This window comes from Alteromonas sp. 5NW40-0090, from assembly GCF_057552975.1.
The window spans coordinates 115,344-173,014 of sequence record NZ_BAAJLT010000014.1 but is presented as its reverse complement, the minus strand read 5'-3'; the positions used below and the strand labels follow the sequence as shown (position 1 = coordinate 173,014).

The following is a 57,671-nucleotide window of genomic DNA, read 5'->3' as shown; positions in this document are numbered from 1 at the left end:
AATAATGCGGGACGCTCATGAAGTGCGGTAGCAACGGCTCGCGCCGTGCCAATCATGGTCTGTTCTTGACCGTTTCGCAGATATTGCTCAAGCTCCCACACATAGTTATAACCTAAGTAGGGAATGGTGAATAGGAACAACGACAGCACCATAAGCTGCAGACGGATAGAAAAGCGAAATCCCATGAGTGTAGTCGGTTGCCTCTATTTTTTTTGGTGATACACAGCTTTAAACGCAAGTACTTTACAGCTGCCAGCGATACCCCATGCCGTACACGGTGTCGATATGGTCGAAGTTTGAGTCAAGCTGTACAAACTTCTTGCGCATACGTTTGATATGAGAAGTAATAGTGGTGTCATCTACCACCATTCTGGACTCATCCATTAGCTGTTGGCGGCTTTTCACATGGCCAGGGCGCTTAATGAGCGCATGCAGCATCCAAAACTCTGTCACCGTCAACAAAACGGGCTGGTTTTGCCAGCTTACCGTCATTCTCGAAACGTCTACTTTTAAGTCGCCCACTTTTAGTTCGTCTTTTTGCTCTGAGGGGGCAGCAAGTAAATCCGTACGCCTGAACAAGGCTGCAATGCGCGCAAGCAAGTGGGCCATGCTGATATCTTTAGTCAGGTAGTCGTCGGCGCCCATCCTAAGGCCGCTGATAGTATCTACGTCGTTATCTCGTGCAGTAAAAAAGATAATAGGAAGGGTTTGGGATAGGCCTCGCAGTTGCTGGCACAGCATAAAGCCACCTTCTATTTCGTCTTTCAAACCAATATCGATAATGGCTAAGTCAGGTAGGGTGTGGTTAAACGCTTCAGCAGCTGACGGTCTGTCCTCATAGGCATTCACGCTATAGCCCTGCGCTTTGAGCGCCACAATGTAATTTTCGCGAATGGCCGCGTCATCTTCCACTAATGCAATTGTCTTTGGCATACATTAACCCGCAAATATAATTCTGATAGAGCGCACACTATACCTATGAATGACAGCTGTTGCCTAAGTTCGGCATAAAATCCTCAAGCCTGCCTCATTTACGCCATATTTGAGAGTGGGCATCGTGAAATTTCAGCTGGTAGAGCATTGAGAAACGCGACTTTGAATAGGGCTCTGCGCACTGCTCTACATGCTGATTGTACAGGCATTTTAAATCACCACCACATTTCCACAATTACGCGCTTTTTTTGCCATGAATAACGGGTTTAATAGTATTTGTCCGTCGAGTTTAGCGCACTGCTTTTTTTTAAGTGCTAAGTAAGCGAGGCGGATTGCACTGTAGATGCCTCTTCAGAGACTAGGAGAGGGAAAACAGTGCCGTGGAAGCGGTAAGGCTGAGCTTCTACGTAAAAGTCTCTATTGGTCTATGCGGACTGGTATTAAACTACCCTTTGCGCTGCGTGCTACCCCAACGGTACGCGGCGCTTTTTTATTGCGGTTGAAAAAAGGCGTTTTCGCTCTCATTTATCACGTAAAGGTTACTCTTTGATATACAGTAAAGAGCACTTGGTCTTAGCGTAGTTATGGTTAAACTTTTTAAAGTAACCACTAAACGCGAGTGTATTCATTTAATAGCATGAACTAGGTTACACTTCGTTGGTTGTACGTTGTTAGCGACAGATAACTGCATCTCACTAAAGTTAATTAGGGCGTACTGACCTTTGGTTTGCATCAAAGGTCAATACGTCTTGGTGATCACACTCTCACTATGGGCAAATCATGAAAGCGTTGGACATTAAAGGGTTAACCAAAACCTACAAAGGTGGCGTACAGGCATTAAAAGGCGTCGACCTCACAGTACAAGAAGGAGACTTCTTTGCATTACTTGGCCCAAATGGGGCGGGTAAATCTACCACTATTGGTATTATCAGCTCACTCGTCAACCAAACCAACGGCAGCGTTTCAGTGTTTGGTTACGACCTTACAACGCAAAAAGAGCAAGCAAAAGCCTGCATTGGTCTGGTGCCACAAGAGTTCAATTTCAACCAGTTTGAAACCGTACTGCAAATTGTATTGAATCAGGCGGGTTACTACGGTGTGCCGCGCAGTATTGCAAAAGAGCGCGCTAAAAAATACCTTGCCCAATTAGACCTGTGGGAAAAACGGGATGCCCGCGCGCGTGAGCTATCTGGTGGTATGAAGCGAAGACTGATGATTGCTCGAGCACTTATGCATGAGCCGAAGTTGCTTATTTTAGATGAGCCAACCGCGGGCGTAGATATTGAAATTCGCCGCTCTATGTGGGGTTTCTTAGAAGAGATTAACCGTCAAGGGATCACGATTATACTCACTACCCACTATCTTGAAGAGGCAGAAATGCTGTGTCGCAATATCGCCATTATTAACAAGGGCACCATTGTCGAGAACACCAGCATGAAAGCTTTATTGTCTAAATTAAGCCTAGAAACCTTTGTATTGGATATCAAAATTCCAGATGGTGTGTCGAATACGGATAACCTGCTAACGGGCTTTGAGCACCGTTTGATTGACAATCACACGCTTGAAGTTGATGTTGAGAAAACGGAAGGGTTGAACCCGGTTTTCACACAGCTAAGTGAAAAGGGTATTCAAGTAATGAGCATGCGCAATAAATCGAATCGCCTTGAAGAGCTATTTGTGCGTTTAGTTGAATCAGCGAAGCAAGCTGGCTAAACCCATAGCAGGTAAAGGTGAAGAACATGAAAACTGAAAGTACACAAATGAACACAGAAGAAAACGTGGGTTGGTTTAAGCAAAACTATGTGGCGCTAACCACTATTTGGATAAAAGAATGTACGCGCTTTTTGCGCATATGGGTACAAACCCTTGTGCCGCCAGCTATTACAATGAGTTTGTACTTCGTTATATTCGGTAGCCTCATCGGCAACCGTATTGGCGAAATGGGCGGTTTTACTTACATGGAGTTTATTGTGCCTGGCCTTATTATGATGTCGGTGATCACAAACTCCTACGCAAACGTGTCGTCTTCATTTTTTAGTGCTAAATTTCAGCGCAATATTGAAGAGCTGTTGGTGTCACCAGTACCCACCTCGGTCATCATTCTTGGGTATGTTGGCGGCGGCGTAGCCCGGGCTATTCTTATAGGTATTATCGTTACCTTGGTGTCACTGTTTTTCGTTGATGTGCAAATACATAACTTGGGTATTATTGCGCTCACTTTGCTGCTTACCTCTACCTTGTTCGCAACGGCAGGCTTAATTAATGCAGTGTTTGCGAAAACCTTTGATGATATCAGCGTAGTGCCCACGTTTGTACTAACGCCTTTAACCTACTTGGGTGGCGTTTTTTATTCCCTATCGCTACTGCCTGAATTTTGGCAATGGGTAAGTAAAGCAAACCCTGTTGTGTATATGGTTAACGGGTTTCGTTATGGTTTCTTGGGAGTCTCTGACGTAAATGTAACCTTATCGCTGACATTATTAGTAGGCTTTAACGCGCTGTTATTCAGTGTTGCGTACTATTTGCTTAAAACCGGTAAAGGTATTCGTAGCTAATGGCCAGCGGTAATTCTAGAGAAATCACAACATCACAGGTAGGAATTCACGATAAGTTAGACGACTTAGTGAAAAAGTACCAAGCGAGTGAAAATAAGCGGCCGATTAGCGACCATACACAAGCCGCTTTTGACGATGTCAGCGCGTGGCTTGATGGCTTTAGCGGCGAGATCATTTTAGATTCATGCTGTGGCGTTGGCGAAAGTACGGCGAATATTGCAAGAGCAAACCCTAATGCGCGCGTTATCGGCATTGATAAGTCGGCGCTGCGGGTGGATAAACATGAATATTACAGTGCACAGCAAGATAACTATCGGGTTATTCGTGCCGATGTGAACGACTTTTGGCGCTTAGTAAAGCAGTCTAATTGGAACGTGACTCAGCACTTTTTGCTGTATCCCAATCCGTACCCCAAAAAGACCCAAGTTCAAAAGCGCTGGCATGGTAGTGCAGCGATGGTAGACCTGATGGCGATCACCCCAAATATTGAAGTGCGTAGCAACTGGCTTATTTATCTAATGGAATTTGCGCAAGCGGCTAAACATTACGGCATGGTATCAGATTTGTCTGAAGTCACTGGCGATGATCACATGACGCCGTTTGAGCGAAAGTACCGAGGGAGCGGTCAATCGTGCTGGCAGCTTAACTGCCGTAGCGAGGAAGGCTGAGTCTGCTATAGCAGCAAGAAATATTGAAAGCCGATAAAAGCGGGGTGAGATGAAAATCTCGCCCCTTTTGTTATTCAAATTTGTATAATTCGCCTATTAATGGCGCGCAGTGGTACGACGTACGTTTGCCATAGGCGGGCTGAACACATAACCCTGAGCATAACGTATAGGCAGTCGCTTCACTCTTTCTAAATGCGCCTCATCTTCAACGTGCTCGGCAATAGTGCTAACGCCATGTCTTTCACATAGCGACAGAAGATAGTCTACATATTCCTTCACTGCCTCTTGCTCGTCGTAGTGTTTAATTAGCCCGCCTGCAAGCTTAATCCCTCGAACCGGCAAGTTCATTAGCGCACGTATATTGCCCGGACACGATCCAACGTTGTCGATGAAAACGCCCAGTCCCACATGCATACTTTTTTCGATAAACGCAGTGAGGCTTTTCGGATTGGATAGGGCAGTAGAAGCGCTCACTTCAATGCTTACACGCTCCGGCGTGGGATAGCTAGCTAAGTGGGTGATAAGGGTATTGGTAAGCTCAACATTGTGTAGGTCATTGGCAGTTATATTGATGTTCCAAGGAATATTGACGTCGTGAAAATAGCTAGCACATTGCACAAACATACTCGCCGCAAGCGTGTTTACATGCTGCTCTCGCTCAATAAGATAAAGAAACTCGCTGGGAAGAAACGTTTTATCCCCTCGAGTAATAAGACGCGCCAAGCACTCGTACCGCCATACACCGTGGCTGTTTAAATCTACAATGGGTTGAAAGTAAGGAACAATATCTTCTATGGAGAAATCCTCGGATATTTCGCGTATGGGCATAAACCGACCTCCTTGCAATTGTGTATCTAATAGTGACCGAAACGCTTTCTGCACCTACACTTGATAGGTATAGAAGGGGACACATCGACACTATTCATAAATTAAATATAGTTGAGAGTGCAAAGTTTTGCGGTACTAATTCAAAAGAAGTATGGTTTGGTGTTAATGCTTGTGACACAGAGTAAATAGGCTTTTTGCATAACCCCATAATTCTTAAAAATTGACTAACTAGTCTGAATGTTTTGCACAAGTCACTGAATTGGCTGTTTCTACCTCTTGGCGAGCATTACAATCTGATGTAAAGTGCGACACCCTGAAAGTATTGTGATAAGTTTTCAGGTTTGGCAACGAATGGACCGCGTCAACGCGCAATAGCCCTGCCGATATATCGTTAACTAGTATTAGGTATATCGGTCAAACAGCCCCACTCAATATCGTAAGATAGATGTGTTGCATGCTAATTGGCTAAAAGGAAAAGTAAGTGTCAGGCCGGTGTCCTACTAAACCGCCTGTTGATTTCGCCCAATAAACGTAAGCGAAATGTGTGATTGTTTTAAGTATGAGGTGTGTTGAGTGGGTGAAGCGCAAGTTAGTTTAGAGCACCTGTTTAGGGTCTTTACCAAACCTGAACACAAAGACTCAAAGCTGGCTCAAATAGAGCAGCATTTATCTGACAATATCTTAGATTTTTTGTCGCAGCATGTCGTGACAAAGAAGACGTCGTTAGAAGAAATTGAAAAAGACTTTTCAGACTCCAAAGTGCCTGAGTCACCTGAGTTTGTGTCTACTCATGCTGAGAGCTTGCTCGATAAGCTCGTTGCGCACTCTGTAAATACTTACTCGCCAACGTTTATCGGTCACATGACCTCTGCGCTGCCTTATTTTCACCTGCCGCTTTCTAAGTTGATGGTAGGCCTTAATCAAAACCTGGTTAAGATTGAAACATCTAAAGCTTTCACGCCACTAGAACGTCAAGTACTGGGAATGATGCACAACCTTGTGTACGACCAGCCTCAGGGATTTTATGACGATCATTTACACAGTGCGGCCCATTCATTAGGGGCATTTTGCTCTGGTGGTACCATTGCCAATATTACCGCGTTATGGGTGGCTCGCAATAAACTACTTGGTCCACAAAAAGGGTTTTCTGGCGTGGCTAAAGCCGGTCTTGCTGCTGCCTATCGCCACTACGGCATTAACAATTTAGGGGTGATGTGTAGCAAGCGCGGCCATTACTCGCTTTCAAAGGCTGTGGATGTATTGGGATTAGGTCGCGAGCAACTGTTAACTGTGCCTGCACCGAAACAAACCCTCGACCCAGCGAAAGCCCTTCGCATTGGTAAACGCTATCAAGATGAAGGCAATAAGCTTCTTGCTATCGTCGGCGTGGGCGGTACCACCGAAACAGGGCACGTAGACCCGCTAGACGAGCTTGCTGACGTAGCCGAAGAGTTGGGGTGCTGGTTCCACGTGGATGCAGCTTGGGGCGGCGCAACGCTATTCTCAGCACGTTATCGCGACAGACTAAAGGGAATAGAGCGCGCAGACTCAGTGACTATTGATGCGCATAAACAAATGTATGTGCCCATGGGCGCGGGTATGGCGCTTTTCAAAGACCCACAAAATGCCAATGCGGTAAGGCATCATGCCCAATATATTTTACGTGCAGGCTCTAAAGACTTAGGGGCTACCACGCTGGAAGGCTCTCGTAACGGTATGGCCATGATGGTGTATTCTGCGCTGCATATATTCGGTCGCAAAGGTTACGAGCTACTTATTGATCGCAGTATCGATAAAGCCAAAGACTTTTCACAAATGATAGATAAGGCGAGTGACTTTGAATTAACTACTACGCCGACGTTATCGCTATTAACGTATCGAGTGTGCCCTGAAGAGGTACAAGAAAAGTTAAAGCACGCTAACGCCCAAACGCGCAATGCGATTAACCAGAAAGTTGACGCCCTTGTTGTTGCGGTACAAAAGCAGCAACGTGAGGCTGGTAAGTCATTTGTATCTCGTACTCGCCTGGAAGCCCCTGATTACCCCTCCCAGTGTATTACTGTGTTTCGCGTGGTGTTAGCGAATCCGCTTACAAGCCATAATGATTTGGCCGCGATTTTGGCTGAGCAACACTTAATTGCGAAAGAAACGCAGGCATGGAAAGAGCTAATGGATTTTGTGCGCGAAACAGAAACCGTTGCTTCTTAACAGCGGACTCTAATAGCTGACGTTAACAGCTGACGTTAACAGCAACACACAAAAAAACGCCCGATACAGGCTCTGTTTAGGAGTAATGCATCGGGCGTTTTCTTTTGTAGTTCGAAATTATCCGCGAGGATTGGTATTACACTTAATCTCGCGTAATTTGCATATTATCAATTAAGCGCGTCTTACCCATAAACATAGCAACCAGTAAAACTAACTTTTTGTCGCTGTCGCTAGCCGGTTCAAAGGTGGCGGCGTTAACTACCTGACAGTAGTCCTTCTTAAAGCCTTTCGCTTCAAGATTACTGACCATAATGTTTTCAAGCTCAACAAAGTTGGTGTTACCGCCTTCTATACCCGCTTTTATACGCTGCATTTCTGCAAAAATAGCACTCGCCGTCGCTTTTTCTGCGTCTGTGAGGTAGCCATTTCTAGAGCTCATTGCCAGGCCTGACGTTTCGCGCTCAGTAGGCACACCGTGAACCTTCACTGCCATCGACAAATCGCGAGCTAACGCGCGAATAACCTGTAGCTGTTGGAAGTCTTTTTCACCAAAAAACGCATCGTCTGGTTGAACCATGTTGAAAAGCTTGGTGACTACGGTAGCGACACCGCGAAAATGGCCTGGACGACTGGCGCCACAATGAGAGTCGGAAATACCGGGTACTTCAACGAATGTCTGCGCATCTAGACCTGCTGGATACATTTCTGCCACGCTAGGAAGAAACACGGCATCTGCACCCACGGAAATAAGCTTAGCTTTGTCTTCTTCAATGGTGCGTGGATAAGCGTCTAAATCTTCGTTCGCACCAAACTGCATGGGATTAACAAAAATGCTAACTACCACTTTGTCGTTGTGCGCTTTCGCTTTTTTTACTAGTTTAAGATGACCATCATGCAGGTTGCCCATAGTCGGAACAAAACCTACGGTTTCACCATTGCGTCGCCACGTAGTTACGATGTCGCGCAATGCCGAAATACTATCAACCACCTTCATAATTTACCTCGTTACTCGAAGCTGTGTTCTGCCGATGGAAACGCACCGCTTTGCACATCTTCAATATATTTTGATACGGCTTTGCGCATATCGCCGGTCTCTATAAGGTAGTTCTTTGAGAACTTCGGCATGTAGTTCGCGCTGATGCCAAACATGTCGTGCATCACCAAAATTTGACCGTCGGTATCTTTGCCTGCCCCAATACCGATTACCGGTATGGTTAGCGCTTCGCTAACCGCTTTGCCTAGTGATGAAGGCACGCACTCAAGCACTAATAACTGAATACCCGCCTCTTCCAGTGCTTTTGCTTCGCTTAGCAGTTTTTCAGCCTGGCTCGCTTCGCGGCCTTGCACTTTAAACCCACCGAATACGTGCACTGACTGAGGCGTTAAGCCTAAGTGGCCGCACACAGGTACGCCGCGCAGATTTAAGCCTTTAATGGTGTCGCACAACCAGCTTCCACCTTCCATCTTAACCATGCTTGCACCGGCAGCCATGAGTTTTGCTGCATTGGCGTAGGTTTGCTCAGGAGTGGCATAAGACATAAACGGCATATCGGCTAATACGAAGGCGCGTTCAGTGCCGCGACGCACACTTTTCGTGTGGTAAGCAATGTCATCTATGGTTACCGGTAGGGTGTCGTCTTCACCTTGAAGAACCATGCCTAAAGAGTCGCCGATAAGCAGGGCGTCCACGCCTTGTTCGTCGAACATTTTGGCGAAGCTGGCGTCGTAAGCGGTTAAAGAGGTGATCTTTTCCCCGGACTGCTTTTTCTTAAGCAAGCCAGATACAGTTACTTTCTTCATGACATGTCTCAGATTGATATTGTTGATATCGTGTGGCGAACTATACGGATTTTGCCGCTAATTGGAAGTCGCGCAGTCGACTAAGTCCGTCTAAGGAGCAGTTAGCGACCCACGCTGATATAGGTTTGCCGTCGTGCATAACCATAGTGGGCGCAATTTCAAACAACGGCACCATTACGAACTCGCGTTCTGCCATGCCGTAATGGGGAATGATTAAGTCTGCGGTGTCGATGGTTTCGCTGCCGTACAATAAAATATCCAAATCCAAGGTGCGCGGACCCCAGCGCTCACCTTTGCGCTCGCGACCTTCCTCTAGCTCTATGCGTTGCAGCTGCTTCAGTAATCCGTGTGGCTTCAACGAGGTCTCTATTAAGCATACCGCGTTAATATAGTCAGGTTGGTCTTGCGGCCCCATCGGTTTACTAGAATAAAGTGAAGAGGTTTTAAGTACGCGGGTGTCTTCGATTTGACCTATCGCATCAAACGCGCGCTGAGCTTTTCCTTGGCTATCGCCGAGGTTGCTACCTACACCAATGTACACATGTTCTTTATGCATCAGGACCTCGCTTCGCTGGTTTACGCTTGCGCTTACGCGGGGCACCTTTTGCTCCGCCTTCGTTTTTTCGAAGGGCGTTAAGCATGCCTTTCTGCTTACCGTTGTCAGCGTGCTGGAAGTGCGTCCACCACTGAGCTAGCTCTAATAGATCGCCACCTTCAATTTGGCCTCGGGCAAGCAAAAAGTCATAGCCTGCTCTAAATTTAGGGTGCGTAAGCAATTGGAAAGCGCGACGGCCAAAGCGTTTAGGTAGACGTTGCTGTAAAATCCAGATGTCCCGAACCACGGTAGAGAAGCGTTTAGGGATCATAATACGTTGTGTTTGACGTGCGATTACCTCGCCTGATGCAATGTTAAATGCATCGTGAGCGTTTAAGCCAGACTCGCTTTGCAAGCGTTGAGACTGCTCTTCGACCGGATACCACAACAAGGCTGCATATAGGAAAGCTGGTGTGACACGCTGATCGTTGTTAATGCGTTCATCGGTATTGGCAAGTACGCGACGTACAAACTGCATTTCTCGGCTGCTTTCATCTTTTAAAAACGGCGTAAGCTGAGGGAATAATGGCTCTATTAAGCCGTATTCGTGCAGCATTAAGAAAGTTTCTTCTCCCTTACCCGATAAAAACAGTTTAAGGGTTTCTTCAAACAAGCGCGCAGGTGGAATGTTCTGTAAAAGGTTGGCCAGAGATTTAATTGGCGCAGCGGTTTTCGCTTCTATGCGCATGCCAAGCTTAACGGCAAAGCGCACCGCACGCAGCATGCGTACTGGATCTTCACGGTAGCGAGTTTCTGGGTCGCCAATAAGCTCAACTTCTCGTTTTTCTATAGCGGCTAGGCCATTCGCGAAGTCTTTCACCGTAAAGTCGGCCACACTGTAATACATGGCGTTAAAGGTAAAGTCACGGCGTTCAGCATCTTCTTCGATAGAGCCAAATACGTTATCGCGTACTAACTGACCATGTGCGTCACGCTTTGCTATAGCTTTGCCCTTAGGCAGATCTTCGTCTTCGTCGGACTCTTGGTGATGCCCACGAAAAGTAGCAACTTCAATAATTTCTCGACCAAAAACAATGTGAGCTAAGCGAAAGCGCCTGCCTATAAGGCGGCAATTTCTGAATAAGCCTTTAATTTGTTCAGGTGTGGCGTTCGTCACCACATCGAAGTCTTTTGGTTCGTGACCCATCAAAATGTCGCGTACACAGCCCCCTACCAAATAGGATTCGAAGCCAGCTCCATTAAGGCGATACATTACTTTCAATGCATTTGCGCTTACGTCTTCGCGAGATATACCGTGTTCTCCACGGGTCATAGTCCTTGGCTTCAAAGCGTTAGGAGACGAACTCTCTTTTGAAAAAGCGCGCTTAACAGATTTAAAAACACGATGAATGATGATGGTATCTCCGCAGACTATAAAGGTTCGCTATAATAAGTGGATTCATGCTGTGGAACAATAATTTCGGGTGTTTTCACTACTTTTTTCCTATCCCACATTGAAATAGCCGTCTTAAGCGCCGAATCAATATCACCAAATTCTGACGCATTTGGAAAGGAAAAGCCTAAAAAGTGCATCACACGCACGAGATTATCTAAAGCTGTTTCGTTTTTAACCGGCGCTGCACGGTTTTGTTTACTTAGTTTTCTGCCTGGCGCCACGGCAGCGACCGGCACGTGACCGTATTCAGGGGGAGTGTAACCCAGCGTGCGGTATACTGCGCGCTGTAATGGCGTGACATCAATTAAATCACACCCTCTAATGACATGGTTAACTTGCTGAAATACGTCATCTAAAATCACGACAAGGTTATACGAAAATAAGCCATCTCGTCGTTTCAGCACTACGTCTTCCGCTATTAAATCAGTACTTGAATTAGAGGGCATAACTTTGCCCATAAGCACATCATCAAAGGCTTCAAGTTGCGTATCTACTTTTAAACGAACTGCACAATCCTGTGTGGTGGAGTGCACTGGCTCAGTTCGACAGTGGCCGTTATAAACACCGCCCATGGCTTTAATTTGCTTACGTGTGCAGGTACAAAAATAGGCTTTTTCTTGTGAAAGCAAGTCATCGAGAACCGCTTGATAGCGGGCGTGTTGTTGGCTTTGATAGATGACGTCGCCGTCCCAATACAGGCCGTGGGCTTCTAGGGTAGTGAGTATGTCTTTATCTACACCTTTAATACAGCGCGGCTCGTCTATATCTTCCATGCGAAGCAGCCATTTTCCGCTATGGCTCTTAGCATCCAGGTAGCTGGCAACAGCGGTAACTAACGAACCGAAATGGAGTTGGCCTGATGGAGAGGGAGCAAAACGCCCTACATAGTGATTATGCATAATAAAGGCTTAACAAAAAGCCCCATCTTTTCGGGATGAGGCTTTCTATATCAACGTAATCGAGGTGTGTAACTTAACCTTGAAGTTGTTTTTCTTTAATTTCAGCCATGGTCTTACAGTCGATACATAAATCTGCTGTAGGACGCGCTTCTAAGCGACGAATACCAATTTCGATACCGCATGAATCGCAGAAGCCGAAATCATCTTCTTCAATTCGCTTAAGCGTTTTTTCAATTTTCTTTATTAGCTTACGCTCACGATCACGTGTACGTAACTCAAGGCTGAACTCTTCTTCTTGAGCTGCACGGTCTACAGGATCAGGGAAGTTTGCTGCTTCATCCTTCATGTGCGTTACTGTACGGTCAACTTCTTCACGAAGCTGGTTGCGCCATGCTTTAAGCAATAGACGGAAGTGCTCCATTTGGGGCTCGCCCATGTACTCTTCGTCAGCTTTAGGCTCATACGGCTGTAGACCTGCCAGCGCTAATAGTCCTAGGGATTTTGTTTCTTTTCCTGTTGGCATCTGCCACATCTCCTACACTACGACATCCATCTTGTCCTGATTGGACCGATATCTATATCAGACTCGACAACTTCAGGCAATCAATCGTGTCTATGTAATTATTATGCTGGTGTATTGCATTCATAAAATAGCCAGGTGTTTTTCATTTAAACCGCTGGCTACCAGCAAACGCATTAGTGCGTTCTCCCACTAAAACAAGGCGCAAATATGAAGCCGAAATGAAAAAAATCAACCTATTTTTTACGAAATCAAAGGGAGTGTTTGATTTAATAGGATTTTTTGTTCGTCTATTATACAGCTTGCCGCTAAAACCCTTACACCAGCGTTAGCGGCAATCTTTACGCTTTCTGCATAAGTTGGATCAATATGCCCAGCCACTTGAACGCTTTCTATTGCGGTATGCTGAACGCAAAATAACAAGCTTGTTTTTATGCCGCTTTGCGCTAACCGAGCAAGCTCCAAGCAGTGCTTCGCGCCGCGTTGAGTGACTGCATCGGGAAAGAACCCTTTATTCTTGTCAGCTAAGGTGACGGATTTAACTTCCATATACTCAGTAACACTCTGATGTTCAAAATTTTTACGTGTTAACGCAAAGTCGAATCGGCTATTGGCGGTTGGAGGTGTTACTTCTGCTTTCCAATTAGTTATATCTGAAAATTCACTCAGCACCTTGTTATCTAGCGCTTCCGCCACCAGTTTATTAGCATTGTGCGTATTAATGCCGATAAAGTGACCGTCGAAGGTTTGGGCTAGCTCCCATGTATACTTAAGCTTTCGATTAGGGTTGGTAGACTCACTTAAAAAAACGGTGTAACCCGGCACAGCACAGCCAGTCATAGCACCGGTATTAGGGCAGTGTGCGGTTACAATGGTACCGTCGTCTAACTCAACATCGGCAAGAAATCGCTTGTACCTTTTTATTAGGGTGCCGCGTAATAAGGAAGGTGAAAACTTCATGTATCGCCTTTTTTCTGAATGTAGGTGAAACACACTGGTGTATTTCACATGAATTATATTTGTGCTTATGAACGAGCATTTATAGCGTATGCACTTGGCGAACAAAGCGTATGCGGTGAGCGTACTACACGCGCATTATATAAGGCGCCAAAGAGTAACAAACATTTATGCAAGCGCAAAAAGCGCTTAGCAATAATATAACGATGTAATAAGGAATAAAACGCGATGGCAGAATTTACCGTTAGCCTTTCAGTAAACAGGGCTGAAGCAGTGTGGGGCGAAAGTGCTAAGCTTTCTTTCACTGGATCAGGTGCAGTTATTCACCTGCCTGACGACAAGCTTAATGAACGTTTAATTCAGCAAGCGGCAAGAAAGCTAGATGGCTTAAGCCTGCCAGCAGTCACGCTAAGCGGTGATTGGCACAAAGAGCAGCAGTGGGCCTTTGCACTTAGCTTCACGCGCGCACGCAAACCAGCATCAATAAAATGGGCCGAGACGGCTGACAAAGAAGCGCTAGAGCAAGAATATGCGGCGTTACTATTTACCCGCCAGCTGGTAAACGAAACGCCAGAAGACTTAAGCCCTGAAACCTTAGCAACACGAGCAGCACAGTGGCTTAAGTCACTAGGTGGTGACAAGGTCACTTACTCAATGACGGTAGGTGAAGACCTGAAAGAGCAGGGCTGGATTGGCATTTACAATGTAGGCCGAGGAAGTGAACGTCCGCCTGCAATGCTGGTACTTGATTACAACCCAACAGGTAACGCAGATGCGCCCGTTGATGCTGTGCTAGTTGGAAAAGGCATCACGTTCGACAGCGGTGGCTACAGCATTAAATCTAGCGAAGGTATGTTAGATATGAAGTGTGACATGGGCGGCGCAGCGACTGTTACTGGGGCATTAGGGCTATCTATTTCTCAAGGCAGTGAAAAGCGTATTCAGCTTATTTTGTGCTGTGCAGAAAACCTTATCAGCGGTCACGCATATAAGTTGGGTGATGTGCTTACCTACAAAAACGGGGTAACCGTTGAAGTGGTTAATACCGATGCAGAAGGACGTTTAGTATTGGCAGACGGCCTAATGGCGGCAACTGAGACGGGCGCACCGCTAATTATTGATGCGGCAACGTTAACCGGTGCAGCAGTGGTTGCACTGGGTTCTGACTATCATGGCGTATTCTCGTTAGATGATAATGCACGCGAACAAATGCTAAAAGCAGCAAAGGCAGAAAACGAACGTTTTTGGCCACTACCTCTTGAAGATTTTCACGCAGAGCGCTGTCCGTCTGCGTTTGCCGATACAGCAAATAGTCGCCCGATGAAAGGTGGCGGCGGTGGCGGTGCGTCAAACGCTGCGGGCTTCTTATCTCGCTTTGTTAAGCCAGAAGGCTGGGTACATTTAGATTTAGCTGCGGCTTACCATGGCGGGGCTACCTCTGAAATGCCGGTAGGGGCTACAGCGAAAGGCATTCGCTCAATCGCGAGAATGCTAAAAGACTTTAGCGCATAAAAGAGCAGCTCTCGGCGGTGTGAATGGCCGTCGAACGCTGCTTGTTTTTGACTTCAACTTTTACGACATTCCCAACTCGCGTTTTATACAACGTGATTGCGCAGCTTAAAAGCGAGTAGCGTTACTCGAACTCACGTAGTTCTGCGCTAGGGATAAAAAGGCGTGATTTTGCAAAAAAATCACGCCTTTCTTATGTAAATTAGATGCCGCCTAAGCGCTCGGCCAAGGTTTTATAGCGTTCAACATCGCCGCTATCGAAAAGTGGATTACCGTCGGTGTCTTTATCTTTCGAAACCAAAAGGCTTTCGCGCTCAAGACGTTCTACGCGTACCTCTTGAACCCCTAAAAATGCAGCCACTTCTTTAACTGTCATCAAACTCATTGCAATTTTTCCTATTCTGATTGTTATAGTTATTGTTTTGTATTAACAAGGCCTCTGCTTTGGACAAAGCTGAACATCTTTTATCATTACATCAGAAGCGCTGTTCCTATGACATTACCTAAAAGGCGAACAAAATTCCAAGCAACTGGTTATGATAGAATGTTGCGCCTTGTGTAACGTCTACAAGAAACATCGCGGGTGTAACTATTTCCTGCAACTACCTAATGCTGCTCTCTATTGTTTTAGTTAAGCTTATTTTTTCTTTTTTTCGAGTCTTTTTAGCGATTCTTTTGTTATGTCACCTAGATATAGCGCTACTATAGCTGCGGTAACACGCCGCAATCATAAATATTTAAAATCACGCTAAGTGGGTAACTACCTATACGGACTGGTATAACCGCGATAAAGAATAGCCACAGAATGTTAAAAGGTGTTTTTAACTCTCATCGCTTGGTTTACCATTGCGCGCCAAAACCATCTTTCAGCATGCATCTTGAGTTATACTCTTGGGTTTATGCTTAAACTGAGTTCACGCTCTTCATCGGAGACAGAAAATAAATGGATACTTGGTCCGCTGCCGTTATGCTCTTTCTGATCATGGATCCTCTCGGTAACCTGCCGGTTTTCATGTCGGTGCTTAAATCGATTGAGCCGAAACGACGCCAATTTATTCTCATCCGTGAGTTGTTATTCGCCCTTGGTATCTTATTTTTATTTCTATTTAGCGGCCAATCAGTGCTCAACTTTTTAAATGTGGAGCAGGAAACCGTGAGCATTGCCGGAGGCATAATTTTATTTCTTATCGCGCTTAAGATGATATTTCCGTCGTCTGGTAATCCAAGTGGACTCGCGGTGGGGGAAGAGCCTTTTTTAGTGCCTCTTGCTATTCCTATGATTGCTGGCCCTTCAACGCTAGCAGCATTAATTCTGCTAGCTAATCAAGCGCCAGACAGAATGGTGGACTGGTCGATTGCGCTGGCTGCGTCGTGGTCTATTAGCGCAGTGATCTTATTATTCTCAAATGTATTCCATAAAATTTTAGGGGAACGTGGCCTAGTTGCGATGGAGCGATTAATGGGTATGATCCTTGTTATGATCGCCATTCAAATGCTTCTTGATGGCGTTACCAAATATTTCATGCATGCCACTGGAGCCCTATAAATGGCAAAGCAAAAACTTAATACCTTTGGGCGTGTTCGCGCCTTGGAAGGCTGGAAAGCCGTTGCATTCGGAGCGGCCTTACTAGAGCGAATGTTGCCCAACTACACGCTTTTTTGCGAATTGACAGAAAGCGGCGACGCAAGTGCACTGCGCAACTGTTTAAACTTAGTGTGGGAAACGCTGAAGTCTCCTAAAAGTAAATTTAATATTGCTGTACAGCTAGAGAAAGTGGAAGTTGCTACGCCCGACACCAGCGAACACGACAATTACGGCGTTTATCCGGCCATAGATGCGGCGATTGGGTTAGCCGGGCTTCTTAACTTGATGGCGGGAGACGATCCACAAGGTGCGGTGGTGATCAGTAAATTGTCTCAAGGCAGTGTTGAAGCCTATTTACTAGAAAGTGAAGAGGCGGACGACGAGACCGTAAAAGAGCACCCGTTGATGGCGTTTGAAGTTGAGGTACAAAACGAACTGCTTGATTATGTTGAGCAAGCTAAGTACCCAGCGAAAGCGGCAGATGAGATGAAAGCCCTTGCCTTGGAAGCTGGTATCTCAAATATTGGTCTCGAACTTCAATAAATTAACGATGTGAGATTAGCCTAGCTAAAACTATTGCTAGGCTTCGTGCATGTACATGTGTAGTTCATGCGCCTTTTTCTCTGGCGCCTTTTGTTTTGCATGCCGAGTGTTTAGCCAAAACTCACAGCGAATTCAAGCTCAACTGCGCTACGTCAATCAGCTTACCTCAATTAACATATAGCGCAGCGCACTCGTTTGCTTGTCTTTAATAACCTGCCAATGGCCGGGAAGAGCGGGCGTTGTTAGCGCACTTTCGTGCTCTAAATACACCACGCTACCGCTTTGAACAAGTTTGTTGTCCTCTAACGCTGCAAGCGTAGGCGCGACTAATGATTTTGCAAATGGCGGGTCGACAAAAACAATGTCGTAAGGTGTTGTGCTAATACCGCTTAAAATACCGAGTGCATCACCTTGATGGACAGCAGCCGATGCCTGATCGTTTGCTTTTAGCAATGTAAGATTGCTCTGAAGTTGACTTGCCGCTTGTTTATCGAGTTCTATAAAATCGCAATGTGCGGCATAGCGAGACAATGCTTCTAAGCCCAACCCACCAGAACCCGCAAAAACATCTAAGCAGCGTGCATCGTTGATAAAAGGCATCAACCAATTAAATAAGGTTTCTTTATTTCTATCTGTGGTTGGCCGTAACCCTTCTGCATTAAGTACGGGTAACTTTCTACCACGCCATTGACCACCAATAATGCGTATTTGCCCAGGGCTATTTACGCCTTTTATTTTCTCATTTTTCGTTGAAAGACGTTTTTTTGCAGAAGATGGTGCCCGAGTAGGGCGAGAAACTCGCTTCATAGTGGCTGACAATGGTATCATGCGTTCATACATTAGGCGGCAAGTGTAGCCGAATTTGCTAAGAATTTATAAGGATTTGTCCTAACGATGTCGAAACTTTTTGGCTGGTTCAATAAGAACAAGAAAGCAGAGAAACAAAAAGCCCAAGCGGAAGAAGAAGCCCGCCTAAAGGCAGAGGCTGAAGCACAGGCGAAGGCACAAGCGGAAGAAGAGGCTCGCTCAAAGGCAGAAGCTGAAACACAGGCGAAGGCCCAAGCGGAAGAAGCTCGCTTAAAGGCAGAGGCTGAAGCACAGGCGAAGGCACAAGCGGAAGAAGAGGCTCGCTTAAAGGCAGAGGCTGAAGCACAGGCGAAGGCCCAAGCGGAAGAAGCTCGCTTAAAGGCAGAGGCTGAAGCGCAGGCGAAAGCCCAAGCGGAAGAAGAAGCACGCGCAAAGGCAGAGGCTGAAGCACAGGCGAAAGCCCAAGCGGAAGAAGAAGCTCGTGCAAAGGCAGAGGCTGAAGCACAGGCGAAGGCCCAAGCGGAAGAAGTAGCGCGCGCTAAGGCAGAGGCTGAAGCGCAGGCGAAAGCCCAAGCGGAAGAAGAAGCACGCGCAAAGGCAGAGGCTGAAGCACAGGCAAAAGCCCAAGCGGAAGAAGAAGCCCGCGCTAAGGCAAAGGCTGAAGAAAAGCCGAAAGAGAAAAAGTCGCTATTTGCGCGTTTGAAAGAAAGCCTATCTCGTACAAAAGAGAACCTAGGCAGCGGTATTGTTAGCCTGTTTAAAGGCAAAACCATTGATGACGAGCTGTATGAAGACCTTGAAACACAGCTTTTAGTCGCTGATGTGGGCATGGATACCACGCAAAAAATCATCGATCATCTAACTGATAGCGCTTCTCGTAAAGACCTTAAAGATGCAGAGGCCTTGCTGGACATCATGAAGCAGCAAATGTCGGGCATGTTGTCTCAAGTGAATCAGCCTCTTTCTGAAGTCATGAAAGCACATGATTCCAGTGAAGGCCCGTTCGTTATCTTAATGGTCGGCGTAAATGGTGTAGGTAAAACCACGACTATTGGTAAGCTGGCAAAGCAGTTCCAGCAGGAAGGCAAGAAAGTGATGCTTGCTGCGGGTGATACATTTAGAGCTGCAGCAGTTGAACAGCTTCAAGTGTGGGGCGAGCGCAACGATATTCCGGTTATCGCTCAGCACACGGGTGCTGACAGTGCGTCGGTTCTTTATGATGCGCTAGAAGCCGCGAAGTCGCGTGGCACAGACATCCTTATTGCTGATACCGCAGGGCGTTTGCAGAATAAGAACAACTTGATGGAAGAGCTTAAGAAAGTGGTTCGCGTAATGAAGAAAATCAATCCGAACGCGCCTCACGAAGTTATGCTTACATTAGACGCAGGGACTGGGCAAAACGCGATTAGCCAAGCTAAGTTGTTTAATGAAGCCGTGGGCTTAACAGGAATCACGCTAACCAAGTTAGACGGCACAGCAAAAGGCGGTGTTATATTCTCTATTGCCGATAAGTTTAAAATTCCTATAAGGTACATAGGTGTCGGCGAAAGTATTGATGACTTACGCCAGTTCGACGGACAAGAATTTATTGATGCGTTGTTTAGCGAAATGGACACACCTGAAAGCTAAAACCAGCAAAGCGGTAGGGAACAATAATGATAAAGTTTGAGCAGGTAAGCAAAACCTATCCAGGCGGGCAACGCGCGCTAAGTAAGGTTAATTTTCATATCGCCCCGGGTGAAATGGCCTTTTTAACAGGGCACTCAGGTGCAGGAAAAAGTACGCTACTTAAACTTATCAGCCTAATGGAGCGCCCTACAGTAGGGCGCGTTCTTATTAATGGCCACGACCTTAACGCTATTACCCGACGAGATATTGCCTACATTCGCCGCGATATCGGGATGATCTTCCAAAGTCACCAGCTGTTAATGGATAAATCGGTTTTTGACAACGTGGCTTTACCTCTTGTCATTGAAGGGTACACCCATAAAGAAATTCGCAAGCGTGTAGACGCCGCTCTTGAAATGGTAGGCCTTAGAGACAAAGCTCGTTGCCTGCCTATTACGCTCTCTGGTGGGGAACAACAACGAGTGGGTATTGCGCGAGCGGTCGTGAATAAACCCCCGTTACTGCTAGCGGACGAGCCAACGGGTAACCTCGACCCTAAACTCTCAATGGAAATTATTCGCTTGTTCGAAGATTTCAATCAGGCGGGAGTATCGGTGCTTATAGCAACTCACGACTTGGGCTTGATTGCTCGTATGCGCTATCGCACGCTCACTCTTAAAAACGGGCAAATGATTACTGATGGTTTAACCGACGATATGGGCAGCGCGGGTTCAATTGATGGTGAAGGAGAGTGGTCGTGAGCATTTTATTTAAAGGTCGCGCCCAAGGGGCATCTTCAGCAAAAGTAGGCATGGTACAATCGGTTATCATGTTTTTCGTTAGCCATGTGCGACAAGCCTTGTCTAGCCTTGGAGAACTATGGCGACAGCCTTTAGCCTCGTTAATGACAATTGGTGTACTGGGTTTAAGCATAACTTTGCCGAGCACACTTTATATCATGGTAAAAAATACGGAGAAAATTACTGCTGGTTGGGATCAGGCATCGGAGATTTCCCTTTTTTTAAAGCCTAATATTAATGCGGCAAGCTCTCAGCAGCTGGTGGCTAGATTAAATACATGGTCTGAGATAGATAGCGTAGTTTACATTCCTGCCGACGATGCACTTAAAGAGTTTCAACACTTGTCTGGACTTGGAGATGCTATTGCTTATCTAGAGAAAAACCCACTGCCTGATGTGGTGCTAGTAACGCCAAATGAAAAGCATGCGTCACCGACAGCCGCGAAAGCGCTGTTAGACAAGCTGCGCCAGCAACGAGAGGTTGACGTTGGCAAACTTGATATCGAATGGTTAGAGCGCTTGTATGCGGTTATTGATATCGCGAGGGATCTAGTCACCTTAATTGGCCTACTTTTGTTTATTGCTGTGGTACTCATTATCGGAAACACTATCCGCTTAAACATTCTCAATAAGTACGATGAAATTGTGGTAATGAAGTTGGTAGGGGCTACCGATGCATTTATTCATCGCCCTTTCCTATATACAGGCTTCTGGTATGGTTTATTGGGTGGTTTAATGGCGTGGTTTGCCGTAATCATCATTCTTTGGGGGATGGATAGCAGCATAACGACGTTCGCCGCTATGTATCAAAAAGATTTCAATATTACTGGGCTAACCGGTTCGGCATTACTCATTATGCTTGGGCTGTCTGTTTTGCTTGGATTACTCGGCTCGCTTATTTCTGTGCAGCGTCACGTGAGAGAGATAGAGCCTCAATAAGTATCGCAAGCCCAAAGCTCGCATTACACGTGCCAGCGGTTAAGCGATAGCGCGCGGGTAGTGTGATGAAATAGCGCTGCGTACGCCGTTACCCCATGTAATCGCTTGGTTGTACAGCATATGCAGTTGTTTTTGGTCAATATCTAGCATCTTGGCTTGTTTTATCACGTTCATCCACAGTGCACTTTCGAACGCGCGGACAAGGGTCATATAGTTGTTCATTTCCAGGTTTTTGCCTAGTAATGCGTCATTAACTTCATCGGACAGCGGCAGTTGTTTCACTATGTCAGTCATAGATTGGTCAAGTAACCCTTCAAGTAACGAGAACAGCCCTACTAAAAATGATATTGGCGGGTTGTTTTTGATGCCTCTTCGCTCGGCAAGTAAATCAAAGAACTTAGCGCGTACAAGCGACATATGAATGATTTCAAGAGGTTTCTCGTCGCCTAAGTTGGTTAAACTCAACAGCGCGATAAATTTCTTAATCTCTACTTCACCCATGTAATTGAGTGCGTGCTTAAGTGACGTGATCTTGTAGCGTTTATTGATTGTGGGGTTGTTTATGAATTTTAATAACAAGAAGCTCAGCGTAGCATCGCGTTCGATAATTTGGCTAATGCGCTCAATGTTAAAATCACTACTAGAGCTTTCACCCATCAAATCTACAATATTCATTTTAGAGGCAGGAAGCTGCTTCAGTATTCGCGCTTCAGGCTGGGAAAAGAAATAACCCTGGAAGAAGTCAAACCCTAGGTCTACACAAGTAGTGAAGTTGTCTTGCGTATCAACCTGTTCGGCAACTAGCTGAACATTTGCATCGTGATAGCGAGGAATATGCTTTTCGATTGTTTCAAAGCGTGTTTTGGTGACGTCTACTTTTACGATGTCGATAAGCGGGAATATATCGTGTTTTGAACCCACCATCATAGGATCGTCAATAGCGAGCTTAAACCCAAGTTGTTTTATGTGCTGACAGGCTTCGAATAGACCGCTCATATTATCCGTTGGGTCAGCTAGTTCAACCACAACCGACTCAGGGTTAAGTGACGTTGGGAAACGAGAAATAATTGTGTCGGAAGAGAACGTAATAAACGATGTTTTCTCCCCGCTGATATCATCTAATCCTAATGGATGGAAATGTTCAGAAATATATTTCGCTTTTTCTTCACTGTGCTCTGGGTAGGCGCCAGACTTACCGTCTCGAAATAACAGTTCATAGGCAAATACACTTTTGCTTTTGTCTAAAATAGGCTGACGAGCTATGAACGCGAACATAATCTATTCCTGAGGCAACATGGTTTAACAACGTTTTTATTGGTATTTGATGGGCTTAGGTAATAATAAGCCTAAACCCTAGTCTATGATATGTAGGCGTTACCTAACAAGAATTCAATGATAAATTTACCAAGATGCAGGGTTGATGCATTGGCTATTCATCTTTCATTGTCGAGCTATGAATGTGTTTTGCCCACTTAATAGCTTCGTTATAATAGCTGTGCAATATGCTTTGCTTTATATCGTATTTATTAGCAAACTGTTGAATACCAGCCCATTTTGCTCGCTCAAAATATTGAACAAGCGTTAGACAATTACGCAACATGCCCGGTGTGCCACAAAGTGCGTTCTTTACATCATCACTGATAGGCACTTTACTCACCAAATCGTCGATGCGCTGCTCCATCATTGCATCGAGCAGAGACAGTAGCCCAGTAAGAAAGCCTTTTAGTGGGTTATCTGAGCCTTTAAGTTGAGTAAATACCAGTTCACAAAACTTTGCACGAACCAGCGCCATTTGCATTAGCTCACTAGGCTGCCCGTCGCTTAAATTGGCCAAAGCAAGTAAAGAAATAAATTTCTTCACCTCTATTTCACCCATAAAGGTTAAAGCATGTTTTAATGACGTTATCTTATGGCGCTTATTAACCATAGGGTTGTTAATAAAACGCAGCAGTAAGTAGGTTAGCGAAGGGTCTCTTTCAATGATTCTGTTGACCTCATCGAAATTCAGTTTTGCTTGGCTACTTAAAGTAAGCAGTTCCATCATGGTTAAGCTGCTTGGGCCTAATTTCCTATGCCTTACAATTTCCGGTTTAGCAAGGAAGTAACCTTGGAAGTAGTCGAAGCCCATATCTTTGAATTTATTAAATTCATCATAGGTTTCAATTTTTTCAGCAACCAGCTTAATTTTATATGATTTAAATCGCTCAATTAAAGCAGGGATCTTATCGTGAGGAATTTCGGTAATATCAATTTTTACTACGCTGGTAAAAGGAATAAAGGCTTCCCATTTCCCTTTCATGTCGTAGTCGTCTAGCGCTATTGGGTATCCAAGGCCGCGAATATGCTTGCACGCCGCAACTAGAGCGTCATCTACATCTACCGTCTCAACAATCTCAATAACCACTTTGTCAGCATCTAATGAAGTAGGAAAGCGGAACATCAGGGTATCACGATGAAAATTGATAAAAGCTTTTTTATCCCCAGTAATTTCCTCGATACCCAAGCTTAGGTGAGTAGATGTCAGTATTTTCGAGGTTGCTTCATCAGGAGGAATATTAGGGAAACAGTTCTCCTCGCCAACGCGAAAAAGTAACTCGTAAGCGTAAACTTCTCGGTTTACATCAAATATGGGCTGTCTAGCGACGTAAGCAAACATGAAGTTCCTCTTTGCTTTACTTGCCTTACTCCTTTCCTTAAGAATTTCCCTTCCAGTCTTTAATTGTTCTTGTCTGGAAAATGCTATGCAGCGGTCGTAGTGCAAAATCGATTAATTCAATCTAATATTTTCAATTTCCAGAGAGAAAAGCAAGGTATAAAATAAGACTTCTTTTTTCGCGCCGTTAATAGCCGTTGAAGTATCAAATAATGTTGAAATTGGGAAGGCACTAACCCTCCATTATTGAATGGTAGCGAACGAACAATATTCGTTTAAATTCATCTCAGTGAGATTAGCTTTCCCACTCAGGCATGTAATTAAAGTATAATGCTTTCGTGGTTGAATGACTGACCAAAAGCTTGTAATGGTTGTCAGGCTACAATGATGTTTAGCGGACTGGTAGGTGAAGCGAATAGCACAAGCATTCGATTTGGCTGACCTAATACATTACCTAGCAAACGTAAACGACGCTTAATTAGTAAAGTTGAACTTTTTTTCTTAATTTGGGTCTTGATATTGTAGAAATAGTCACTATACCTACATATCGGTTAGACTTCATATCTTAATTAGGTCTCGCGCAGCTTCGGTTACTTTGCTAATATGAAGCGGCAATAAATGAGGTGAACAATGAGCAACAATTTGCAATCTATGGCCCTGTCAGTGCCACACAGCGGTAGCATTGAAGGCTACATCCAAGCTGTAAGCAGCATTGATATGCTTAGCGCTGAGGAAGAGCGCGAGTTGGCAGTGCGCCTTCGCGAAGACGAAGACTTACAAGCCGCTCGTAAGCTAGTAATGTCACACCTTCGTTTTGTAGTGCACATTGCAAAATCTTACTCAGGTTATGGCTTACCACAAGCCGACTTAATTCAAGAAGGTAACATTGGTCTGATGAAAGCCGTTAAGCGTTTCGACCCAACGGTGGGCGTACGTTTGGTTTCTTTCGCGGTACATTGGATCAAAGCAGAAATTCATGAGTTTGTACTTAAAAACTGGAGAATAGTAAAAGTTGCGACTACCAAAGCGCAGCGTAAACTGTTCTTTAACCTACGTAAGGCGAAAAAGCGTCTTGGTTGGTTCACGCACGATGAAGTACAAACTGTAGCGAACGAACTGGGTGTGAGTACAAAAGAAGTGCTTCAAATGGAAGCGCGCATGAGCTCTCAAGACCAGGCGTTTGATTTAACTGCTGACGAAGATGAAACAGGCAATTTTGCGCCAGTTCACTATCTGGAAGACAAATCTTCAGACGTTGAAACTGACGTAATTAATAATGACTGGGATACAGCTGCTAGCAAGCGCTTATACTCAGCGATAAAAACGCTAGACGAGCGTAGCCAAGATATCATCGAAACTCGTTGGTTAGCAGACAACAAGATCACGCTGCAAGACTTAGCGGATAAGTATCAAGTATCTGCTGAACGTGTTCGTCAAATTGAAAAGAACGCGATGAAAAAGCTTCAAGCAGCTATGGTCGCTTAGTGCACCAAGTATATAGCTTATAACCAGCTTCACTTTGCTAAAAGCGCCTGAACGGCGCTTTTTTTATGAGTGTTTTTTGTTTTTGGTGACGCGTGAAACCATAACGCTACTCTTCTTCGTTTTTAGAAGGGGGAAGTACGTAGAATACACCTTCAAATTCCGCCACAGGGGTGTCGCCATCCAAAATTGCTACGCTTAATTCAAAACGCGCTTTGTTGTCGTTTTCTAGCGGTTTGAATTTTCCAGACAAGGTTTCAATATTACAGATTGCCCTTGGCTTCATCGTGATGGGCTTATGATAATGAATATCGCCATCGCCCAATACAATGTCACCGTCTAATCCACGCTCTTTTAGCTGAAGGTAAATCATGCCCCAGCCTGTTAATGTGGCTAAAGAGAAAATACTGCCCGCAAACATAGTGCCGTGAATATTAATATTCTTATTCAAAGAAGCACGTGTCTCTAGTGTGCGCCCTGTGTATTGGTAAAGCTTAATCCCCATATGCTCGGTGATGGGAATGGTCTCAGACCATGTTTCCTGTAGCGATTTGCACCATTTAGGGTGTAGCACTAAGGTATTGCTATCAGTAAACTTCTTAACCATTTGCTGACGCTTGAGCATACCAAGCTCGTTAGGAGCTTCACGCTCAACTTCAAAGCCACATGCGCTAAAAAAGTCGATAGATATTTCGCGACTGTTGGTTACGGCGCGCTCGGCACCCAAGTCTTTGGCTACGTTTTCAAGTGCGGCCATGATCATTTGGCCTAAACCTTTACGCTGGTGCCCCGGATGCACGGCAATATGCCGAATTTGTGCTTCTTCCGCGGTGTTCAAATGCACACGGCCACAAGCTACAATTTCGCCATTTCGGTTGGTGATAATACGGTGCTCTGCGACTTGCTCATATTCGTCTTTTTCAGAGCCGGGAGGAAAATTCCATGGCTGACGTAAGTGCTCCCATCTAAAATGGAAATAGGCTTCAAATTCGGCGTCGCTTTTTGGCGTAACTACCTTGTACACAATAAACCAGCCTTCTTAAATGAATGAACAAGTATTTAAACGTAAGAACACATGAGGCACAAGCTTAATTATGTAAGCAAGTTTGGAATGCTGACTAAGCGTACGATTTCCCCGCTAAACACTAAATTGAAAGGTAACGGGGCCGTCATTGATTAGGCCAACTTGCATGTCGGCACCGAACTCACCTGTGGCTACTTTCATACCTTTATTTTTTAGTGCTTGCACAAACTTTTCATAAATAGCTTGGCCATGCTCTGGCGATGCGCCGCGAGAGAACCCGGGACGATTACCTTTTTGGGTATCTGCGACTAGAGTGAACTGGGAAACCACCAATATCTCTCCATCGACTTGTTCAATATTTAAATTCATTTTTCCATCTTTATCGCTAAACATACGATACCGACAGAGTTTATTCGCCAGTTTTTCTATTTCCGCTTCACTGTCTTTTTTCTCAACACCTAAAAGTACCAGCATGCCTTGACCAATTTCGCCAATAATATTGCCGTCAACGGTGACATTGGCTTCTGATACTCGTTGGATAAGTCCTATCACTTAGATGACTCCTGAATAAAACGTGACATGTCGCGAGTGGCACGGCAAAGCGCATAACCTATGCTGGGTTCAGATGTACTATGCCCAGCATCGGGTATAATTTGCAACTGACTCTGAGGCCATGCTTTGTGAAGGGTTTCAGCGGCTTCAGTTTTACAAATCATATCGTAGCGACCGTGGATGATAGTGCCCGGAATATGGCTTATTTTTTCAATGTTATCAAGAATATAGTTTTCATCTAAAAAACATTGGTTAGACAAAAAATGACACTCTAGGGTTGCAAGGCAAGTGACTAGCTGCATAGGATAATTAGTTGTAGAGTCTCCAACGCCTGGCGGTAAAGTAACACGGGATAACCGCTCTTCCCACTGGTACCAGCGTTTTAACGCTGCGTGACGTAATACATCGTTGCTCGAACGTACCATTGCGCTATAAAAACTGCAGACTGCGCTGGAAGTGATTGGTGTTGGCACATCCTTAGTGAATTTACGGTAGTACTCGGGAAATAACTGAGCTGCACAGCCATTTGGCGATAGAAACCAATCCCTGTCTTCCTGTCGAGCTAAAAATACGCCACGTAGAATGAGTCCTGTCACTCGCGGCGTGTACTTTAACGCGTAAAGCAGTGCGAGTGTTGACCCCCACGAACCGCCAAACAATAGGAATTTAGGTATTGAGAGGTGCGTTCGAAGCGCTTCAATATCTTCAACATTGGACCATGTATCGTTATTAAGTGTATCGGCAGCGGGGGTGGAACGGCCACAGCCGCGTTGCTCATAACCTATTATTCGATACTTGTTGCTATCAAAAAAGCATTTGTAATTAGGCGGTAAACCCGCGCCAGGCCCGCCGTGAATGAAAAGGACGGGGATGCCGTTTGGATTACCACTTTGCTCGAAGTAAAGCGAATGCCCACTTCCCACTTCGATAAATCCATTTTCATAGTAGGTAACATCGGGGTAAAGTCGTTTCATTTTGTTTCTGCGCGTTGTGTGAGTGCCTGTTTTAGTTTAGTTTATTGTTATACAAACGTTTGCGTGCTGACTGCTTCAACGCTGCTTTTGCTTGTTAAATAAGCGATTAACGCTAAGTCTATACTATAGAACAAGTGTCATTACGTGCTAGCTAATCATATTATAGTCATAAATGCGAGGATGTTGATATGGCAGGTCAAGGATCGGGCGGTAATGTAATTGCCGCAATTTGTAACTTCTTTATTCCCGGGTTAGGTCACCTAGTCCAAGGTAGAATTTTAGGCGCATTGTTCTTTTTCGTAACCGTGGGCGTATGTTATGCCTTAGCTGCAACGGTTGTGCTTGCCATCGTCTTTTGGCCTTTAGGTGCCCTTCTGCATTTAATTTGTATTATAAGCGCAGCACGATTTAGAGGTGGAGTAACCGCATGAAGTTAATCGCATCAGCATTTGTTGCTATGCTTGCCCTTAGTGGGTGTCAGTCTGCATATTACGCAGCATGGGAAAAGGTGGGCGTTGAAAAGCGCGATATCCTAGTTGACCGGGTTGAAAACGCAAAAGAATCGCAGGAAGACGCACAGGAGCAGTTTAATTCTGCATTAGAAGCATTTAGTGCGGCAGTTGCGTTCGATGGCGGAGAGTTAGAAGACGTTTACAACCGCTTGAATGGTCAGTACGAAGACAGCGTTGCCGCTTCAGAAGAAGTGAGTTCACGTATTGATAAAGTAGAAAGCGTTGCTGAAGCTTTGTTTGATGAGTGGTCGGATGAACTCGAAAAGTACGAAAACGCCTCGCTCAAGCGTGATAGTGCAGCAAAGCTTCGCGAAACGAAGCGTCGTTACGCTTCGTTAATGACGGCTATGCGCAAAGCAGAAAGCAAAATGCCGCCGGTGTTAAGCGCGCTTCAAGATAATGTGCTGTACTTAAAGCACAATCTAAATGCCAGCGCGATTGGCGCACTGCAGGGCGAACTTTCTACTATTGAAAACAACGTTGCCCAGCTTATCAGACAAATGAATTCAGCGATTGCTGAGTCTGATGCGTTTATTTCTTCAATGAAAAACTAGCTTTTGGGCAGAGATAGACACGAAGGGAGCCAGCGGCTCCCTTTTTTATTTTAAACTTGTAGGGCTAATTATTCTTGAGGGACTTTGCGCGGTTCGTTTTCTGCTTTTCGGTTTTCAAAAGCTTCACCTAAGCTGCAGGTAAATTCAGCACCAAACAACACAATGATCCACGACAAATACACCCATAAAAATAGGATAGGTACCACCGCAAGCGCGCCGTATATAAGCTCGTATGAAGGAAAGTTTGTTACATATAGCGCAAAGCCTGACTTCGTTATTTCAAAAGCGACAGTAGCTACGATCGCACCAACCAATGCGTGACGAGCAAATACTCTTCTATTCGGCACCACCATATATAAAATGGTGAAAGCAAGCATGGCAGCGCCGCTAGGTACAAGACTAAGTAAGAAAGTGCCCAGTCCAGGTGTGTATTCTTCTGTGAAAGCCGCAAGACCTGTCAAATAAGAGCTAACTACCACACTAGAACCAATAAGCATAGGACCCAAGGTGATCACCATCCAGTAGATAGCAAAGGTATACACAATAGGTCTGTCACTTTGCGTACGCCAAATTCTATTAAGGGTTTTATCTACATTTGAAATAAGCATTAACGCAACGACCAGCAGCGACAAAATACCAATAGCGCTCATTTGCGAGGCGTTGCCCACAAAATCGGTCATGTATTTATGCACTACATCACTGGCGGTGGGAACAAAATTGCTAAATATAAAATGCTCTAGCTTGCTTCTTACCGAAGCGAAAGCAGGGAAAGCTGACATAATGGTGAAAGTCACCATTATAAATGGCACCAAAGATAACAAGGTTACATAGGCTAAGTGCCCAGCAGAAATAGTAATATTGTCTTCTCTACAGCGCTTTATGAAAATGCTAAAGAGATCTCTAACCTGAGGAGTAACATTGTTATATAAGGTTTTAACCTTGTCTAAATCCACTCAATTTCTCCTGACGATACCTTGTAAAAGATGAATAGCGCGGCCTTATCAATGCGGACTGATATAAGGCATCGATAGTTCAATACATGTATATCAGATGGTAACTGCGGGCGGCCTTGGTGGCAAAGTTTAATGCAGGTTTAAAACAGCAAAGGCGCATTGATTGCGCCTTTTGTGAAGTGAATCATGCAAAAATGACATCACCCTTGTGATAATTGTTATTTATTAAGCGCCTGAACGCACGCCCAGCATGTGGCAGATGGCGTAGCTTAATTCACTACGGTTTAAGGTATAGAAATGGAAGTGTTTCACCCCTTCTTTAGCCAATACCTTTACTTGGTCCATGGCAATGTTAGCGCCTATCAGGTTACGGGTGGCTTGGTCGTCGGCATCAAGGCCGTCGAACATTTTGTGCAACCATCCCGGCACATGCACGTTTGTAAACCCTGCAAATTTCACTAATGTTTGATAGTTAGTTACCGGCAAAATACCCGGAACTATATCTAAGTCGACACCAGCTGCAGCTGCACGGTCTCTAAATCGAAGGTAAACACTGGTATCGAAGAAGAATTGGGTAATCGCTTCTGTAGCGCCTGCTTCTGCCTTTCGCTTTAGGTTTAGCAAATCAAACTGTGCATTTGGCGCTTCTGGATGCTTCTCTGGATAGGCGGCAACAGAAATATCAAAATCGGCAACGTCTTTTAGCAAGGCAACAAGATCAGAGGCGTACATCTCTGTTTTCTCTACCCCTGGCGGTAAATCGCCACGAAGCGCAACAATACGGCGAATGCCTGAATCCCAGTAGTCTTTAGCAATTTGTTTAAGTTCATCTCGGCTAGCATCAACACAGGTCAAGTGAGGAACAGCTGCTACACCGGTTTGCTGCTGAATGCGCTTAACTACGTCGTGGGTTCTGTCACGTTCACCGCTATTCGCGCCGTAGGTTACCGACATGTAGCTTGGCTTTAGTGGCGCTAGGCGTTCAACAGACTTCCATAAGGTCTGTTCCATGGCTTCCGTTTTAGGCGGAAAAAATTCAAAAGATACATCAATATCACGCAGTTCCGACAGGGACTGGTTTAATGCATCGATACCTTGTGCGTAAGAAACCATGGCTTTTACTCTCAAAAATGTATTCTTATAGACGTTTAGACGTCTAAATTAAAGAATATATGTCTAGACGTCAAGAGGTTTACACTGCTCAATTGACCTTTTCGTGAACTTGTTTAGAATTTCTCTTCATAATATAAAAAAGAGTAGACCGAGTTAGTACAATGGCAGAATGGAACGGTAAATATATTCACCCCTACGCAGAGCACGGGAAAAAGAGCGAGCAGGTAAAGAAAGTCACTGTCTCTATACCTATTAATGTGCTTAAAGCACTTACTGATGAGCGTACCCGCCGCCAAATCAATAATTTGCGTCACGCCACTAATTCGGAATTGCTTTGCGAGGCGTTTTTACACGCATTTACCGGGCAACCTTTGCCTAACGATGATGACTTGCGTAAAGACAATCCTAATCGCGTGCCGGCTGAAGCAAGACGTATTATGGAAGAAATGGGTATTGACCCTAGCTTCGAAAACGATGTGTCGGAAGACGACTGATATTTAGTATTAAAGAGAAACGGCGCTTTGTTGTAAGTTATTGCTAGTTGATAACCTACAACACGGCGCCGTTTTTTATGTACTTGTATTCTCTAAGCGCACTTTGTAGCAAATAAAGGTTGAGCACTAGCCCCACCATTTTTTTGCCTTATGCGCCAGAATTTTATTCTTCTGGGCTTTCAGGTACGCGTGCAACACCAGATTCAATAGCAGCCTTAGACACGGCGGTAGCAATACGCTCGCATAAACGCGGATCCATAGGTTTAGGAATAATGTACTCTTTACCAAATGTCAGGCTATCACTTTTACTCGCAGCTAATACTTCCTCTGGTACAGGCTCTTTCGTAATAGCACGAAGGGCTTCTACTGCTGCTACTTTCATTTCATCGTTGATGGCCGTTGCACGAACATCTAGCGCGCCACGGAAAATAAACGGGAAGCACAGTACGTTGTTTACTTGGTTAGGGTAGTCCGAACGTCCAGTGGCCATAATAAGATCTTTACGTACTTCGTGAGCAAGTTCAGGCTTTATCTCAGGGTCTGGGTTAGAACATGCAAATACAATTGGGTTTTCAGCCATCAAGGCCAGTGTTTCTGGTGGTAAAACATCCGGCCCAGACACACCAACAAAGATATCCGCACCTTCCATTACATCTTCAAGCGTACGCTTGTCAGTATTGTTAGCAAATAGCTTTTTGTGCTCAGTTAAGTCTTCGCGACGAGTATGGATAACGCCTTTTCTGTCTAGCATATAAATACGTTCGCGCTGGGCACCACACTTAATAAGCAGTTCCATACAAGCGACCGCTGCTGCACCGGCCCCCATACACACAATTTTAGCGCTCTCTATGCTTTTGCCCTGAATCTCCAACGCGTTAAGCATACCTGCTGCGGTTACAATAGCGGTACCGTGCTGATCATCATGAAATACTGGAATTTTACAGCGCTTAATTAGCTCTTGTTCAATCTCAAAGCATTCAGGCGCTTTAATGTCTTCTAGGTTAATGCCGCCAAATGTATCGGCGATATTCGCTACCGTATTAATGAACTCTTCGGTCGTACGATGCTTCACTTCAATGTCAATGGCATCCAGTCCAGCAAAGCGTTTAAACAGAAGGGCTTTACCTTCCATAACAGGTTTCGATGCCAGTGGGCCTAGGTTACCCAATCCTAAAATCGCGGTTCCGTTACTGATAACGGCAACCAGGTTTCCTTTACCCGTGTATTTATAGGCGTTATCTGCATCTTCGGCTATTTCTCTGACCGGCTCGGCAACGCCTGGGCTATAGGCGAGAGCAAGGTCGTCCACGCTATCGGCAGGTTTAGATAGCTCTACGCGGATTTTTCCAGGTGTGGGTTTGGCGTGATAGTCGAGTGCGCGTTGTCTAAAATCTGACATGTAAAAAGGTATCCTTAGATGTAGGGTTCATCGGTGTTTTCGTTCACGCTCTGTAGCTATTTTATTGTCGTTATAGTTATAGGTAGATAAACGTAAGCGCGTTACAACCAAGTAATGACAAAAGTGATTATAAATAGTTGTTAGCACTAGGGCTTGTTGATCTTTGTTTTACAGCAATCATCAATAGGCCTTTAGGTGGCATGTGGAAAAAGCAGATTAGGCGTTAACCTTTACTGATTTTGTTCACATACCTTAATGGATACAAGCCTCAGGTTCATGTACCCAAAAGCGCCACAAGTCTTGAAAGTAATGCATTATTCACAGAATTAATGCTCACTATCAAAGTGCCGATCGCAACTCTAACACAGCCAATCACTGTGTACATATCTGATCAGAATTCTCATATACCAATGTAGGGTAGGCATACTAATTAGACCAGTAAAATGGGGCTATAATTGCCATTCATATTATTTATTTTGACTTGTTATAACATTCCTTAGGTCTATTGTGTGGAGGATGAAAACAAAGCTATCGAAAGGCTCTACGTTCTCATAAATGCATAGGACAGAAACCCAAATCAGGAAAATAGAACGCAGGGAGATACCTCGTTAATTCTCCATCCAATATTTCTGATAAAATCCTGTGAAAGCCCACTTAAAATTCGCACTTAAGGCGAGGATATGACAGAAAGAAAACTAATAACCGTGCTAACCGGTGTATGCGAAAGCGTAAAATCTGCCAATAATGGATTTGTTTGGTTAACTCACTTAGGGCATTGGAGAACGCCGCAAGTGATTGCCGTGTTTAATACTGAGCAGGAGAAGCAGCGGGCGTTAACTAATGGTTGGGATATAGACTTCATAAGCCAAGTGAATATTGCTTTGGCGTCAATTAAGTCAGCACCCGTTGGTATTTATTTTGACAGCGAAGAACAATGTAAAAAAGTGAGTGGCGGCAATTGGGATAGGCATTTATCTAATGTAAAAAACCTTCACTGAGTTCAGGTTACGCTGAATGTTGTAAATTAAGCTAAAAACGTTTTCAGAAGGCGAGTTGCAGGGCTTTTTACATTGGCTAGGTAACTGCCCTGACGTAGGATAACGGCGGTAAAGCGCTGTTTGGTGCACCTTGTTTGTGTGAAGCGTGAATTTTAGGCAATAAAAAAGCGCCATAAAGGCGCTTTTTTCGAACTCGATATCAGGCTTACTTTTTGCCCAATGCACCGAAACGCTTCTTGAAGCGATCAACACGACCACCAGTGTCAACGTTACGTTGCTTACCAGTGTAGAATGGGTGACATGAAGAACATACGTCTAGGTTGATGTCTTTACCAAGCGTAGAACGAATGTTCATTACGTTACCACATGAGCAAGTTGCTGTGATTTCTTCGTATTTTGGGTGGATATCTTGTTTCATTGGGTTACCTCACATAATAAGGCCGTATCGCTATACAACCCGAAGTCGCACACCATACGTTACTTAATTCAAATGATAAGTCGTTCAAAGAACAGCCTATCGCAAAAGAGCGGCGCATAATAAAGGATGGCAGGGCCTTGATCAAGCGGTTTTTGGCCAAATGCTAAACAAGAGAGCTAGACAAGGAAGCCGTAGAAAAAGGCCAAACTAAAAACATTCTTTTTATGCTTAACAGTAAAGTATGTTTAAATATTTGTCTTTCAAGGCTAGGCCATATGCGCTAGTAGCAAAATCATGCGCTAATAGCAAAATGTGTTGCTAGCTGTTAGCAGCGCAAACTACTGTAACGTATAGGTCTGCAAGTAGCTTCAGTATAATTAGTTTCAACATAAGAAACTTAGTAAGCGCATTACGCGCTATAACAGTCGTCAAATAAGGTAAAACGTTCGCAATGGCCTTTATCCAAGTTGCCGTGCCAGTGCCACTGCGCCAACTTTTCACATATACCCACAATAGCGCGCTCAGTGCAGGTGTGAGGGTAGTTGTACCTTTTGGTCCGCGCAAACTTGTGGGCGTAGTTGTTGAAACCCTACACAAACCTGAAAGCGACATTGAAAACTCCAACAAGCTAAAAGCCATTGAGTCGGTACTGGACGATAGCCCCATTATAGATGAGGTGCTGCTGAAAATGGCCCAATGGCTGTGGCAGTACTATCATCATGCGCCGGGTGAAGTGTTGCACGCCATGCTGCCTGTTTTATTGCGCAAAGGCGAGTCAGCAGCGCCAACACCTCAAGACATGCTAATGCTTACCGAAGAAGGTAGGCAAAGGGATGCAGACACGTTATCGCGGGCGCCTAAACAACAAGCCTGTTTTACTGCAATGGCCGGTGGTGCCTTATTAGCGTCCCAAGCGCGCAAGCAGTATGGCGCACCTGCGGTCAAAGCGCTTGTCGAAAAGTCATTGGCAAGCATTGAAGAAGTCGCGCCTGAATTTAAGTCAGGCAGTTGGCTTGCCTCGTTATCGGTGTCTGAAAAGCCGGTTCCAGACACAGAACAGTCGGTTGCTATTGCCGCGCTTAACCGTCAGCAAGGCAACTTTGCAGTAAGTTTACTTGAAGGGGTTACCGGTAGCGGTAAAACGGAAGTGTATCTTCAAGCCATCGAACCCTTACTGCGTGAAGGGAAGCAAGTGCTTATCTTGGTACCAGAAATCGGGCTTACGCCGCAAACCGTGTCACGCTTTGAAAAGCGCTTTGGTATTGCAGTGGGCGTTTTACACTCTCAGCTTTCTGATAAGGAACGGCTACAGGTGTGGCAGCGAGCAAAAGCCGGTGAACTCGGTATTATCATTGGTACCCGCTCGGCTATTTTCACCCCGCTGCACAATCCCGGTATGCTGATTGTGGATGAAGAGCACGACGAGTCTTTTAAGCAGCAAGATGGGCTTCGCTATCATGCTCGTGACCTGGCAGCTATGCGTGCCAAGCAGCATAATATTCCGCTTTTACTAGGCAGTGCCACGCCTGCGCTTGAAACACTTAACAATGCGCTAAGCGGTCGTTATGCCCATTTGCAGCTTACCAAGCGAGCAGGAGGGGCGAAAAGCACGCATCAGCATGTGTTAGACGCGCGTGACCAGCCCATTTACTACGGTATTTCGCAAGGCTTGCTAACGATAATGCGCCAGCATATCAGCGCGGGAAACCAGGTATTGGTGTTTGTGAATCGCAGAGGCTATGCGCCAGCGCTGCTCTGCCACCACTGCGGTGAAACCGTCATGTGTAAGCGTTGTGATCGTCCTTACACTGTGCATAAAGCACAGAACCGACTTCAGTGTCATCACTGCGGCGGCATGCGCTCAATGCCATCAAACTGCGAAGCGTGCCATCACAATGAATTAGTTACGGCGGGTACCGGAACCGAGCAAGTTGAGCAAGGGCTTACAAGCTTATTTCCCGGTGTTAAACAGGTACGAATAGACAGCGATACCGTGCGGGGCAAAGATAAACTGCACCAAACGCTTGACGCAATAAACCGCCAAGAGTACCAGCTGCTAGTAGGCACCCAGATACTATCAAAAGGTCACCATTTCCCTCATGTAACCCTAGTTGCAGTACTAGATTGTGATGGTGCTCTTTTTAGTGCGGATTTTAGAGCACCGGAAAAGCTCGCTCAGCTTGTAACTCAGCTTGCTGGAAGAGCTGGGCGCGCCAGTAAACCTGGTGAAATGTGGCTTCAAACTCACAATCCTCACCACCCTTTGCTACAAGATTTAGTGCACAATGGCTATGGCCATTTCGCCAGACACGCATTGATGGAGCGTAAAGCGGCGGGGCTGCCCCCTTTTATTAGCCAATTTGTGATCCGCGCTGAAGCGACCGACAGCAGTTTGGCTTATCGCTTTTTACAAGATAGTAAGCAAGTCTTTCTCCAGCAGCATGCCATTGAGTTAAGTGGACCGTTTCCTTGTCTGATCGAAAAGCGGCAAGGCAGGTTCCGGTTTATGCTGGTATGCAGCCATGAAAAGCGTGCGCCGCTTCACAATGCGCTACGTTTGGCGCTGCCATTTTTACAGGCGTTGCCGCAGGCAATGAAGGTAAGGTGGTCAATAGATATTGATCCTACCGATTTCAGTTAGCTTGTTGGGTAGCAATACGTTAAAATTTTGGCAGGATCGAAGATGCAGAAAAGCCGCTTCTTCATAAAGATTTGGTATATGACGTTTTCTTACGCATACAAACAACGATAACAAGTAGGAATATTGCCGACTATGGCTCAACGCGATTATGTCTCTCGTGGACGCTCCCCTCAAAAAAAGAAGCCTGCTGGTAAAGGTAGAAAGCCAACAGCAAACGCGAAATCTAAAGCCCCAGTTTCAGGCAAGCTTCCTATCGTACGCCTAATTGGTATTTTTGCATTGGTGATTGGCTTTGGTGTGTTTTTGTGGTCGATAAAAGACAATGTAGAAGATGACGTAGATACCCAAGCTTCACGACCTGTTGCACCTACAGAAGAATCTTTACCTGAACTGCCTGAGGAAGAGTGGGAGTACATCAAAACCCTGCCAGGATACGAAGTGGAAGTTGAGGTCAAAGAGCAAGAAAAGTCTGACAAGCGCTACTTAATGCAGTGCGCCTCTTTTAGAACCCGCGCGCAGGCTGAAGAGATGAAAGCCAAAATTGCATTCCAAGGTTTAGAGGCGCTTATAAGACACAGCACCGGCAGTAACGGCGACTGGTTTCGCGTTATTTTAGGCCCTTACGAGTCCAAGCGTGATGCAGAAAAAGCCAAGCACAGTCTGCGTAAAGTGAACATTGCCACATGCCAAATTTGGTACTGGAACTTATAGCAGTTTATTGTAGGTAACACTTAATGCGCTGCATAGGGCGCTGGAATAACGCGTACAGAAAGGATGCGTTTACAAGGAAGTATCAATGAGTATTGCCATCACCGAACAACCAAATTACGCCGCTTATAGCATAGAAGAGCTTGAGGACGTTCTGGAAAATATTGATAAGCAGGCCTTTCCGGAGCGCTACCAGGCAGCAAAGAATGAGCTCGCTACTAATCTAGGTACGCTTGCTTCAAATGTAATTAGCCCAAGCAAAAAAAGGTTAACTAAAACCGTTACCCAATAAACCCTCATAAATGCCGATTTACTACGCTTGTGTTTGAACACCTGCTGGGCAAGCAATGCGCCAGGCCAACCTCCCAATAGGCTTAATAGGTGCAGTTTTGCTTCTGAAACTCGCCACTTGTCTTTTTTTGCGGACGATTTATCAATACCGTAGATAAGCACGGCAAAGAGGCTTAGTGCGCCATAACCCACGGGGACTATGATTGGCAATCGGTCCAGCAAAACGAATAAGGTTAGTACGCCACAAAATAGGGTAAGTAAGGCAAAGGAAAGACTTCTTCGATACTTCATTGATAATCCATTAAATCAGCATGCCGTCAAATAACCATGGGCTTCATTGGCGAGAGTATGCGCTCAATAAATGGTGTATTCAATACACTAGCGAACACGCTAAGCCCACAGAGTAGGCAGCTCTGAGCCACATTCTTTTGTCTTACCCTTGAAATTAAAAAGCCTTCCCCCACTTATTTGATATTGAATTTGAACGCTGCTGCCTTTGCTAGACGAAAAACGCAGCAGCGCCCAGCTAAACGGGGAATTAACGTGACAACGATTGTATCTGTACGACGTGGGAATCAAGTGGTAATGGCCGGTGACGGACAGGTATCACTGGGCAATACCGTAATGAAAGGTAATGCGCGCAAAGTGCGCCGTTTATACCACGACAAGATTTTAGCGGGCTTTGCTGGTGGCACGGCCGACGCATTTACGCTGTTTGAACGCTTTGAAGCAAAGCTAGAAGCGCACCAAGGCCATCTGACTAAAGCGGCGGTAGAGCTTGCCAAAGATTGGCGGACTGATAGGGCGCTTCGCAAACTAGAAGCGCTGCTTGCCGTAGCAGACGAAACCGCATCGTTTATTATTACCGGTAACGGTGACGTGGTGCAGCCAGAACAAGATCTTATCGCGATTGGCTCTGGCGGTAACTATGCACAAGCCGCAGCTACTGCACTACTTGAAAATACGGAGCTAAGCGCGAAAGAAATCGCTGAAAAAGCGTTGACCATTGCCGGTGATATTTGCGTATTCACTAACCATAGCCAAACGGTTGATGTACTAGATTACTAAGTAATAGCGAAAAGCTGTTATCGGCTTGCTGTTGCTCGTTTGCATACGAGTACCACAAGCCCTGTTAGAAAAGGGTTTATTCATGTCTGAAATGACACCAAGAGAAATTGTTCACGAGTTAGACCGTCATATTATCGGTCAACAAGATGCCAAGCGCGCTGTATCTATTGCACTTCGAAATCGCTGGCGTCGTATGCAGCTTGAACCTGAGCTGCGCCAAGAAGTTACGCCAAAAAATATTTTGATGATTGGCCCTACGGGTGTGGGTAAAACCGAAATCGCTCGCCGTTTAGCTAAACTTGCTAATGCGCCGTTCATTAAAGTTGAAGCGACTAAGTTCACTGAAGTGGGCTACGTGGGTAAAGAAGTAGAAACCATCATTCGTGATCTTGCCGACATCGCGGTAAAGATGACGAAAGAAAACGAAATGAAGAAAGTGAAATTCCGCGCAGAAGAAGCAGCGGAAGAGCGAATTCTAGATGTTTTGCTTCCTCCTCCAGAAGATGCGTGGGGTAATAAGGAAAACGTTGAAGATCGCGGTACGCGCCAAGCATTTCGTAAAAAGCTTCGTCAGGGCGACCTAGACGACAAAGAAATTGAAATTGATGTAGCACTTCCGCAAATGGGCGTAGAAATTATGGCGCCTCCTGGTATGGAAGAAATGACTAATCAGCTTCAAGGCATGTTCCAAAACTTGTCGGGTTCGCAAAAGAAAAAGAAGAAGCTGAAAATTAAAGAAGCGTTCAAACTACTAATTGAAGAAGAGGCTGCACGCCTTGTAAATCAAGAAGATTTGAAAGAAAAAGCGATAGAGTCGGTAGAACAGCACGGTATTGTGTTTATCGACGAAATTGACAAAATCTGTAAACGCGAGGGCAACTCGTCGGCCGATGTGTCTCGCGAAGGTGTTCAGCGTGACTTGCTTCCACTTGTGGAAGGTTCAACGGTATCGACAAAACACGGCATGGTTAAAACCGACCATATCTTGTTTATTGCTTCAGGTGCATTCCAAATGAGTAAGCCGTCTGATCTTATTCCAGAGCTTCAGGGGCGTCTTCCAATTCGCGTTGAGCTATCTGCTCTTAAAGTCGGCGACTTCAAGCGCATTCTTACCGAGCCGAATGCGTCATTAACTCACCAGTACATTGCGCTAATGAAGACAGAAGGCGTGGATATTAGTTTCGACGATTCTGGTATTCAGCGTATAGCCGAAGCGGCATGGCAGGTGAATGAACGCACTGAAAACATTGGTGCCCGCCGTTTGCACACCGTGCTTGAGCGCCTTATGGAAGACATCTCGTTTGACGCCTCTGAAAAGAGCGGTGAGTCATTCGTGATTGACGCAGACTACGTTAACAGCCACCTAGAAACCTTGGTAGATAACGAAGATCTGTCGCGATTTATTTTATAATGCAGTTTTGAGATAGCGAATAGCTCAGCTAAAAAGCTTATCGGGTATAACATGACCCAGTGAGCTTTTGAAAATAGAGTATTTAAGCCCAGAGATATGCTCTGGGCTTTTTATTTTTCATTCAAAAATCTTGTCTTAATATTGTTACATAACATTTTAACGTTGCCCTCCTGCAAAATTTTTCGGCATACCAACTTCTAAAAGCCCCAATTAAAAACGACGTAGCGTGTAAAACCTCTTGTTAAATTTTTGTTGATCAGACTTTACATAAATAGTATAAACTAAAAAGACAACGTTGTTTATTTGAAATTACACCACTTCAACAATCAAGGCGCGATATGAAAAATTACACATTGCATCCATTAACACGTCAGCTAAGGAAGGCCATAAAGCCTACTCCACTTTTACTGATGCTAATGGCAACGTCGTTACAAGCTCAAGAGGCTGGGTCTGGGTCTGATGATTCGGAATTGCCAGAGGAAGTAGAAGTAATAGAGATTTCTTACGGTTATAGCGCCGTCGAGAAGAAAGATTTGACTGGGGCAATAGCCACAGTGGACATCGAAGACGTGATTGATTTGCCTGCTGGTAACATTATGCAAAATCTTCAGGGAAGAGTACCTGGTTTACAAATCACCACGACAGGTAATCCAAGTTCGACAGCAACCGTGAGGATCCGCGGTCAGGGACTAGGACCTCTTGGCAACAATGACCCGCTTTACATAATCGATGGAATTCCAACAAAGTCTGGTTTACACGAAATTAACAGCAACGATATTGCCGATGTACAGGTGTTACGTGATGCGGCCGCTGCAAGTATTTATGGGGCTCGCTCTGGAAACGGTGTAATTGTTGTAACCACAAAGAAAGGTCACGATGGCCTGGATTTTAACTTCCGATACAACCAGAGTATTGAAGAATATGACTATGACCTACAGCCACTCAACACGTTAGAGCGTGGAGCCGTAGTGTGGCAGGCGGCAGTCAATGACGGGTCAAACCCTAATTCAGCAAGCCCGCTTTATACATTTGACTGGAACCAAAATTTTCAAAATCCAGAATTATATTCGGTCATTCTGCCTACCTTTACTGATCCCGAAGGTGTTCAACGCCCCGCCGATACGAGATGGTTTGATGAAGTTACAAGAACCTCTAAAGTCTCTGATGCGAATTTCTCGGTGGCAGGCGGCAATGACGTTTCTAAGTTCTATACATCGCTGGGCTATTTTGAGGCCGAGGGTATCGTAGATGGTTCCAAGTTCGAGCGATTAGCTTTCAGAGTCAATTCTGAACATGTCGTTGTTGAAGATAAATTAAAAGTCGGTCAGACATTTTTGATCACTGATCAACAAGCTAACCTTATCAACGACCTAGCGGGTCAGATTTTAGGACTATCAATTGAGCAGCAGTCAATCGTTCCCGTTTACAACGATGTAGGAGGCTGGGGTGGGCCGGTACCTGGAATTACTGACAGAGACAATCCGGTTCGAATAATCGAGCAAAATCGTGATAACGGCCATACCTACAATAAACTCATGGCGAACTTTTTTGTTGAGTACACACCGATTGAAAACTTAACGCTTAGAGGAAATGTAGGGGTTGATTACAGTCAGTTTTATTTTAGAAATTTCACGCGTGCGTTTACCGCTGGCTCACTCAGTGGCGCAGACAGATTAACGGTTGAAGACAACTGGAATCAAAGCATCATTACTGGCGCTACAGCCACTTACAAACTCGTACTTGATGACCTGCACAAGTTCAATTTCTTAGCCGGGGTTGAGCAAATTAATTATGAGCGTGAATTATCCCGAGGCATTGGGTCAGGCTTCGCTTCGGATGACCGTTCTTTCGCTTATCTGTCACAGGCTACGTCGGATGTAAGAGTAGAAGGCGAAGGAGACAACTGGTCCCTCGATTCCCAGTTTGCACGAGTGGACTATAACTATGATAACCGTTACTTGTCCTCATTTACAATTCGTCGAGACGGGTCGTCGAGATTTGGTGATGCTAATGAGTACGGTAATTTTCCAGCAGCGTCATTGGGCTGGGTTGTTAGCAACGAAGACTTTTTCGATATTGATTTTATCGACACCTTAAAGTTCAGGGGAAGCTGGGGGGAAACGGGTAATCAGGAAATTCCTACTGATGCGACGGTAACAACTTATATACCCCGTTATGCGACCCAGTCACTTTTCACAAACCAGCAAGATGAGGGCACAGCATACGACATTACTGGCGCAAATGGCGGCACATTGCCTTCGGGCTTTGTTCGGGCGCAAACTGGCAACGCAGATCTGAAATGGGAAACATCAACGCAGGTTAACTTCGGCTTAGACTTCGAATTGTTTGAGAGAACGGTTTATGGAAGCTTTGATTGGTTTAAAAAAGAAACCCGCGACATTCTTACTCTCACTCAACCAATTGCAACGCTTGGCGAAGGGGCGCAAAAGTGGGTCAATGGCGGCACCATTGAAAATGCCGGTGTTGAATTGGTACTTGGATATGAAAAGTGGATAGATACGGGCTTGCTGGAAGACGAGTTGCTTGTAGATATCAACTTCAATATATCTTCGGCTGAAAACACCGTTACAGCCTTGCCTGAAGATGTCGTTAATTCCTTTGGCGGAAATGGACAAGATAAAACAATCTTGGGGCGTTCAATTAACTCAGTATATGGGTATGTAGCAGACGGTATATTCCAAAATCAAGATGAAGTGAATGAACATGCTACACAATCGGGCGCAGCACCGGGTCGAATCCGTTGGCTAGACCTAGATGGAAATGGCGTTATTGATGAGAACGACCAAGACTTCTTTGCAGACACGGATCCAGATTTTATCTATGGAATGAACTTCACGTTTAAATATAGAGACTGGGACTTCAACATGTTCTGGCAAGGGATCAAAGGAGGACAGATAAGGAATAACTGGCGACTATTCACCGATTTCACTTCTTTAAACATTGGCTCAAATTATGGTGCACGAACGCTTGATGCCTGGACTCCTCAAAATACAGACAGCGATGTCCCTGCGCTTACCCTGATTGATAACAATGGGGAGGGCCGTCAGTCTAGCTTTTTCTGGGAAGAGGGCACTTACCTAAAACTTCGCAATATCAGCGTGGGTTACACCCCTACATTAGATTTCATCGAACGCTTAGGCCTTAACGATGCACGCATTTATTTGCAGGCTCAGAATCTTTTGACTATCACGCCTGATGGCACTTTGAGTGAAGATCCTGAAACTCCTAATGAAGTTTTTCCTGTACCCCGCCGCGTCACTCTCGGGCTGGAATTCTCTTTTTAAGCTAACAGGATAATGGATAAAGACACATGAACTATATAAGCAAACTTTTGACAACAAGCTTGATTGCGCTTTCAGTCGTATCGTGCGGAGGAAGCGATGAATTGGACAGTGAACCACAAGCAGTGCTCACAGAAGATCAGGTAGCAACGACTGAGAATATAGATGCTTTGGTTATCGCCACGTACTCCTATCTTGGCAATGATCACTACACAGCACCTAATTATCTGTGGCCGACAGGCAACCTTCGCGCTGGTGATGCGCACAAAGGTGGAAACGGTCCTTCGGATATCTTTGCATACCACGCACTTTCAATGTACGAGCCGTTAGTGCCGGATATGGAGTCATTCCCACCTGATTTGATCGATCTCAACAATAAGAAATGGACACGCAACTATACCGGTATTTCAAGAGCTAACGCGGCACTTAAGGTTATTGCTGAGACGCCTTCTGGTGAATTACCAGGCGCTGATGAAAAAGCGGCAGAGTTACGTTTTTTAAGAGCTATCTTTTATTTCGATTTGAAAATCCATCACAAGCATATCCCTTGGATTGATGAAACGATGACTCAAGAGGAAGTACTTGCGACGACGAACCGCGATCTCACAGACCAGCAGTTATGGGACAACATCGCAGCAGATTTTCGTTTTGCCGCGAACACCTTGCCAGATGTTCAGCAGGATGTCGGCCGGGCGTCCGCACTATCAGCCAAAGCCTATTTAGCGAAAACCCTTTTGTATCAGGCGTATGAGCAAGACGAACTGCACAATGTGGTGAATATCAATCAGCAGAAACTCGAAGAAGTAGTCAGCTTGGTAGATAGTATTGAAGCCAGTGGACAGTACGGTCTTTACGACGATTATGCAGAGAATTTTCTTATCGAATTTGAGAATGGAAAGGAGTCTGTATTTGCCATTCAGCGTTCATTGAATGATGGCAGTCCTGACGGAAGAGGTTCTTGGTCTAGCGCGTTGAATGCGCCGATGTCAGGCGGTTTTGGTTGCTGTGGTTTCCACGTTCCAACAGAAAACTTTGTTAACGCGTTTAAGACTGATAACTCGGGTTTGCCCCGCTTCAACACATTCAATGACAGTGTGTATAACGTAAATATTGACCATGTTGACCCTCGGCTCGACCATACAGTGGCGATGGAAGGCAAGCCATTTAAGTACGACCCTGAACTTATCCATGGCGGCGACAGCTGGGCACGGGCACCAGGTATCTATGGCAATTACACGGGAATGAAAGACTTAGAACACCCTGAATGTGACTGCCGGGGTGAGAACGGTCCTTTCCCAATATTCTCTCTCAATACCGTATTAGTACGCTATGCCGATGTATTGCTTTGGAAAGCAGAAGCGCTGATAGAGCTCGACCGCTGGGAAGAAGCAACTCCGATTATCAATCGTCTTAGAGAGCGGGCCGCAGCCAGCACGGCGAGATTAAACGATGCGAGCTTATACCGTATTGGCACTTACGACACATTTACCGGTAAAGCAGAAGCAAGGCAGGCACTGCGCTGGGAAAGGCGCGTCGAGTTAGGGCTAGAAGGTCATCGATTTTTCGATTTGGTTCGCTGGGGCGTGGCTAAAGAGACCATTGACGAATACCTCACTACTGAGCGCGGCAGAAAGCCCTACTTGGAAGACGCTGCATTTACCAAAAATAAGCATGAATACCTACCAATCCCTAATCAGCAGATTAATTTGAGTGGCGGAATTTATATACAGAATCCGGGCTATTAAGCCCGGTATTCCTAAAGTGGTTAAGAGGTAAAAATATACATCATGAACAAAATAGTTTACTGGTCACTCACTGTTGCAATAGCCGGATTTTTATTTGGTTTCGACACCGCAGTGATATCTGGAGCAGACCAATCCATTCAAGCGCTGTGGGACACTCCGCCCCTTTTTCATGGGTTGTTCGTCATGTCTTCTGCACTGTGGGGAACGGTGATTGGCGCGTTGATGGGGAACTGGCCCTGCGATAGGCTTGGGCGCAAAAAGACGTTAGTTCTTATTGGCGTCCTCTATCTACTCTCTGCTATAGGTTCAGCACTCGCTCAGGATCCGTATACCTTTGCTATTCTTCGGTTTATCGGAGGCTTAGGAGTAGGGGTATCTTCAATCGCTGTACCCGCTTACATTTCTGAAATTGCACCAGCCAAAATCAGGGGGCGGCTTGTCGCAACTTATCAGTTTCAAATAGTATTTGGGATCCTCATCGCTTTTCTTTCAAATTATTTGCTCTCGGGCGTTATTGTCGATGACTGGCGAGTGATGCTGGGAGTTGAAGCCGTGCCAGCATTCATCTACTTCCTAATGGTACTGAAAGCACCGGAGAGTCCTCGCTGGTTATTGCTGCATCGCGATGACGAAGCCCGTGCTCGAGAGGTCTTTTTATCGCTACAGAGTGAAGGTGTCGAACAAACTATCAGCGCCATAAAAGCTGATAAGGCAGGGCGTAAAAGAGAGTCTTTATTTAAACCTGAGTTTCGACTTCCGGTGCTGCTTGCCTTTTTACTTGCTGCATTTAATCAACTATCAGGTATTAACTTCATCATCTATTACGCACCACGCGTGTTTGATATGGCGGGTTTAGATGGCAGCACCGCATTGCTTTCCACAGCAGGTGTCGGATTAGTCAATCTTGTATTTACGATGGTTGGATTAAGTCTGATAGATCGGCTTGGACGAAAATCACTCATGTATATAGGTTCAATCGGTTACATCCTGTCTCTAGCCACTGTTTCATGGGCATTCAGTAGTCAAGTCGGCGGCACTATTGTAGTGAGCGCAGTGTTCGTATTCATCGCGTCTCATGCGGTTGGGCAGGGTGCCGTTATCTGGGTTTTTATTGCAGAAATTTTCCCCAACTCCGTGCGCTCCAAAGGACAGTCATTGGGAAGCGGCACACATTGGGTTTTTGCTGCGCTGATCGCGCTTTTAATGCCTCAGGTATTAGCCGCCTTTTCTGCCAGCCAGGTCTTCGCGTTCTTCACATTTGCGATGTTCTTACAGCTTATTTTTGTTCGATTCATGATGCCAGAAACGAAAGGGAAAACGCTTGAGGATGTGTCTGCAGCGTTATCAAAATAGAGGCATGTTAACTATGAAAACACTATTAGGTCTTATTATTTCTTCAGCTCTTGTTGGATGTTCCATGAATCAAATTAGTCCACTTCCCGAGGACTCGACTCTTGTGGTCGAGGCCGCTCGCAACGAAGCTTTTCGTCCCCAGATCCATTTCTCACCGAAAGAAAAGTGGATGAATGATCCCAACGGTATGTTTTATCTCGATGGCGAGTACCATCTATTCTTTCAGCATAATCCCGATGCCTCCATCTGGGGGCCTATGCATTGGGGGCACGCTGTGAGTAAGGACCTTATGCATTGGGAGGAGTTACCAATAGCGCTTTACCCTGATGAGCTTGGCACCATTTTCTCTGGAAGTGCAGTCGTCGATGTCGAGAACACCAGTGGTCTGGGAAGCAAAGATAATCCCCCTATTGTTGCGTTGTATACCTATCACAATGCGTCAATGGAGAAGCAGGGAAGGATTGACTACCAAACCCAAGCACTGGCTTACAGCTTAGATAAAGGCCAGACGTGGGAAAAGTATGCCAATAACCCTGTTATTGACAACCCGGGCATAAAAGATTTTCGCGACCCAAAGGTCATGTGGCATGAACCGTCAGGAAAGTGGGTGATGGTGCTAGCACAAAAAGATCATATTGGTTTTTACAGTTCAGATAACCTGATTGACTGGTCGTTAGAAAGCACATTTGGTGAAGAAATAGGTAGTCATGGCGGTGTGTGGGAGTGCCCGGAACTGCTGCTATTGCCTGTCGAAGGAACTGATGAATCTAGATATGTATTGTTGGTAAGTATATCGCCAGGCGGCCCAAATGGAGGCTCGGCAACCCAATACTTTGTTGGGGATTTCGACGGCAAAGAATTCGTATTAGATGCTAAGTGGCAAAGCGAACTCTCACCTACAGTGGCTAGTTTTCCAAAAGGCACGGTCTTCGATAATTTTGAAGATGGAGCTGACAAGTGGACGCAGCAAGGTAATGCCTTTGTTGATGCTCCCACCGAAGGTGGACATGCCAACCAGCCGCCCCCCACGGGTTACTCTGGTGATTATCTTGTAAACAGTTTTGCAGATGAAGATCGTGCGCAAGGAACGCTGACGTCGGAAACGTTCACCATATTTGAACCTTATATCAACTTTAAAATTGGTGGCGGCCATCATCCAGACCGGGTTGGCGTTCAACTCGTGGTGGAAGGCAATATAGTAAAATCTGAAACAGGCCTTAACCGAGAAACGCTTCATTATGCGAGCTGGGATGTTAGTCAGTGGCAAGGTAAATCCGCATTTTTGAGAATTATCGATAACGAGTCCGAAAGCTGGGGACACACTTACATTGACGATATTGTGTTTGCGAGCGAGCCTGCAACAAATCGAATTGAGCCCGCTATTTGGCTGGATCACGGTACAGACAATTATGCAGGGGTAACTTTTTTTAAATCGCCAGATAGTAATGAATCACGTCATATATTTATGGGCTGGATGAGCAATTGGTTATACGCAAATGATGTACCGACAGACATATGGCGTAGTGCGATGACACTACCTCGTACGCTGCATCTCGTTAAAACCAGCAAAGGACTCCGTGTCCGTAGTCAGTTGGTAGACGAAGTGGATAGATTAGTTGAAGCGTCTACTAAGTCGCCAATTTTAAAAGCAGGACAAGCAATGAGCCTTTCTTCTCTAGATAGCAACGGTAGGGAATCGGCGCTTCGCTACGCTTTCGACGTTCAGGGGAATTCACCTTCACCTATTTCGATTCGACTTGAAAACCAAAGCGGTGAATTTGTTGATATTGAAATAGATCAACAACGATCCTTGGTATCACTAAACCGAAGTCACTCTGGAGAAACATCATTCAATGAGCATTTTGGAAAAGTCCAGAAGGCAGAGTTAACAACGACAAGCGACTCATATAACGTCACAATAATTGTCGACCGCTCATCATTGGAATTGTTCATTGACAATGGCACTACCGTTATGACGGCGCTAGTGTTTCCCAAGACTGTTTACGAAACGCTACGCGTAGCGCCTAACAGTCAATCAGTACACCAGCTATCAATTGACCGATTGGGCTCTGTGTGGTCTTCTAATTAGGAATTATGCCTAGGGTATTATTATGAAGTGGCAGTCAAACTCAGCATACTGGTCGTCCGCATTAACGTTTTTTGCGTTTTTCCTGACCTGGTCGTTTTGCTATTCGCTCTTTCCGTTATGGCTAAACCAAACCCTAGGGTTAACCGGAAGGGAGACGGGCGTTGTCTTTGCGACCAATGCGATGGCTGCCTTATTCATAATGCCTGTTTATGGTGTTCTTCAGGACAGGTTAGGAACCGGCAAGCAGCTTTTATTTATGTTAGGTATCCTCATGGCTGGTGTGGGTCCATTCTTTATCTTTGTCTATCAGCCGTTGCTAGAGTCTTTCTTCTATTTCGGCGCAGTAGTGGGCGCGGTGTATAGCGCGTTATCCTTTGGTGCCGCGGTGGGAACGCTTGAAGCGTTTATTGAAAGGCTTGGTCGGCAACATAATGTTGAGTTTGGTAAAGCCCGATTATGGGGGTCGCTAGGCTGGGCAAGCGCGACGTTTATTGCTGGTGGTCTTTTTAATGTTGACCCTAGGCTGAATTTTGCGCTTGCAACCATCAGCGGACTGGCGTTTGTCATCTGTCTATTCTGGTTGCCTAAATCTGCGAGCACGGCGTCGTCTTCAAGCAGTAAAGTCAATTTAAGAGATGTTTGGTCGCTCTTTGGGCAGAAGAAGTTTTGGCGTTTGAGTGTGTATGTGATGGGCGTATCGTGCCTATATCAAATATACGATCAGCAATTCCCTATTTATTTTGCATCGTTATTTACCTCGCCAGAGGAAGGAAACAGGTTCTACGGTTATTTGAACTCACTGCAAGTATTCGTTGAGGCAGGGATGATGTTTGTTGCTCCTTATATTGTCAATCGAATAGGTCCAAAACAGGGATTGCTGTTAAGTGGAGCCATCATGGCCAGTCGAATGTTGGCTTCTGGTCTGGTTGCCGACCCTGTGTCCATTTCATTGGTCAAATTGCTACATGCATTAGAGCTTCCGATCTTATTGGTCGCGATTTTCAAGTACATTGTAGCGAATTTTGACGCAAGGTTATCGGCGACGATTTACCTCGTTAGCTTTCACGTATTTACTCAGGTAGTAACAACACTTCTCTCATCGCCAGTCGGAGAGCTTTACGACACACTGGGATTCGCAGACGCTTACTTACTCCTTGGCTGTGCGGTCACGGTTAACCTTGTCGTTTCTTTTTGGCTTCTGGAAAATGCTAAGCCTGAAACGTTAGTAACAGTTAAAACGACTGACGGCTGACAAGGGAAAAACGCGCGGTTTCGCGTGTCTTGTCTGTTCTTTCTGAAAGCAGATAATTAAACGCCCACTTACCCATTTCGTAATGAGGAAGTGCCATGGTTGTTAGCCCCGGTTGTAAAAGAGAAGGGATGATATCCCAGTCATCGAAGCTGCCTATTCCAATGTCTTTACCCACTTGAAGCCCAAGAGATTGAACAACGAAGTAGACTTCCACGGCCATTGGGTCCTGACCACAGAGAATAGCGTCAGGTTTAAAGTCTTTAATTAATTCTGCTGCGCGTTTGCGGGTAATAGAGCGCTCTTCATTTTCGTCACCAATAATGACGGACTCGATTACGAGATTGTCAGGGCTTTGTTTGGCGTCAGCAAACGCCTGCTCAACCCCTTTTTTACGAAGCTTGGCGGCAATGATATTTTCATTCAGGTTCAAAAAGGCAATACGTTTATAGCCCTTGCTCAGTATGTTCGCCGTAATCTCCCGTGCGGCTTCTTGTTCGTCGGGGACTATAGAGGGAAATTTACCATCGCTATCGAAGCAATTAGCAAGCACTGTAGGGACTTCTGAAAACTGAGACGGTAGACGAACTTCCCGATGGTACATTGCGGCATAAATGATCCCTTCCACTCGGTGCTCAAAAAGGTGATTTACGGCACCTTCAACGCTGTACTTATTCACGTTTACGTTGAGTACCATCAACTCTTTATTGTGCTGCCACGCAAGATCTTGTGCCCCCCTAATAAGGTCAAAAGTGTAAGGCACTCTGAGTAGCTCATCTGCAATAAAGCCTACAACGCCAGATTTCTTGCGACGGGTCATTTGTGCTGCGCGATTGGGACGATATCCGAGTTCTTCGATTGCCTTAAGCACCTTCTCCCTATTCTTGGGTTTAACTGTGGGGTCGTTATTCACTACCCTAGAAACAGTTTTGAATGCGACGCCTGCATGCGCAGCTACGTCTTTTATCGTCACCATAGCAGATTATTCCCAAAATTTTTTTCATCAATATCAATGTGCTAACGCTTAACCCTTTTATCACACTTTTGAATAAACTGGTAATAGCCGCGACGATTTTTATCAGCCTCATAAAAATGTAAAAAAAATGTTGAGTTAATGTGCGGCTGACATTAATATCGTAAAGACAACGTTGTTTATTTGTGTGGGAACCCAAAAAAGAATGTCAAAGAACAGCCGTACGATTTTGACATAACCAATTAAAAGTAAACGGACATAGCCTTACAGGGGGCTATGGAGGAAAACCATGAAAATATTAAAACCCACTAGCAGAGGGTGGAAATTATCAGGACTCATTTTAGTGGTAAGTGCTTCTCTTTCAGCATGTTCCGATAGTGATACTGATAAAAATGAGGTTGAGGCAGAGTTAATTGTTTTACAAGAAGGGCAGAGCCCCTCTGATGTCATTGGCGGTGGGAATCCTCCTGAAGAGCAACAGCCTGATGAAGATATCGTTATCACAGACAACCCAGAGATTTCCGGTCAACCTCTTTTTAACAACCCCGAAAATAGTCAACAGGTACTCTCGGGCTTTGAATTCTGTTGTGGACAGTACAATACCTACGCTGAACACGGATTTGAAAGCGTGACTGGCGACTTCGACAAATTAGACGGAGGCTGGTGGGGAGCCGATGTTGCAGGCGTTATCGGAGAACGGGTTTTCTCAAGCTTTGGCGATGGATTCGATAGTAGTGACGAAGCACTGGGTTGGATAGGATTTAGTGCAGTCGGCACGATGGATAGTCCATCATTTGAAATATCCGAACGATTTATAAACTTCCTTGTAGGTGGTGGCGCAAATGGTGTGTCGGAATCTAACACCACGGCGGTAGCGCTGGTTGTTGATGACGAAATAGTGTTGCAGGCTAGCGGTGACGACACAGCTATGAGTATGAGATGGGTCAGCTGGGATGTAGCCGATTATCTTGGTATGACCGCGAAAATTCGTTTTATCGATCACCACCCAGATGACAAATCTGATACTGCTTTACCTTATTTATTAGCTGATGAGTTTCGTATCTCAGATGAAGCGGCCGCCCTTCCAGAAGCAAGCAGTCAGTTGTTAACGTCGGTAAATATTTCTGTCGAACCAGAGGTGGAGGGAGTCTCTGCATTTAGACGTGTTTCAGATCCTGGCCAGAATATCGCTGGGTTCGAGTTCTGCTGTGGTCAATTTAACACCTACGCAAATCACGATTTCTTGGCTACGGGAGAAATGGTCAAGCTTGATGGTGGCTGGTGGGCTGCTGATATTGTCAACCATCAGGGCGAGCGAATCTTTTCCAGCCGCGGGGATGGCTTTTCAGCAGACGGCACCGGACTTGGCTGGATTGGAGATGAAGCTACTGGCACGTTAAGCACGCCTCCTTTTGAAATTACACACAAGTTTTTAAACTTTTTAGTAGGTGGCGGTACCAACGACTTTCGCAGTGACAATGCAACGGCAGTGGTGTTGCGAGTGAATGGCAAAATAGTGCGTCAGGGTGTAGGGAATGGACTAGAGTCGCAGCTTGACTGGTATACGTGGGATGTGAGTGCACTGCAAGGTCAGACCGCTGTACTGGAGATTATTGACCTGCACGAAGGAGAAGATGACGGAAGTCTCGCCTTCATCATGCTAGATGAAGTCAGACTTGCCGATTTTGCGGCAGTAGAGCCAAATAAACTCGATTTGGTGAGCATGCCAGAAGGCCATGACGTGTCTTTACCTTTGGTAATGGCCGACCCAAATCCGTATTTCCGTGATGGTGAATTCTATATTTATTATTTAATAGATACTGCATTTCATGATTGGTATCTCACTAAAACGAGCGACCTTCAGCAGGCTAGCTTTCCCCAGCGGGTGCTTGAAGCTACTGGAGATACCAATACGCAAGACCAGTGGACGGGTTCAGGCAGTGTTGTAGAAGATGCAGAGGGTCAAACGCATATTTTCTTTACGGGCCATAATGCTGACTTCAATCCAGTGGAGGCAACAATGCATGCCGTGGCGACAGACAACACACTTACAAACTTTACTAAAATCCCAGAGGATACCTTTACGGGAAGTAATGGATATAGCGATTTTGACTTTCGTGACCCCAAAGTATTCTGGAATGAGGAAACCAATAACTATTGGATGCTTATTACCACGCGCTTTGAAGGGCAAGCGGCAATTGGCTTGTATACTTCTGACAATCTTATAACTTGGGCAGCGCAAGACCCCCTGTTTATGATGAATACGCCACTTAACCTTGAAGTGCCGGACTGGATTGATTTTGGTGACAATCAGTTCATGGTGTTTTCAGATCAGAATGACGGAGAAAGGGATATCAAGTATTTGCATCAGACAAGTGCTGGATGGGAGCTGGCAAACTATGCGTCGCTTGATGGCAAGTTTTATTATGCTGGCCGCACAGCATCTTCAGAAGACGCGACGCTTATGTTCGGCTGGATACCTCATAAAATTACAAGAACTAATGCTGGTGTGGGAACGTTTGGCGGCGACTTGGCGATTCATCAATTGCATCAAACCGCTTCTGGTGAGTTAGCAGTGATGATTCCGCATTCTTACAAAACGGAGTTTGCGGAGCCTATCTCTACCGATATACAGCAACAGGAGGGCTCGGTATCAGGTGTTGCTCCGATTTCATTGATGTCATCCTCTGCTTTTACGTTAGACACAGTGAGCAAAAAAAATCGCCTGTCGATGACGGTAAGAAGTGAAGCATCAGGCGGTAGATTCGGACTTTACTTCCCCACTGAGGGAGAAGGTGAGCAGGTGGCCAGACTTGAATTTGACACCAACAGCAATAAAGCATCATTTTATTTTGGTAACACACCTCCGACGGGTGGTGCGAGCGTAACTCCCACTCCAGCCCTTGAAGGTGAGCCGCTTTTCGTCAGAGCAGAGGCTCCTGAACAAAATATAGCGGGGTTTGAATTTTGCTGCGGACAGCACGGTACGTTGTCAGGGCATGAATTCACAAACGTCACTGGCGATTTCGTAAAGCTTGATGGCGGCTGGTGGGGCGGTGATGTCGCTAACAACGTGGGTGAGAGGGTATTTTCAAGCTTTGGTGACGGTTTTGAGGAAGACGGAACTGCCCTTGGCTGGATTGGCTTCGGGGCAACTGGAAGTGCAGACTCTCCGTCTTTTGAAATTACCAAACCCTACATAAACTTCTTAATTGGCGGTGGTTCCAACCCGTTTGACAGCGCTAATGCAACCGCTGTTGTATTGATGGTAAACGGAGAAGTCGTGCGTAGCCAGTCAGGTGTTGATGCTGAAAAAACGGCGGATGATAAGTTTCGAATGGAATGGGCCACTTGGGATGTCAGTGATCTTATAGGACAGACCGCCGTTATCAGATTGATAGATCAACATTCAGATGACGGTTCAGATACAGCGCTACCCTATCTTTTGGCCGACCAGTTTAGAGCTGCTGATTTACCCGCGGTCAGTGACGGTGAAGAAGTGAGTTCCGGAAGTTTAGATGCTCAAGTCGCAGTGCCTATGGAACTAACCTCTGACGTTAAACTTGATGTGTGGTTAGACCCAGAAGCAGGGCTTGGAACGGTTTACATCAACGATTTCAGAGCGCTCAGCTTCAGACTATACGACCTTGCTCAAAGGCCGATAGGGGTTTATACACGAGAGCACAATATTTCAATAGTGGATCTTCAGAGATTTACAAAGAATCCGTAACTATAAGCCATGAGCAGACCACAGAGATGTGGTCTGCTACTTTGATGAGGAGCTCATCTAAACGTTGTATCTGACAGAAGTTCTATAAGCCTACTCGTAATATCCAAGCCAGTATCGTTCTCTACTTTTAGGAAATAAGGGCTGGGATTGGCCTCTAGAAAAAAGTATTTTCCTTTCGCACTCTTACGCCAGTCGATTGCACACCAGTGCATGCCTAACGCTTGGCAAATTTTAATAGCCAGACGCTGGACCTCGTTTGGGATAATAGTCACAGACACACTGGCATTGTCATCGTTTCTATAATCTAGTTCGCTTGAGTCAATTTGTACGCTTAGCACATCATCGCCAAGCACATAGCTACGTACATTTTCGCCAGCAATGTATTTTTGGAAGGTCACAGGGCGCTCACTTAAAAGTGTATTTAGAAGCGGGCGCATATTGGGTTGTTTATTTACAAATTGAGCCGTGCGACCGCCGCGTACCGGCTTGTAAATAACCTCGCGCATGTTGTTGCAAAACTGAGAAGCAACCTCGGATGCATTGCCAACAAAGGTGTAGGGAATATGTGCCCCTAACTTGCAAGCAACGCGGGATTGATAAGGCTTACACTGATGGCTTCGAACAGCGTCGATAGAGTTCACCCATTTAATGTCGCTATAGCTGAACCAGCAAAGTAGCGTACTTGCTCGCTCTTGCTCAACCCATCCTGCGTTTTCTAGCAAATTAGATTCACGATTATGAGGTCTATCACCTTGTGTTTGAGCATCTGCACTGGCATCGTTTTTACTATTATCACTTGGGACTTTTAGCGGTATGCCAGGTAGGTACTCATGCCAATAAGCGGCCTGGGTATTCGAGAACGTAACTCTAGGTTGATCGCAAAGTGAAGGCGAATTGAAATGAATTAGCCCGTCATCAAAATCAGGGTCATAGCTAATGCTCCATGTTGAACCGAACTGTTGTGTATTAGCGATATAAAAAGGGGTAGCTGTTTGACTGAGCGCCGTCGCTACGTGTTGAATTTGTGGGTCTTGCTCACTTCCTAAAAGTGCAACGTGCATTCGCATTCCTTGCTAGCGGGTTATGAGTAATTATCTGTGCTCACTGGCATAAGAGTATCTGGATGTTAAAAGCGCAACACATGGATATGACAGAATTAGTGTCCATCCATATGTTGACGCTAAATCTTTAAAACTAGGACAAAATGTCTGGTAGCTTTCCACCGCCCTCACCAATAGCCATGGTGATATAAACGGGCTCTTTAGGTGTTGGGCCGACTACCGGCACGGTATCGCTCAAGCGAGCGCGAAGGCCGCCGTATACCTCAAACAGCTGAGCTTCGGCTAAAGCAATGGGTTCATTAGTTGTTGGTTGGTTGTGACTTAGTTGAAGGTGTTTCATAAAGTACGCTCCTTGTAATGGCGTGTTGAGTGATGAAGTAGATGCGCTTATAGCGAAACCACTTCTTGGTAAAGGGTTCTAAAGCAGCAGGCAATAAGTGCGGAACGACTACTGATATTGAGCTTTTTATAAATGTTGGCGCAATGAAACTTAACGGTCCGTTCGCTGATAAATAACTCAGAGGCGATGACCTTGTTAGAGCAGCCTTCCATTATTTTGTGGACTACTTGCAGCTCACGTTTTGACAAACAGTCCATGGGAATAACGCTGTTGTTAGCGGTAAGGCCATTCGCATCTATTTGCATGCGTTCGGTTGCTGTTATTAATACTGCGGGTTCTCTTATTTCATGGTTTTTCATTGTGTTTCTCCGTGTTTACCTGATGTTGCGCTTCCTGTTACTTCAGTGGGAGAGCTTGGGTGTAGTATGCCGTCTGCCAAACGATAAATTTTGTCTGCCATAGCAATAGATTGGGGGCGATGTGCCACAATTATTCGAGTCATGTTCAACGCTTTGAGGTGATGATTAATTTTGGCCTCGTTCTCCATATCTAGGTGGCTGCTTGCCTCGTCTAAAAACAAAATATCTGGCTCTTGGTAGAGAGCTCTTGCCAGGAGTAAACGTTGTTTTTGACCGCCACTTAAGCTGCTGCCCATATCACCTACCAAAGAGTGATATTGCATAGGCATGTGCATGATGTCTTGATGAATACAGGCAAGCTGTGCGACGTAAACCATTTTCTTAAGGTCTGGTACTTCTTCAAAACAACAGATGTTTTGGGCGATGGTGCCGCTTAAACAGGCGTCTTCCTGAAGTACTGATGCGATGACGGGTTTAACACTACTTGTGTGCTCAATGACGCCCTCTGAGATTGGATAAAGGCCCATCAGGCATTTAATTAGTGTGCTTTTCCCACAACCACTGCCACCTATGATTGCTACTATCTCGCCAGCATTTACACACAGCGTTAGGTTTTTAAACACCCAAGCATTGGTTTCACTATAGCGATAGCTGAGCGCGGTAGCTTTGAGTGCTATTGAGTGTGGTTCAGCAGGCTGGTACGACGCGGTGCTTTTAGCATTAGGCGCTAAAAAGTTAGGCGAAAGCGGGTTGGACGTAAAAGAGGTAGACAAGTCTACATTTGCGCAGAGAGCACCTTGCCCATTGAATGCGCTATCACTGCTATTTTGCAAGCGTGGCTTTTGCTGTGCGGGCGTAAGCAAAATATCGCTTAAACGGTTGAAGTGGACACCTAACATATTCAGCTCAATCAACCTGTTAATTACCCCATCAAGTGCACTTACAAAGCGCATCTTGTATGCCGTAAATGCGAGCAGCATACCTATGGAGAGTGCGCCTTCCATCACTAAGTTTGCACCAACGTAGACTACCACTAGGTTTTCTGCGCCAAATAAGAATTGGTTAGTCAGCGTACT

52 protein-coding genes and 1 pseudogene (2 of these 53 cut by a window edge) are annotated in these 57,671 nt (G+C 45.4%); 26 read left to right on the top strand and 27 right to left on the bottom strand.

The features are described 5' to 3' along the window. Together pdsS and pdsR are read right to left on the bottom strand one after the other, a co-directional pair. Positions 1-185, bottom strand: partial view of a proteobacterial dedicated sortase system histidine kinase gene (gene pdsS / locus AC27KT_RS17455; protein ID WP_487132072.1) — the 5' end (the start) only. 1,993 nt of this gene lie to the left of the window's left edge; 185 of the gene's 2,178 nt are visible here — the first part of the coding sequence; it begins with the start codon at positions 183-185; its stop codon lies off the left edge, out of view. Between the two features lie 58 nt (positions 186-243). Then, entirely contained in the window at positions 244-933 is a 690-nt protein-coding gene (gene pdsR, locus AC27KT_RS17450) for a proteobacterial dedicated sortase system response regulator (protein ID WP_487132070.1), read from the bottom strand. Between the two features lie 780 nt (positions 934-1,713). Here pdsR and AC27KT_RS17445 point away from each other — a divergent pair. Genes AC27KT_RS17445 through trmB form a run of 3 tightly spaced genes read left to right on the top strand, consistent with a single transcriptional unit; the run spans position 1,714 to position 4,156 of the window. Further along, positions 1,714-2,646 carry an ABC transporter ATP-binding protein gene (locus tag AC27KT_RS17445; protein ID WP_487132068.1) on the top strand — a complete coding sequence of 311 codons (933 nt, stop codon included), beginning with the start codon at positions 1,714-1,716 and terminating at the stop codon, positions 2,644-2,646. Positions 2,647-2,672: 26 nt separating this feature from the next. Then, positions 2,673-3,488 carry an ABC transporter permease gene (locus tag AC27KT_RS17440; protein ID WP_205676508.1) on the top strand — a complete coding sequence of 272 codons (816 nt, stop codon included), beginning with the start codon at positions 2,673-2,675 and terminating at the stop codon, positions 3,486-3,488. Beyond that, positions 3,488-4,156 (top strand): tRNA (guanine(46)-N(7))-methyltransferase TrmB, encoded by a 669-nt coding sequence (trmB, locus tag AC27KT_RS17435; protein WP_487132065.1) that lies wholly within the window; start codon positions 3,488-3,490, stop codon positions 4,154-4,156. Before AC27KT_RS17440 ends, trmB begins: the two co-directional genes overlap by 1 nt. A gap of 96 nt (positions 4,157-4,252) precedes the next feature. On the opposite strand, the gene AC27KT_RS17430 is transcribed toward trmB, so the two are convergent. Further along, complete coding sequence (locus tag AC27KT_RS17430) at positions 4,253-4,984, bottom strand: EAL domain-containing protein (RefSeq protein ID WP_487132063.1); 732 nt, start codon at positions 4,982-4,984, stop codon at positions 4,253-4,255. Positions 4,985-5,557: 573 nt separating this feature from the next. Here AC27KT_RS17430 and panP point away from each other — a divergent pair. Then, the gene (gene panP / locus AC27KT_RS17425; RefSeq protein ID WP_487132061.1) at positions 5,558-7,192 is read left to right on the top strand and encodes a pyridoxal-dependent aspartate 1-decarboxylase PanP; all 1,635 of its coding nucleotides are present in this window, start codon (positions 5,558-5,560) and stop codon (positions 7,190-7,192) included. 142 nt (positions 7,193-7,334) lie between these two features. On the opposite strand, the gene panC is transcribed toward panP, so the two are convergent. The 7 genes from panC to sfsA form a co-directional block, all read right to left on the bottom strand. Then, positions 7,335-8,186: a pantoate--beta-alanine ligase gene (gene panC, locus AC27KT_RS17420; protein WP_487132059.1), complete on the bottom strand. Its 852-nt coding sequence runs from the start codon at positions 8,184-8,186 to the stop codon at positions 7,335-7,337. Positions 8,187-8,197: 11 nt separating this feature from the next. Beyond that, a complete protein-coding gene (gene panB, locus AC27KT_RS17415) occupies positions 8,198-8,992 on the bottom strand; it encodes a 3-methyl-2-oxobutanoate hydroxymethyltransferase (protein ID WP_487132057.1) in 795 nt (264 codons plus the stop codon). A 40-nt stretch (positions 8,993-9,032) separates the two neighbouring features. Beyond that, entirely contained in the window at positions 9,033-9,548 is a 516-nt protein-coding gene (folK, locus tag AC27KT_RS17410; protein ID WP_487132055.1) for a 2-amino-4-hydroxy-6-hydroxymethyldihydropteridine diphosphokinase, read from the bottom strand. After that, positions 9,541-10,860: a polynucleotide adenylyltransferase PcnB gene (pcnB, locus tag AC27KT_RS17405; RefSeq protein ID WP_487132053.1), complete on the bottom strand. Its 1,320-nt coding sequence runs from the start codon at positions 10,858-10,860 to the stop codon at positions 9,541-9,543. The genes folK and pcnB overlap by 8 nt, the downstream gene beginning before the upstream one ends. A 98-nt stretch (positions 10,861-10,958) precedes the next feature. Next, on the bottom strand, positions 10,959-11,882 hold the full coding sequence (gene gluQRS / locus AC27KT_RS17400) for a tRNA glutamyl-Q(34) synthetase GluQRS (RefSeq protein WP_487132051.1): 924 nt from the start codon (positions 11,880-11,882) through the stop codon (positions 10,959-10,961). A gap of 73 nt (positions 11,883-11,955) precedes the next feature. Beyond that, positions 11,956-12,405 carry an RNA polymerase-binding protein DksA gene (gene dksA / locus AC27KT_RS17395; protein ID WP_025257553.1) on the bottom strand — a complete coding sequence of 150 codons (450 nt, stop codon included), beginning with the start codon at positions 12,403-12,405 and terminating at the stop codon, positions 11,956-11,958. Positions 12,406-12,645: 240 nt separating this feature from the next. Continuing rightward, entirely contained in the window at positions 12,646-13,362 is a 717-nt protein-coding gene (sfsA, locus tag AC27KT_RS17390; RefSeq protein ID WP_487132048.1) for a DNA/RNA nuclease SfsA, read from the bottom strand. 225 nt (positions 13,363-13,587) lie between these two features. Between sfsA and pepB the strand changes: the two genes are divergently transcribed. After that, positions 13,588-14,871: an aminopeptidase PepB gene (pepB, locus tag AC27KT_RS17385; protein WP_487132046.1), complete on the top strand. Its 1,284-nt coding sequence runs from the start codon at positions 13,588-13,590 to the stop codon at positions 14,869-14,871. Between the two features lie 199 nt (positions 14,872-15,070). Here pepB and AC27KT_RS17380 read toward each other — a convergent pair whose 3' ends face one another. Further along, a complete protein-coding gene (locus AC27KT_RS17380; RefSeq protein WP_014950994.1) occupies positions 15,071-15,253 on the bottom strand; it encodes a hypothetical protein in 183 nt (60 codons plus the stop codon). Positions 15,254-15,811: 558 nt separating this feature from the next. Here AC27KT_RS17380 and AC27KT_RS17375 point away from each other — a divergent pair. Both AC27KT_RS17375 and AC27KT_RS17370 read left to right on the top strand, forming a co-directional pair. Next, entirely contained in the window at positions 15,812-16,414 is a 603-nt protein-coding gene (locus tag AC27KT_RS17375) for a YhgN family NAAT transporter (RefSeq protein WP_025257557.1), read from the top strand. After that, positions 16,415-16,996 (top strand): YjaG family protein, encoded by a 582-nt coding sequence (locus tag AC27KT_RS17370; protein WP_039217981.1) that lies wholly within the window; start codon positions 16,415-16,417, stop codon positions 16,994-16,996. It begins immediately after the preceding gene. A gap of 156 nt (positions 16,997-17,152) precedes the next feature. Here AC27KT_RS17370 and rsmD read toward each other — a convergent pair whose 3' ends face one another. After that, positions 17,153-17,824, bottom strand: coding sequence for a 16S rRNA (guanine(966)-N(2))-methyltransferase RsmD (gene rsmD, locus AC27KT_RS17365; RefSeq protein WP_487132043.1), 672 nt, complete (start codon positions 17,822-17,824; stop codon positions 17,153-17,155). 66 nt (positions 17,825-17,890) lie between these two features. Between rsmD and ftsY the strand changes: the two genes are divergently transcribed. From ftsY to ftsX, 3 genes are read left to right on the top strand one after another with little or no spacing between them, the layout of a single operon-like run. Continuing rightward, the gene (gene ftsY, locus AC27KT_RS17360; RefSeq protein WP_487132041.1) at positions 17,891-19,432 is read left to right on the top strand and encodes a signal recognition particle-docking protein FtsY; all 1,542 of its coding nucleotides are present in this window, start codon (positions 17,891-17,893) and stop codon (positions 19,430-19,432) included. Between the two features lie 26 nt (positions 19,433-19,458). Continuing rightward, on the top strand, positions 19,459-20,172 hold the full coding sequence (ftsE, locus tag AC27KT_RS17355) for a cell division ATP-binding protein FtsE (protein ID WP_487132039.1): 714 nt from the start codon (positions 19,459-19,461) through the stop codon (positions 20,170-20,172). After that, positions 20,169-21,149, top strand: a complete 981-nt coding sequence (ftsX, locus tag AC27KT_RS17350; RefSeq protein WP_487132037.1) for a permease-like cell division protein FtsX — start codon at positions 20,169-20,171, stop codon at positions 21,147-21,149. The genes ftsE and ftsX overlap by 4 nt, the downstream gene beginning before the upstream one ends. 39 nt (positions 21,150-21,188) lie before the next feature. On the opposite strand, the gene AC27KT_RS17345 is transcribed toward ftsX, so the two are convergent. Together AC27KT_RS17345 and AC27KT_RS17340 are read right to left on the bottom strand one after the other, a co-directional pair. Beyond that, positions 21,189-22,424 carry an EAL and HDOD domain-containing protein gene (locus AC27KT_RS17345; protein ID WP_487132034.1) on the bottom strand — a complete coding sequence of 412 codons (1,236 nt, stop codon included), beginning with the start codon at positions 22,422-22,424 and terminating at the stop codon, positions 21,189-21,191. A gap of 154 nt (positions 22,425-22,578) precedes the next feature. Next, the gene (locus AC27KT_RS17340) at positions 22,579-23,805 is read right to left on the bottom strand and encodes an EAL and HDOD domain-containing protein (RefSeq protein ID WP_487132032.1); all 1,227 of its coding nucleotides are present in this window, start codon (positions 23,803-23,805) and stop codon (positions 22,579-22,581) included. Between the two features lie 627 nt (positions 23,806-24,432). Here AC27KT_RS17340 and rpoH point away from each other — a divergent pair. Further along, the gene (gene rpoH / locus AC27KT_RS17335) at positions 24,433-25,287 is read left to right on the top strand and encodes an RNA polymerase sigma factor RpoH (RefSeq protein WP_487132030.1); all 855 of its coding nucleotides are present in this window, start codon (positions 24,433-24,435) and stop codon (positions 25,285-25,287) included. A gap of 106 nt (positions 25,288-25,393) precedes the next feature. Here rpoH and AC27KT_RS17330 read toward each other — a convergent pair whose 3' ends face one another. The 3 genes from AC27KT_RS17330 to pip all read right to left on the bottom strand — a co-directional run bounded on the left by AC27KT_RS17330 (position 25,394) and on the right by pip (position 27,834). Then, positions 25,394-26,308: a bifunctional GNAT family N-acetyltransferase/hotdog fold thioesterase gene (locus AC27KT_RS17330; protein WP_039217964.1), complete on the bottom strand. Its 915-nt coding sequence runs from the start codon at positions 26,306-26,308 to the stop codon at positions 25,394-25,396. 114 nt (positions 26,309-26,422) lie between these two features. After that, complete coding sequence (gene dtd, locus AC27KT_RS17325) at positions 26,423-26,860, bottom strand: D-aminoacyl-tRNA deacylase (protein ID WP_039217962.1); 438 nt, start codon at positions 26,858-26,860, stop codon at positions 26,423-26,425. Beyond that, positions 26,857-27,834 carry a prolyl aminopeptidase gene (gene pip / locus AC27KT_RS17320; RefSeq protein WP_487132027.1) on the bottom strand — a complete coding sequence of 326 codons (978 nt, stop codon included), beginning with the start codon at positions 27,832-27,834 and terminating at the stop codon, positions 26,857-26,859. The genes dtd and pip overlap by 4 nt, the downstream gene beginning before the upstream one ends. A 188-nt stretch (positions 27,835-28,022) precedes the next feature. On the opposite strand from pip, the gene AC27KT_RS17315 reads away from it, so the two are divergent. Continuing rightward, entirely contained in the window at positions 28,023-28,265 is a 243-nt protein-coding gene (locus AC27KT_RS17315) for a hypothetical protein (RefSeq protein ID WP_039217956.1), read from the top strand. Then, the gene (locus AC27KT_RS17310; RefSeq protein ID WP_487132025.1) at positions 28,262-28,900 is read left to right on the top strand and encodes a DUF2959 domain-containing protein; all 639 of its coding nucleotides are present in this window, start codon (positions 28,262-28,264) and stop codon (positions 28,898-28,900) included. The genes AC27KT_RS17315 and AC27KT_RS17310 overlap by 4 nt, the downstream gene beginning before the upstream one ends. A gap of 68 nt (positions 28,901-28,968) precedes the next feature. Here the strand turns inward: AC27KT_RS17310 and AC27KT_RS17305 are convergent, their stop codons facing one another. After that, positions 28,969-29,853 (bottom strand): virulence factor BrkB family protein, encoded by an 885-nt coding sequence (locus tag AC27KT_RS17305; RefSeq protein ID WP_487132023.1) that lies wholly within the window; start codon positions 29,851-29,853, stop codon positions 28,969-28,971. A 225-nt stretch (positions 29,854-30,078) separates the two neighbouring features. After that, on the bottom strand, positions 30,079-30,966 hold the full coding sequence (metF, locus tag AC27KT_RS17300) for a methylenetetrahydrofolate reductase (protein WP_014950980.1): 888 nt from the start codon (positions 30,964-30,966) through the stop codon (positions 30,079-30,081). A gap of 161 nt (positions 30,967-31,127) precedes the next feature. On the opposite strand from metF, the gene metJ reads away from it, so the two are divergent. Next, positions 31,128-31,460 carry a met regulon transcriptional regulator MetJ gene (gene metJ / locus AC27KT_RS17295; protein ID WP_014950979.1) on the top strand — a complete coding sequence of 111 codons (333 nt, stop codon included), beginning with the start codon at positions 31,128-31,130 and terminating at the stop codon, positions 31,458-31,460. 163 nt (positions 31,461-31,623) lie between these two features. Here the strand turns inward: metJ and AC27KT_RS17290 are convergent, their stop codons facing one another. After that, positions 31,624-32,859, bottom strand: a complete 1,236-nt coding sequence (locus AC27KT_RS17290; protein WP_487132020.1) for a malic enzyme-like NAD(P)-binding protein — start codon at positions 32,857-32,859, stop codon at positions 31,624-31,626. Positions 32,860-33,539: 680 nt separating this feature from the next. Here AC27KT_RS17290 and AC27KT_RS17285 point away from each other — a divergent pair. After that, positions 33,540-33,857, top strand: a complete 318-nt coding sequence (locus AC27KT_RS17285; protein WP_487132018.1) for a hypothetical protein — start codon at positions 33,540-33,542, stop codon at positions 33,855-33,857. A gap of 205 nt (positions 33,858-34,062) precedes the next feature. On the opposite strand, the gene rpmE is transcribed toward AC27KT_RS17285, so the two are convergent. Continuing rightward, positions 34,063-34,275 carry a 50S ribosomal protein L31 gene (rpmE, locus tag AC27KT_RS17280; RefSeq protein ID WP_014950975.1) on the bottom strand — a complete coding sequence of 71 codons (213 nt, stop codon included), beginning with the start codon at positions 34,273-34,275 and terminating at the stop codon, positions 34,063-34,065. A 451-nt stretch (positions 34,276-34,726) separates the two neighbouring features. Between rpmE and priA the strand changes: the two genes are divergently transcribed. The 3 genes from priA (at position 34,727) to AC27KT_RS17265 (ending at position 37,916) form a co-directional block, all read left to right on the top strand. Continuing rightward, on the top strand, positions 34,727-36,916 hold the full coding sequence (priA, locus tag AC27KT_RS17275; protein WP_487132015.1) for a primosomal protein N': 2,190 nt from the start codon (positions 34,727-34,729) through the stop codon (positions 36,914-36,916). Positions 36,917-37,048: 132 nt separating this feature from the next. Next, the gene (locus AC27KT_RS17270) at positions 37,049-37,627 is read left to right on the top strand and encodes an SPOR domain-containing protein (protein ID WP_487132013.1); all 579 of its coding nucleotides are present in this window, start codon (positions 37,049-37,051) and stop codon (positions 37,625-37,627) included. A gap of 85 nt (positions 37,628-37,712) precedes the next feature. After that, positions 37,713-37,916 carry a hypothetical protein gene (locus tag AC27KT_RS17265; RefSeq protein WP_487132104.1) on the top strand — a complete coding sequence of 68 codons (204 nt, stop codon included), beginning with the start codon at positions 37,713-37,715 and terminating at the stop codon, positions 37,914-37,916. A gap of 20 nt (positions 37,917-37,936) precedes the next feature. Here the strand turns inward: AC27KT_RS17265 and AC27KT_RS17260 are convergent. Then, a pseudogene (locus AC27KT_RS17260) lies at positions 37,937-38,206 on the bottom strand (DUF1294 domain-containing protein); the annotation flags it as partial. Positions 38,207-38,458: 252 nt separating this feature from the next. Here AC27KT_RS17260 and hslV point away from each other — a divergent pair. From hslV to AC27KT_RS17225, 7 genes are all read left to right on the top strand, one after another. Beyond that, positions 38,459-38,983 (top strand): ATP-dependent protease subunit HslV, encoded by a 525-nt coding sequence (gene hslV, locus AC27KT_RS17255; RefSeq protein ID WP_014950969.1) that lies wholly within the window; start codon positions 38,459-38,461, stop codon positions 38,981-38,983. Positions 38,984-39,065: 82 nt separating this feature from the next. Next, complete coding sequence (gene hslU, locus AC27KT_RS17250) at positions 39,066-40,394, top strand: ATP-dependent protease ATPase subunit HslU (RefSeq protein ID WP_061096006.1); 1,329 nt, start codon at positions 39,066-39,068, stop codon at positions 40,392-40,394. Positions 40,395-40,804: 410 nt separating this feature from the next. Beyond that, entirely contained in the window at positions 40,805-43,699 is a 2,895-nt protein-coding gene (locus AC27KT_RS17245) for a SusC/RagA family TonB-linked outer membrane protein (RefSeq protein WP_487132102.1), read from the top strand. A 26-nt stretch (positions 43,700-43,725) separates the two neighbouring features. Next, a complete protein-coding gene (locus AC27KT_RS17240; RefSeq protein WP_487132010.1) occupies positions 43,726-45,441 on the top strand; it encodes a RagB/SusD family nutrient uptake outer membrane protein in 1,716 nt (571 codons plus the stop codon). A gap of 42 nt (positions 45,442-45,483) precedes the next feature. Next, the gene (locus AC27KT_RS17235; protein WP_487132008.1) at positions 45,484-46,794 is read left to right on the top strand and encodes a sugar porter family MFS transporter; all 1,311 of its coding nucleotides are present in this window, start codon (positions 45,484-45,486) and stop codon (positions 46,792-46,794) included. Positions 46,795-46,807: 13 nt separating this feature from the next. Then, positions 46,808-48,883, top strand: a complete 2,076-nt coding sequence (locus tag AC27KT_RS17230) for a glycoside hydrolase family 32 protein (protein WP_487132006.1) — start codon at positions 46,808-46,810, stop codon at positions 48,881-48,883. Between the two features lie 22 nt (positions 48,884-48,905). Further along, on the top strand, positions 48,906-50,135 hold the full coding sequence (locus AC27KT_RS17225) for an oligosaccharide MFS transporter (RefSeq protein WP_487132004.1): 1,230 nt from the start codon (positions 48,906-48,908) through the stop codon (positions 50,133-50,135). Here the strand turns inward: AC27KT_RS17225 and AC27KT_RS17220 are convergent. After that, on the bottom strand, positions 50,116-51,108 hold the full coding sequence (locus AC27KT_RS17220; RefSeq protein ID WP_487132002.1) for a LacI family DNA-binding transcriptional regulator: 993 nt from the start codon (positions 51,106-51,108) through the stop codon (positions 50,116-50,118). The genes AC27KT_RS17225 and AC27KT_RS17220 overlap by 20 nt on opposite strands. Positions 51,109-51,394: 286 nt before the next feature. On the opposite strand from AC27KT_RS17220, the gene AC27KT_RS17215 reads away from it, so the two are divergent. Further along, positions 51,395-54,835 (top strand): hypothetical protein, encoded by a 3,441-nt coding sequence (locus AC27KT_RS17215; RefSeq protein WP_487132000.1) that lies wholly within the window; start codon positions 51,395-51,397, stop codon positions 54,833-54,835. Between the two features lie 53 nt (positions 54,836-54,888). Here the strand turns inward: AC27KT_RS17215 and AC27KT_RS17210 are convergent, their stop codons facing one another. The 4 genes from AC27KT_RS17210 to AC27KT_RS17195 all read right to left on the bottom strand — a co-directional run. After that, positions 54,889-55,896, bottom strand: coding sequence for an ATP-grasp domain-containing protein (locus AC27KT_RS17210; RefSeq protein WP_487131998.1), 1,008 nt, complete (start codon positions 55,894-55,896; stop codon positions 54,889-54,891). 133 nt (positions 55,897-56,029) lie between these two features. Then, the gene (locus AC27KT_RS17205) at positions 56,030-56,236 is read right to left on the bottom strand and encodes a hypothetical protein (RefSeq protein WP_487131996.1); all 207 of its coding nucleotides are present in this window, start codon (positions 56,234-56,236) and stop codon (positions 56,030-56,032) included. A gap of 47 nt (positions 56,237-56,283) precedes the next feature. Next, on the bottom strand, positions 56,284-56,595 hold the full coding sequence (locus AC27KT_RS17200) for a helix-turn-helix domain-containing protein (protein ID WP_487131994.1): 312 nt from the start codon (positions 56,593-56,595) through the stop codon (positions 56,284-56,286). Further along, positions 56,592-57,671, bottom strand: the final stretch of a protein-coding gene (locus AC27KT_RS17195; protein WP_487131992.1) for a peptidase domain-containing ABC transporter. Its footprint extends 1,188 nt past the window's final position; only the last 1,080 of its 2,268 coding nucleotides appear in the window; its start codon lies beyond the right edge, outside the window — the gene reads right to left on this strand; it ends in the stop codon at positions 56,592-56,594. The genes AC27KT_RS17200 and AC27KT_RS17195 overlap by 4 nt, the downstream gene beginning before the upstream one ends.

Bases quoted from the DNA above. Each gene is read 5' to 3' on its own strand.
- AC27KT_RS17340 (WP_487132032.1), bottom strand. From the start codon at position 23,805: ATGTTTGCTTACGTCGCTAGACAGCCCATATTTGATGTAAACCGAGAA.
- pepB (WP_487132046.1), top strand. From the start codon at position 13,588: ATGGCAGAATTTACCGTTAGCCTTTCAGTAAACAGGGCTGAAGCAGTG.
- ftsY (WP_487132041.1), top strand. From the start codon at position 17,891: ATGTCGAAACTTTTTGGCTGGTTCAATAAGAACAAGAAAGCAGAGAAA.
- AC27KT_RS17290 (WP_487132020.1), bottom strand. From the start codon at position 32,859: ATGTCAGATTTTAGACAACGCGCACTCGACTATCACGCCAAACCCACA.
- metF (WP_014950980.1), bottom strand. From the start codon at position 30,966: ATGGTTTCTTACGCACAAGGTATCGATGCATTAAACCAGTCCCTGTCG.
- AC27KT_RS17230 (WP_487132006.1), top strand. From the start codon at position 46,808: ATGAAAACACTATTAGGTCTTATTATTTCTTCAGCTCTTGTTGGATGT.
- pip (WP_487132027.1), bottom strand. From the start codon at position 27,834: ATGAAACGACTTTACCCCGATGTTACCTACTATGAAAATGGATTTATC.
- AC27KT_RS17270 (WP_487132013.1), top strand. From the start codon at position 37,049: ATGGCTCAACGCGATTATGTCTCTCGTGGACGCTCCCCTCAAAAAAAG.
- rpoH (WP_487132030.1), top strand. From the start codon at position 24,433: ATGAGCAACAATTTGCAATCTATGGCCCTGTCAGTGCCACACAGCGGT.
- hslU (WP_061096006.1), top strand. From the start codon at position 39,066: ATGTCTGAAATGACACCAAGAGAAATTGTTCACGAGTTAGACCGTCAT.
- AC27KT_RS17225 (WP_487132004.1), top strand. From the start codon at position 48,906: ATGAAGTGGCAGTCAAACTCAGCATACTGGTCGTCCGCATTAACGTTT.
- AC27KT_RS17345 (WP_487132034.1), bottom strand. From the start codon at position 22,424: ATGTTCGCGTTCATAGCTCGTCAGCCTATTTTAGACAAAAGCAAAAGT.
- AC27KT_RS17235 (WP_487132008.1), top strand. From the start codon at position 45,484: ATGAACAAAATAGTTTACTGGTCACTCACTGTTGCAATAGCCGGATTT.
- sfsA (WP_487132048.1), bottom strand. From the start codon at position 13,362: ATGAAGTTTTCACCTTCCTTATTACGCGGCACCCTAATAAAAAGGTAC.
- dksA (WP_025257553.1), bottom strand. From the start codon at position 12,405: ATGCCAACAGGAAAAGAAACAAAATCCCTAGGACTATTAGCGCTGGCA.
- AC27KT_RS17285 (WP_487132018.1), top strand. From the start codon at position 33,540: ATGACAGAAAGAAAACTAATAACCGTGCTAACCGGTGTATGCGAAAGC.
- priA (WP_487132015.1), top strand. From the start codon at position 34,727: ATGGCCTTTATCCAAGTTGCCGTGCCAGTGCCACTGCGCCAACTTTTC.
- pdsR (WP_487132070.1), bottom strand. From the start codon at position 933: ATGCCAAAGACAATTGCATTAGTGGAAGATGACGCGGCCATTCGCGAA.
- AC27KT_RS17380 (WP_014950994.1), bottom strand. From the start codon at position 15,253: ATGAGTTTGATGACAGTTAAAGAAGTGGCTGCATTTTTAGGGGTTCAA.
- AC27KT_RS17445 (WP_487132068.1), top strand. From the start codon at position 1,714: ATGAAAGCGTTGGACATTAAAGGGTTAACCAAAACCTACAAAGGTGGC.
- AC27KT_RS17375 (WP_025257557.1), top strand. From the start codon at position 15,812: ATGGATACTTGGTCCGCTGCCGTTATGCTCTTTCTGATCATGGATCCT.
- panC (WP_487132059.1), bottom strand. From the start codon at position 8,186: ATGAAGGTGGTTGATAGTATTTCGGCATTGCGCGACATCGTAACTACG.
- ftsE (WP_487132039.1), top strand. From the start codon at position 19,459: ATGATAAAGTTTGAGCAGGTAAGCAAAACCTATCCAGGCGGGCAACGC.
- rsmD (WP_487132043.1), bottom strand. From the start codon at position 17,824: ATGATACCATTGTCAGCCACTATGAAGCGAGTTTCTCGCCCTACTCGG.
- AC27KT_RS17315 (WP_039217956.1), top strand. From the start codon at position 28,023: ATGGCAGGTCAAGGATCGGGCGGTAATGTAATTGCCGCAATTTGTAAC.
- pcnB (WP_487132053.1), bottom strand. From the start codon at position 10,860: ATGACCCGTGGAGAACACGGTATATCTCGCGAAGACGTAAGCGCAAAT.
- AC27KT_RS17210 (WP_487131998.1), bottom strand. From the start codon at position 55,896: ATGCACGTTGCACTTTTAGGAAGTGAGCAAGACCCACAAATTCAACAC.
- AC27KT_RS17200 (WP_487131994.1), bottom strand. From the start codon at position 56,595: ATGAAAAACCATGAAATAAGAGAACCCGCAGTATTAATAACAGCAACC.
- AC27KT_RS17265 (WP_487132104.1), top strand. From the start codon at position 37,713: ATGAGTATTGCCATCACCGAACAACCAAATTACGCCGCTTATAGCATA.
- rpmE (WP_014950975.1), bottom strand. From the start codon at position 34,275: ATGAAACAAGATATCCACCCAAAATACGAAGAAATCACAGCAACTTGC.
- AC27KT_RS17245 (WP_487132102.1), top strand. From the start codon at position 40,805: ATGCTAATGGCAACGTCGTTACAAGCTCAAGAGGCTGGGTCTGGGTCT.
- panB (WP_487132057.1), bottom strand. From the start codon at position 8,992: ATGAAGAAAGTAACTGTATCTGGCTTGCTTAAGAAAAAGCAGTCCGGG.
- AC27KT_RS17215 (WP_487132000.1), top strand. From the start codon at position 51,395: ATGAAAATATTAAAACCCACTAGCAGAGGGTGGAAATTATCAGGACTC.
- AC27KT_RS17370 (WP_039217981.1), top strand. From the start codon at position 16,415: ATGGCAAAGCAAAAACTTAATACCTTTGGGCGTGTTCGCGCCTTGGAA.
- metJ (WP_014950979.1), top strand. From the start codon at position 31,128: ATGGCAGAATGGAACGGTAAATATATTCACCCCTACGCAGAGCACGGG.
- AC27KT_RS17240 (WP_487132010.1), top strand. From the start codon at position 43,726: ATGAACTATATAAGCAAACTTTTGACAACAAGCTTGATTGCGCTTTCA.
- AC27KT_RS17220 (WP_487132002.1), bottom strand. From the start codon at position 51,108: ATGGTGACGATAAAAGACGTAGCTGCGCATGCAGGCGTCGCATTCAAA.
- folK (WP_487132055.1), bottom strand. From the start codon at position 9,548: ATGCATAAAGAACATGTGTACATTGGTGTAGGTAGCAACCTCGGCGAT.
- AC27KT_RS17430 (WP_487132063.1), bottom strand. From the start codon at position 4,984: ATGCCCATACGCGAAATATCCGAGGATTTCTCCATAGAAGATATTGTT.
- trmB (WP_487132065.1), top strand. From the start codon at position 3,488: ATGGCCAGCGGTAATTCTAGAGAAATCACAACATCACAGGTAGGAATT.
- AC27KT_RS17440 (WP_205676508.1), top strand. From the start codon at position 2,673: ATGAAAACTGAAAGTACACAAATGAACACAGAAGAAAACGTGGGTTGG.
- AC27KT_RS17205 (WP_487131996.1), bottom strand. From the start codon at position 56,236: ATGAAACACCTTCAACTAAGTCACAACCAACCAACAACTAATGAACCC.
- AC27KT_RS17310 (WP_487132025.1), top strand. From the start codon at position 28,262: ATGAAGTTAATCGCATCAGCATTTGTTGCTATGCTTGCCCTTAGTGGG.
- gluQRS (WP_487132051.1), bottom strand. From the start codon at position 11,882: ATGCATAATCACTATGTAGGGCGTTTTGCTCCCTCTCCATCAGGCCAA.